General features: G+C 56.6%; 52 protein-coding genes (1 of these 52 running past the window's edge). 20 read left to right on the forward strand and 32 right to left on the reverse strand.

Annotated elements, in window-relative coordinates; all coding sequences use genetic code 11:
• Positions 1-170: 170 nt before the first annotated feature.
• Entirely contained in the window at positions 171-1,076 is a 906-nt protein-coding gene (locus tag VF639_RS06725; RefSeq protein ID WP_331145124.1) for a polysaccharide deacetylase family protein, read from the reverse strand.
• Between the two features lie 122 nt (positions 1,077-1,198).
• Here VF639_RS06725 and dapA point away from each other — a divergent pair, with 122 nt between their 5' ends.
• Positions 1,199-2,065, forward strand: coding sequence for a 4-hydroxy-tetrahydrodipicolinate synthase (dapA, locus tag VF639_RS06730; protein WP_331145125.1), 867 nt, complete (start codon positions 1,199-1,201; stop codon positions 2,063-2,065).
• Positions 2,066-2,072: 7 nt separating this feature from the next.
• On the opposite strand, the gene VF639_RS06735 is transcribed toward dapA, so the two are convergent.
• From VF639_RS06735 to VF639_RS06760, 6 genes are all read right to left on the reverse strand, one after another.
• Positions 2,073-2,348, reverse strand: coding sequence for a hypothetical protein (locus VF639_RS06735; RefSeq protein WP_331145126.1), 276 nt, complete (start codon positions 2,346-2,348; stop codon positions 2,073-2,075).
• 12 nt (positions 2,349-2,360) lie between these two features.
• Entirely contained in the window at positions 2,361-2,996 is a 636-nt protein-coding gene (locus VF639_RS06740) for a hypothetical protein (RefSeq protein ID WP_331145127.1), read from the reverse strand.
• Complete coding sequence (locus VF639_RS06745) at positions 2,990-3,724, reverse strand: (Fe-S)-binding protein (RefSeq protein WP_331145128.1); 735 nt, start codon at positions 3,722-3,724, stop codon at positions 2,990-2,992. Before VF639_RS06745 ends, VF639_RS06740 begins: the two co-directional genes overlap by 7 nt.
• Before the next feature lie 72 nt (positions 3,725-3,796).
• On the reverse strand, positions 3,797-4,648 hold the full coding sequence (locus VF639_RS06750) for a hydroxymethylglutaryl-CoA lyase (protein ID WP_331145129.1): 852 nt from the start codon (positions 4,646-4,648) through the stop codon (positions 3,797-3,799).
• Between the two features lie 78 nt (positions 4,649-4,726).
• Positions 4,727-5,704 (reverse strand): hypothetical protein, encoded by a 978-nt coding sequence (locus VF639_RS06755; RefSeq protein WP_331145130.1) that lies wholly within the window; start codon positions 5,702-5,704, stop codon positions 4,727-4,729.
• A gap of 120 nt (positions 5,705-5,824) precedes the next feature.
• Positions 5,825-6,445, reverse strand: a complete 621-nt coding sequence (locus VF639_RS06760) for a helix-turn-helix domain-containing protein (RefSeq protein ID WP_331145131.1) — start codon at positions 6,443-6,445, stop codon at positions 5,825-5,827.
• 201 nt (positions 6,446-6,646) lie between these two features.
• Here VF639_RS06760 and VF639_RS06765 point away from each other — a divergent pair, with 201 nt between their 5' ends.
• Positions 6,647-7,987 (forward strand): M23 family metallopeptidase, encoded by a 1,341-nt coding sequence (locus VF639_RS06765; RefSeq protein WP_331145132.1) that lies wholly within the window; start codon positions 6,647-6,649, stop codon positions 7,985-7,987.
• Between the two features lie 196 nt (positions 7,988-8,183).
• On the opposite strand, the gene VF639_RS06770 is transcribed toward VF639_RS06765, so the two are convergent.
• From VF639_RS06770 to VF639_RS06780, 3 genes are all read right to left on the reverse strand, one after another.
• Positions 8,184-8,786 carry a hypothetical protein gene (locus tag VF639_RS06770; RefSeq protein WP_331145133.1) on the reverse strand — a complete coding sequence of 201 codons (603 nt, stop codon included), beginning with the start codon at positions 8,784-8,786 and terminating at the stop codon, positions 8,184-8,186.
• A 271-nt stretch (positions 8,787-9,057) separates the two neighbouring features.
• Positions 9,058-9,780 carry a hypothetical protein gene (locus tag VF639_RS06775; protein ID WP_331145134.1) on the reverse strand — a complete coding sequence of 241 codons (723 nt, stop codon included), beginning with the start codon at positions 9,778-9,780 and terminating at the stop codon, positions 9,058-9,060.
• The gene (locus VF639_RS06780) at positions 9,777-11,543 is read right to left on the reverse strand and encodes a S8 family serine peptidase (protein ID WP_331145135.1); all 1,767 of its coding nucleotides are present in this window, start codon (positions 11,541-11,543) and stop codon (positions 9,777-9,779) included. The genes VF639_RS06775 and VF639_RS06780 overlap by 4 nt, the downstream gene beginning before the upstream one ends.
• A 238-nt stretch (positions 11,544-11,781) precedes the next feature.
• On the opposite strand from VF639_RS06780, the gene VF639_RS06785 reads away from it, so the two are divergent.
• Together VF639_RS06785 and VF639_RS06790 are read left to right on the forward strand one after the other, a co-directional pair.
• Complete coding sequence (locus VF639_RS06785; RefSeq protein ID WP_331145136.1) at positions 11,782-12,609, forward strand: OmpA/MotB family protein; 828 nt, start codon at positions 11,782-11,784, stop codon at positions 12,607-12,609.
• An 885-nt stretch (positions 12,610-13,494) separates the two neighbouring features.
• The gene (locus tag VF639_RS06790; protein WP_331145137.1) at positions 13,495-13,731 is read left to right on the forward strand and encodes a hypothetical protein; all 237 of its coding nucleotides are present in this window, start codon (positions 13,495-13,497) and stop codon (positions 13,729-13,731) included.
• Positions 13,732-13,879: 148 nt separating this feature from the next.
• Here the strand turns inward: VF639_RS06790 and VF639_RS06795 are convergent, their stop codons facing one another.
• The 3 genes from VF639_RS06795 to VF639_RS06805 form a co-directional block, all read right to left on the reverse strand.
• Positions 13,880-15,271 (reverse strand): M20/M25/M40 family metallo-hydrolase, encoded by a 1,392-nt coding sequence (locus tag VF639_RS06795; protein ID WP_331145138.1) that lies wholly within the window; start codon positions 15,269-15,271, stop codon positions 13,880-13,882.
• Between the two features lie 99 nt (positions 15,272-15,370).
• Positions 15,371-15,925, reverse strand: coding sequence for a histidine phosphatase family protein (locus tag VF639_RS06800; protein ID WP_331145139.1), 555 nt, complete (start codon positions 15,923-15,925; stop codon positions 15,371-15,373).
• Between the two features lie 67 nt (positions 15,926-15,992).
• Positions 15,993-17,000: a DUF1028 domain-containing protein gene (locus VF639_RS06805; protein WP_414654675.1), complete on the reverse strand. Its 1,008-nt coding sequence runs from the start codon at positions 16,998-17,000 to the stop codon at positions 15,993-15,995.
• A 280-nt stretch (positions 17,001-17,280) separates the two neighbouring features.
• Between VF639_RS06805 and VF639_RS06810 the strand changes: the two genes are divergently transcribed.
• The 5 genes from VF639_RS06810 to VF639_RS06830 all read left to right on the forward strand — a co-directional run bounded on the left by VF639_RS06810 (position 17,281) and on the right by VF639_RS06830 (position 22,702).
• The gene (locus VF639_RS06810) at positions 17,281-18,447 is read left to right on the forward strand and encodes an ABC transporter ATP-binding protein (RefSeq protein ID WP_331145140.1); all 1,167 of its coding nucleotides are present in this window, start codon (positions 17,281-17,283) and stop codon (positions 18,445-18,447) included.
• Entirely contained in the window at positions 18,444-20,015 is a 1,572-nt protein-coding gene (locus VF639_RS06815) for an ABC transporter permease/substrate-binding protein (protein WP_331145141.1), read from the forward strand. The genes VF639_RS06810 and VF639_RS06815 overlap by 4 nt, the downstream gene beginning before the upstream one ends.
• Before the next feature lie 153 nt (positions 20,016-20,168).
• A complete protein-coding gene (locus tag VF639_RS06820; RefSeq protein WP_331145142.1) occupies positions 20,169-20,855 on the forward strand; it encodes a response regulator transcription factor in 687 nt (228 codons plus the stop codon).
• 156 nt (positions 20,856-21,011) lie between these two features.
• Positions 21,012-22,403 (forward strand): sensor histidine kinase, encoded by a 1,392-nt coding sequence (locus VF639_RS06825; protein WP_331145143.1) that lies wholly within the window; start codon positions 21,012-21,014, stop codon positions 22,401-22,403.
• 89 nt (positions 22,404-22,492) lie between these two features.
• Positions 22,493-22,702 carry a hypothetical protein gene (locus tag VF639_RS06830; RefSeq protein WP_331145144.1) on the forward strand — a complete coding sequence of 70 codons (210 nt, stop codon included), beginning with the start codon at positions 22,493-22,495 and terminating at the stop codon, positions 22,700-22,702.
• A 140-nt stretch (positions 22,703-22,842) separates the two neighbouring features.
• On the opposite strand, the gene surE is transcribed toward VF639_RS06830, so the two are convergent.
• On the reverse strand, positions 22,843-23,715 hold the full coding sequence (gene surE / locus VF639_RS06835; protein ID WP_414654676.1) for a 5'/3'-nucleotidase SurE: 873 nt from the start codon (positions 23,713-23,715) through the stop codon (positions 22,843-22,845).
• Positions 23,716-24,087: 372 nt separating this feature from the next.
• Here surE and VF639_RS06840 point away from each other — a divergent pair, with 372 nt between their 5' ends.
• The 8 genes from VF639_RS06840 to VF639_RS06875 all read left to right on the forward strand — a co-directional run bounded on the left by VF639_RS06840 (position 24,088) and on the right by VF639_RS06875 (position 33,553).
• The gene (locus tag VF639_RS06840; protein ID WP_331145145.1) at positions 24,088-24,750 is read left to right on the forward strand and encodes a hypothetical protein; all 663 of its coding nucleotides are present in this window, start codon (positions 24,088-24,090) and stop codon (positions 24,748-24,750) included.
• A 117-nt stretch (positions 24,751-24,867) separates the two neighbouring features.
• Positions 24,868-25,302: a DoxX family protein gene (locus tag VF639_RS06845; protein ID WP_331145146.1), complete on the forward strand. Its 435-nt coding sequence runs from the start codon at positions 24,868-24,870 to the stop codon at positions 25,300-25,302.
• Between the two features lie 121 nt (positions 25,303-25,423).
• Positions 25,424-26,593: a mannonate dehydratase gene (gene uxuA / locus VF639_RS06850; protein ID WP_331145147.1), complete on the forward strand. Its 1,170-nt coding sequence runs from the start codon at positions 25,424-25,426 to the stop codon at positions 26,591-26,593.
• A 170-nt stretch (positions 26,594-26,763) separates the two neighbouring features.
• A complete protein-coding gene (locus VF639_RS06855) occupies positions 26,764-28,512 on the forward strand; it encodes a M14 family metallopeptidase (protein WP_331145148.1) in 1,749 nt (582 codons plus the stop codon).
• A gap of 443 nt (positions 28,513-28,955) precedes the next feature.
• Positions 28,956-29,849: an ABC transporter ATP-binding protein gene (locus VF639_RS06860; RefSeq protein ID WP_331145149.1), complete on the forward strand. Its 894-nt coding sequence runs from the start codon at positions 28,956-28,958 to the stop codon at positions 29,847-29,849.
• Positions 29,850-29,948: 99 nt separating this feature from the next.
• Entirely contained in the window at positions 29,949-30,710 is a 762-nt protein-coding gene (locus VF639_RS06865; protein WP_331145150.1) for an ABC transporter permease, read from the forward strand.
• Between the two features lie 504 nt (positions 30,711-31,214).
• Positions 31,215-33,017, forward strand: coding sequence for a GDSL-type esterase/lipase family protein (locus tag VF639_RS06870; protein WP_331145151.1), 1,803 nt, complete (start codon positions 31,215-31,217; stop codon positions 33,015-33,017).
• Between the two features lie 104 nt (positions 33,018-33,121).
• Positions 33,122-33,553, forward strand: coding sequence for a DUF1810 domain-containing protein (locus VF639_RS06875; protein WP_331145152.1), 432 nt, complete (start codon positions 33,122-33,124; stop codon positions 33,551-33,553).
• A gap of 160 nt (positions 33,554-33,713) precedes the next feature.
• On the opposite strand, the gene VF639_RS06880 is transcribed toward VF639_RS06875, so the two are convergent.
• From VF639_RS06880 to VF639_RS06930, 11 genes are all read right to left on the reverse strand, one after another.
• Positions 33,714-34,508, reverse strand: a complete 795-nt coding sequence (locus VF639_RS06880; RefSeq protein WP_331145153.1) for a hypothetical protein — start codon at positions 34,506-34,508, stop codon at positions 33,714-33,716.
• A gap of 156 nt (positions 34,509-34,664) precedes the next feature.
• The gene (locus VF639_RS06885) at positions 34,665-35,234 is read right to left on the reverse strand and encodes a cupin domain-containing protein (protein WP_331145154.1); all 570 of its coding nucleotides are present in this window, start codon (positions 35,232-35,234) and stop codon (positions 34,665-34,667) included.
• 174 nt (positions 35,235-35,408) lie between these two features.
• Entirely contained in the window at positions 35,409-36,653 is a 1,245-nt protein-coding gene (locus VF639_RS06890; protein ID WP_331145155.1) for a bifunctional 3,4-dihydroxy-2-butanone-4-phosphate synthase/GTP cyclohydrolase II, read from the reverse strand.
• A 347-nt stretch (positions 36,654-37,000) separates the two neighbouring features.
• Positions 37,001-37,816: a pyrroline-5-carboxylate reductase gene (proC, locus tag VF639_RS06895; protein ID WP_331145156.1), complete on the reverse strand. Its 816-nt coding sequence runs from the start codon at positions 37,814-37,816 to the stop codon at positions 37,001-37,003.
• A gap of 226 nt (positions 37,817-38,042) precedes the next feature.
• Positions 38,043-39,089, reverse strand: coding sequence for a UbiA family prenyltransferase (locus VF639_RS06900; RefSeq protein WP_331145157.1), 1,047 nt, complete (start codon positions 39,087-39,089; stop codon positions 38,043-38,045).
• Positions 39,082-39,789, reverse strand: coding sequence for an HAD family hydrolase (locus VF639_RS06905; protein ID WP_331145158.1), 708 nt, complete (start codon positions 39,787-39,789; stop codon positions 39,082-39,084). The genes VF639_RS06900 and VF639_RS06905 overlap by 8 nt, the downstream gene beginning before the upstream one ends.
• Positions 39,790-40,546: 757 nt before the next feature.
• A complete protein-coding gene (locus VF639_RS06910) occupies positions 40,547-41,728 on the reverse strand; it encodes a glycosyltransferase (protein WP_331145159.1) in 1,182 nt (393 codons plus the stop codon).
• A gap of 11 nt (positions 41,729-41,739) precedes the next feature.
• Positions 41,740-42,963: a glycosyltransferase family 4 protein gene (locus tag VF639_RS06915; RefSeq protein ID WP_331145160.1), complete on the reverse strand. Its 1,224-nt coding sequence runs from the start codon at positions 42,961-42,963 to the stop codon at positions 41,740-41,742.
• Positions 42,964-43,092: 129 nt separating this feature from the next.
• A complete protein-coding gene (locus tag VF639_RS06920; protein ID WP_331145161.1) occupies positions 43,093-44,112 on the reverse strand; it encodes a potassium channel family protein in 1,020 nt (339 codons plus the stop codon).
• Between the two features lie 281 nt (positions 44,113-44,393).
• A complete protein-coding gene (dnaG, locus tag VF639_RS06925) occupies positions 44,394-46,463 on the reverse strand; it encodes a DNA primase (protein WP_331145162.1) in 2,070 nt (689 codons plus the stop codon).
• 145 nt (positions 46,464-46,608) lie between these two features.
• Positions 46,609-47,868, reverse strand: a complete 1,260-nt coding sequence (locus tag VF639_RS06930) for a hypothetical protein (protein WP_331145163.1) — start codon at positions 47,866-47,868, stop codon at positions 46,609-46,611.
• Between the two features lie 159 nt (positions 47,869-48,027).
• Between VF639_RS06930 and VF639_RS06935 the strand changes: the two genes are divergently transcribed.
• Together VF639_RS06935 and VF639_RS06940 are read left to right on the forward strand one after the other, a co-directional pair.
• Entirely contained in the window at positions 48,028-49,128 is a 1,101-nt protein-coding gene (locus VF639_RS06935; RefSeq protein WP_331145164.1) for an Mrp/NBP35 family ATP-binding protein, read from the forward strand.
• 357 nt (positions 49,129-49,485) lie between these two features.
• The gene (locus VF639_RS06940) at positions 49,486-49,782 is read left to right on the forward strand and encodes a NifU family protein (RefSeq protein ID WP_331145165.1); all 297 of its coding nucleotides are present in this window, start codon (positions 49,486-49,488) and stop codon (positions 49,780-49,782) included.
• Between the two features lie 217 nt (positions 49,783-49,999).
• On the opposite strand, the gene VF639_RS06945 is transcribed toward VF639_RS06940, so the two are convergent.
• From VF639_RS06945 to VF639_RS06960, 4 genes are all read right to left on the reverse strand, one after another.
• On the reverse strand, positions 50,000-50,170 hold the full coding sequence (locus VF639_RS06945; RefSeq protein ID WP_331145166.1) for a hypothetical protein: 171 nt from the start codon (positions 50,168-50,170) through the stop codon (positions 50,000-50,002).
• An 11-nt stretch (positions 50,171-50,181) separates the two neighbouring features.
• Complete coding sequence (locus tag VF639_RS06950) at positions 50,182-50,628, reverse strand: DUF6934 family protein (RefSeq protein ID WP_331145167.1); 447 nt, start codon at positions 50,626-50,628, stop codon at positions 50,182-50,184.
• 348 nt (positions 50,629-50,976) lie between these two features.
• Complete coding sequence (locus tag VF639_RS06955; RefSeq protein WP_331145168.1) at positions 50,977-51,303, reverse strand: hypothetical protein; 327 nt, start codon at positions 51,301-51,303, stop codon at positions 50,977-50,979.
• A gap of 230 nt (positions 51,304-51,533) precedes the next feature.
• A complete protein-coding gene (locus tag VF639_RS06960) occupies positions 51,534-52,226 on the reverse strand; it encodes a hypothetical protein (protein ID WP_331145169.1) in 693 nt (230 codons plus the stop codon).
• A 279-nt stretch (positions 52,227-52,505) separates the two neighbouring features.
• On the opposite strand from VF639_RS06960, the gene fahA reads away from it, so the two are divergent.
• A complete protein-coding gene (fahA, locus tag VF639_RS06965; RefSeq protein WP_331145170.1) occupies positions 52,506-53,792 on the forward strand; it encodes a fumarylacetoacetase in 1,287 nt (428 codons plus the stop codon).
• A gap of 314 nt (positions 53,793-54,106) precedes the next feature.
• Here fahA and VF639_RS06970 read toward each other — a convergent pair whose 3' ends face one another.
• The 3 genes from VF639_RS06970 to VF639_RS06980 form a co-directional block, all read right to left on the reverse strand.
• Complete coding sequence (locus tag VF639_RS06970) at positions 54,107-55,279, reverse strand: phytase (protein ID WP_331145171.1); 1,173 nt, start codon at positions 55,277-55,279, stop codon at positions 54,107-54,109.
• A 210-nt stretch (positions 55,280-55,489) separates the two neighbouring features.
• Complete coding sequence (locus VF639_RS06975) at positions 55,490-56,890, reverse strand: hypothetical protein (protein ID WP_331145172.1); 1,401 nt, start codon at positions 56,888-56,890, stop codon at positions 55,490-55,492.
• 121 nt (positions 56,891-57,011) lie between these two features.
• Positions 57,012-57,347 carry the 3' end of a TonB-dependent receptor gene (locus tag VF639_RS06980; protein WP_331145173.1) on the reverse strand. Its footprint extends 2,382 nt past the window's final position, so only the last 336 of its 2,718 coding nucleotides appear in the window; the start codon falls outside the window, past its right edge — the gene reads right to left on this strand; its stop codon occupies positions 57,012-57,014.

Raw genomic sequence — 57,347 nt, forward strand, 5'->3', positions numbered from 1 at the left:
GGCCGCCGACTAGCTAGTCGGCGGCCCTTGTCTTTGAGGTCTTGAAGCTACTTAATCCAGAAAACACCAAAGTCAGTCGAACATCAGCACGGCGCTCTAAATGGCTTCTCTATTTTGCTAGCAAATCACAAGCAATTGATACTTCCTATCGGCTAGGGTGCTTTTAACGGTTAAAAGCTATTTACCAAGCTGTTGTGCAAAGTGCGGGGGCTCCAGTAGCCGCTGGCAATAAGCCGGCGGATTGTGTAGAGCGGGTCTTGAAGGTCGCGCTTTTCGGACAGGACGAAAGCGGCCACCATGCCACGTTGCTTGAGTTGCGGAATAGCCTCCGGGTTCCACAAGCCAAAGGGATAAGCGAAATACTTGATGTCCTTACCCGTGATTTCCTCGAGGGTTTTGGTAGGCTTTTCTATTTGGGTTACCCAGTCTTCCCCCTGATACTTCTTCACGTTGTGATGGTCCCAGGTGTGGGACCCGATAACGTTGCCCTCATCAGATAACTGCTTTACCTGCGCCTTGCTCATGTAGCGCGGCCGGCCCAAACTCACCGTCATCACGAAGTACACGCCCTTGAAACCGTATTTTTCCAGCTCAGGCCGAGCCACCATAAACTGGTCTAGGTCGGTATCGTCGAAGGTAAGCATGATGGGCTTGGGGGGCAGTGGTGCTCCCGTAGCCAGGTAAGCATAAAGCTGGTCGGGCAAAATGGTGTGGTAGCCACTGTCGGCCAGCATCTGGATTTGCTTTTTAAACTGCTCGACGGGTACGATGTAATCTTTGGCTCCTTTCGAGTCGCGGGGCCGCCAGTCGCGGATTTGATGGTAACACAGGATAGGTACCTGCGGACGGGCCGTGATAGTAGCCGCATCGGCAATGCGGCTGGCCGGAATGCTAGCCGGATCGGGTGCCGATGGACCAGAAGCGGCTACCTCGGTCGTTGCTGCTGAGCTAGTAGCCGCTTGCACAGCGGCGGTTCCTTCGGCCGTTAAAGCTGGTTTCGAATCGTTGCAGGAAGAAAGGGAGAACACCGTAGCACAAAGGGCAGCGGCAATTAATGAGGAGTAAGAAAACTTCATGAAATATAAAAAGATGGCCAGACCGCAGGCAAATGCTTTATTTTGGCGTAACGAAGTTCAGAAAAGGCTTTTAACTATTTCTATTCTTCTTGCATCCTACAAAGCAACAGTTAATTCCTCGCATGGACAAATTCCGAGGCACGGGTGTCGCCCTTGTCACTCCCTTTACCCCTTCCGACCGCGCCGTCGATTATTCCGCTCTGCGTCGCTTGCTCGATTTCGTGATGGACGGTGGAGTTGAATACCTGGTTGTGAACGGCACCACTGCCGAGTCGCCAACCGTTACGCCCGAAGAGAAAGTTGAAATTCTGCGCGTGGTCAAAGAACACGTAGCAGGCCGCGTACCGCTCGTTTACGGCCTTGGCGGCAACGACACCGCTGGTATCGAAGCCACTATCCGCAACACTGATTTATCGGGTATTGCAGCTTTGCTTTCTGCCAGTCCCTACTACAATAAACCCTCGCAGAATGGCATCATTGCTCATTATGAGCACCTGGCTGGTGCCTCACCGGTACCGCTTATTTTGTACAATGTGCCCGGCCGAACGGCATCCAACCTAACGGCTGCCACCACGCTGCGCCTGGCCCAGCACCCCAACATCATCGGCATCAAAGAAGCGAGCGGCAACCTAGAACAGTGCCAGCAGATAGCCGCCCACAAACCCGACGACTTCTTGCTTATCTCCGGCGACGACATGATGACAACCTCGCTTGTCAGCTTTGGAGCCGTGGGAGTGATATCGGTTCTAGCCAACGCTTTTCCGCGCCCTTTCACCGATATGGTGCGCCACGCGCTGGCGGGCGAGTATGCCCAAGCCAGCAAACTACTTTTCAGGTTCGTAGACCTGAACCCGCTGATGTATGAAGAGAGCAACCCGGTAGGAGTAAAAGCGGCACTAGAAGCGCTGGGCGTGTGCGACGGAGCGGTGCGGCTGCCGCTGCTGGCGGCCAGTGAAAGCTTGCGCGAGCGTATCGGACAGGTGCTGTAGCAGCTTACTATTGCTGGCCTGTTCGCAGCTTCCCATCAGAAAACAACTTAGCGCAATTCATTGGGGCGCAGGCTGTAGCGCGAAGCCTGCGCTTCGCGTATTGTAGAACAACTGGCACAATTAACGTAACAACGACTATCGTTGCTGCTTGCTTGAAGAAGGCTTCACCATCAAACTTGTTTTGCACTGCGGTACTAATAAGTTGCAGCTTCATGCGCTTGCCGTCGATATTGACGTAGTCGAGCTCGACAAAGCCATAGACAGGATGAAACAAAGTACGCAACGTGCTACTACCTTACGAGCAGCGCGGAACCACCCTCACTTCCTCGCACACCAGTTTTCCCAGGGCCGTGGCAACCGTGCGCTTCCCAATGGCTTTGTAGTGCGTTCCAACCAACATATTGCCCTTCCAGACCGCCCAGGCAGGGTTAGACCAATGGGAGCCCAATTCCAGTTGCCAATCCCATTCCTGACTGGGCACGAACGGCTTCTTCACTTCTGGAAAAGGGCTTAATTCCAGGATATCATATCTATTAAATCGGGGCGGGTGTATCCAGACGCACGCGTCGTTTTCGATCACGCCGGATCCCGCACCACTAGTTCTATTTTTCCACCCAATTGTTTTTTGGGGGGAGTCTCTGTCCCATCTGGTGCCGCTGGAGGTCAGCGTAATGGTATCTGTGACGGCAGAACGAAGCTGGTGGTCGTAGCCGCTTGCCAGGTAAACGAATTCCTTGTTCTTGATGAAAAATTCCGCGTCCTTGGCTGAGCCTGGGGTATTTCCTGCGATAGATAATTCCGAAACCTCAGCCCCCTTCCGCAGGATGTCACCCCCCACAGACCACTCAAAATAAATACCAGCAAACTCGCCTTCATATCGCCCACAAAAATCGATTAATCCGGCTAATCCGCTGAACCCGTTATTTACCACCCACTTGCTAGCACATCGGCGACGTGCAGTGTTTTGATAGGCTTTTGCTCGCGGCGGATGTACGCATCAAGGTGCATTAGGCAACTGGTGTCGGTGCTGATGATGTACTCGGCACCCGTGGCCAGAGCATGCTCTACCTTCTGCTCAGCCATGGCCACGGAAATAGCTTCAAACTTCACGGCAAAGGTGCCGCCGAAGCCGCAGCAGGTTTCATTTTCCGCCATTTCGAGGCGCTCAAGGCCCGGAATAGCGTCCAGCAACTGCCGAGGGGCTATTTTAATGCCGCACTCGCGCAGGGCGGAGCAAGAGTCGTGGTAGGTGTAGCGGCCTTGCAGGCGGGCTTGCGGAATAGAGGTAATGCCAAGCACATCGACCAAAAACTCGGTAAGCTCGAAAATACGGCGCTGGGTGGCATGGTAGCGGCCCTGCTCGGGGCTACCATCAAATAGCTCGGCGTAGGAGTTGCGCACCATACCCACGCAGGAAGCCGAGGGGCTCACGATGTAGCGGTCGGGCTCGTTGGGGAAATCGCCGAGGAACTTGCAGGCCACTTCGCGGCTCTCTTTTTTGTAACCGGCGTTGTAGGCTGGCTGGCCGCAGCAAGTTTGGTTGCTGTTGTAATGCACCTCGCAGCCAACGGCTTCCAGCACTTTCACCATGTTCATGGCCGTTTCCGGAAAAAGCTGATCTACGAAGCAGGGAATAAATATATCGACGGCAGTAGGCATGGGAGCGGGTCGTTAGCAAAGGGCATTAATCCCTCGATAGGCTTTGAAAAAGAAAAGAAACTAGTAGTAATTCTATTGGGTTGCAAATATTGCCTGATTTAGCTCGATTGCCTCACATAGCGCTCCTTCGTTTACGGATAACTTCTCTCCTACTTCGGCGGCAAAATTGATCAGACGCTCAGTGGGCATGTTGCCGGTGAGCTGATCAGCGGCCATGGGACAACCGCCGTAGCCCCCGAGGGCGCCGTCGAAGCGGCGGCAGCCGGCACCGTAAGCGGCCTGCACTTTTTCGCGCCAGGTGTCGGGGGTGGTGTGCAGATGAGCCCCAAACTCAATGTGCGGGAAGGCCGCCGTTAGCTCCTGAAACGGCGGCGCAATGGTGGCGGGCACCGAAGCCCCAATAGTGTCCGACAACGCCACGATGCGCACCCCTAGCGTGTCGAGTTTCCTGGTAAACTCGCCTAGAATTTCCGGGCTCCACGGGTCACCATACGGGTTGCCGAAACCCATGCTCAAATACACCACCTGTTGCTGGCCGGTGCGGGCGCACAGCTCCTGCATCCGAGCCACGTCGTCGAGAGCTTGGGGTATGCTTTTGTTGGTGTTGCGCTGCTGGAAGGTTTCTGATACCGACAACGGAAACCCAATGTATTGGATCTGCGGGTACTGAGCTGCCGTTTCGGCCCCGCGCAAATTGGCTACAATAGCCAACAGCTTGGTGGTAATGCCATCCAAGTTCAAGCCGGCTAGCACCTCGGCGGTATCGGCTAGCTGTGGAATGGCTTTGGGTGAAACGAAGCTACCGAAGTCGAGCGTATCGAAGCCGACGCGCAGCAGGGTGTTGAGGTAGGTTGCTTTTTGGGCGGTGGGAATAAAGGTGGGCCAGCCCTGCATCGCATCGCGCGGGCAGTCGATTAGTTTCATATATAGAAGGGCGGGAAAGCAGCGTGGAGCAGCAAAGGTAGAAGCCCCAACGTCAAACCGACACCTAACATACCAGGCCTACTCCTGCACCACCCCAAACCGCCCGCCCGGAGCATCCAGAATAACCGTCTGGTTCACGAAGGGCTCGTTGCCGAGCATACCGCCCATCCCCGAAAAACGCATCAGCAATTCTTGCCACATGCTGGTGCCCTCGATATACGTAACGGTGCCCAACGGCACCACTAAGGCTCCTAGCTGCAAAGCCGCGGCCGTAGCCACAGTATGCGCCGTCAAGGTTTTGCCCCATGAGTTAACGGCAGCCGTACGGGCTGGCGCCGCCGAGCGGGCCAACTCGTGCCAGGCATCCTGGCTGGTAAGCAGGGCAAAGGCGCTGCTGCCCGAATCGAAAAGCAGCTGCTTGGGTTTGCCCTGCAAGCGCACGTTGAGTAGCACCCGGCGGCTGTCGAAACTCATCGGCACGTAGGTAGCTCGGCGCAACAGGCTATCGGGCACTGCAGAACACAAGCTAAACTGCCGGCGGGCGTAGTCGATAACCAGCACTTGCTTGGCTAGCACATCTGCTCCTAGCGTGCCGATGACGAACGGGGCCGTACTATCGGCTGGCAGCTGAGTCGCGCCGCGCTGCATCACGCGAATAGCCCGCGCCTGTACCTGCCCCTGCCCGAGCGCGAAACGAAAATGGCGCACCGTATCGGCTTGAGGCAGGAGCGTATTGGCCGTAGCCGGATACTGGCCGCGAAGGGCAGCCAGAGAGTTGGCATACAGTACGGAATAGGGCGCCCCTGTGTCGAATTGCAGATAGCAGGTGCGCGAGCAGCCTGGCAGCAGCACGGGCACCAGCAACGCCGCGTGGGGCATGGCCCGCTGATTGGTAGTATCCGCTTCCCATACGAAAGAGCTGGTGGCGGGTAGCTGCGTAACGACGAGTTGATTGCGTGGCGCCCGAAACTGCTTCCGAACGTAGAAGTAGCCACCGATAGCACTTACCACTAGTAGGACCAGCACGGCCAGCAGAATTTTGAAAAGGGGTTTCACGAGTAACGGAATTAGGTTGGATTATGAAATCAAACCTAGCGTCTCGTTGAACACAGCCGTGCGTCATATTACCGCCATTTAGCCGCCACTTGTTTCTACTGTCTGACTATCAGCTTCTTATTACAGCCTAACACGGTACAAGTCGAGGCGGCCTTGGCGCAGTTGCAGCGCATAGTACACAACCGTCAGCACGTTGAGCAGGTAGGTAACCAGGAACACGCCCATGAAAGCGCCAGGCAGCACAAGGTGATAATAGTGCGCTACCAGCATCTGGCCCACTAGCAACACCATATACACAAAGAAGCAGCCAACCTGCCACAGAATCTGGAAGCCTAGCACCCGACGACCTAGTTCGGCCACGTGTTCGGTGTCGTGGCGGCGCGCGCGCCAGAGCAGCAAAGGCAGCACAATGTTGAGCAAGGGCAGCACCAAGAAGCTCAGTGCGCTCAGGTTGAGCAATTGGAGAAATTGTGGGTCGGACCGCAGCACCGGTGGGGCGACCGGCAGCACCGGTGCTGGCGCGGCATCGAATTCGGGCTCCGAGGCAAGCTTGTTCTGCAGGACTTCGAGCGGAACGTTCAGGGCCTCGGCCAGGGCCTGCACCGTGTGGCCGCGGGGAACGGTGTCGCCCTGTTCCACTCGCTGTATGGTGCGCAAACTTACGCCCGACCGCTCGGCCAGCAGCTCCTGTGAAAATCCCTTGCTTTTGCGAGCGGCAACGATGCGAGTAGCAGAAAACATACGAACGTGTGGAGGACCAGTAAAATCAGCCAATAATACCTTTCTTGTTCCATATATACTTCCCGAGCACCTTTACTATATGGTAAGCGGAAGTCAATTCTTCAGTTCAAGTTCAAGACTTCAGGTTCTCTGGCTTGAAGCAGTAAGCAAGGCGGCGAACTACCCTGCTTGATTAGGCGTTTGGAAAGAAATCATTCACACATGCCCTTTCGCCTGCGCGCTCTGCTATACTTTGTTTTCTTTCTGCTGCTTACGGCTTGTAGCCAGCAACAAACCCTACAGGGCATCTTTCAGAAATCAACGCCCCACGAAACCTACGCCCGGCGCCTACGCCAAGCCGGCCTCGACCAAACGGCCTTAGGCCGCGACTGGCTGGCGGCCGCCGATAAGGCCCTGCGCGACTCGTTGGTAGTAACCCTGCCGTTCCAGGAAACCGGCTATTTCGCGGCCGAGCGGGCTACTGCGTCCTCGTACCGGTACCAAGTGCGCGAAGGTGAAACCGTCCGGATCAGTTTGACTTTAGGAGGTGGCACCGAGGCCCGCGTGTTTCTGGATGCTTTCGAGCTAGACCCCGATCGGGCTGCCCCCCGCCCCTTGGCCTCGGCCGATACTACGGCGCTATCCTTTAGCTACGTTGCCGAAGACGACCGCCAGCACCTGCTGCGCGTGCAGCCGGAACTGCTACGTACCGGGCAGTTTACCTTGCGCATTCAGCGGGCCCCTAGCCTGGGCTTTCCGGTGCGTGGCAAAAACGACGTGGCTGTTGGCAGCTTTTGGGGAATGGACCGCGACGGCGGCGCCCGCCGGCACGAGGGCATCGACATCTTTGCCAAGCGCGGTACGCCCGCCGTAGCCGCCGCCGCTGGCTTTATTACCCGCGTAAACGAAACCCCGCGCGGCGGCAAGGTGGTGTGGCTCGCCGATACCGAGCACAGCCAGCACATTTATTACGCCCACCTCGACCAGCAACTGGTGCAGCCGGGCCAGCAAGTGCGCATAGGTGATACGCTCGGCTTGATTGGCAACACCGGCAATGCCCGCACCACGCCGCCGCACCTGCACTTCGGCATCTACCGGGGTGGCCGGGGCGCCGTCGACCCCTTCCCGTTTGTGCGCCACGCCGATGCGCTACCTCCTGCCCCGCGCACGGCGCCCGAGCGGCTAGGCCAGTGGGTGCGAGTGCGCGACAAGCAAGCCGCCCTGCACCGCGGCCCCTTAACCAAGGCTACCACCATAGCGGGCGTTGTGCGCAATACTCCGCTCTTGGTGGTCGGCAGCCAAACCGACTGGTACCGGGTGCAGCGCCCCGACGGGCAGTTAGGCTACATTCCGGCTAAGGCTGTGGTAGCAGCCACTGCCCCCTTGCGCCAGACGGCCCTACCCGTAGCCACCGACCTATACGCCCAACCTCAAACCGGCGCAGCCACCCTCGATTCCTTGCCCGCTCGCAGTTTGGTGGCAGTGCTAGGCGAGTTTCAAGGGTATCGATTGGTGCGTAGCGCTGCGGGCACTATCGGCTGGCTCGCCGGTATCGACTCGTAGCTGTTACAGGTTGCGTTGGCTTCACTAACTGTTCATGTAGGCCGCAATACCTTTCACCCGGTGATTGGAACAGCGCGGCGCAGTTTTCCTGGTGGAGCTGCGCCGCGTTTTTTTGTTGGCTCGGTTTGGCACATAAGAAAGCGGCCCCTAACATTTGTCAGAGGCCGCTTTCTTTCTTTCTTGATACAACGTCAACTTATTCCGCCACAATAACCGCTTTGCGCAGTTTCTTGGCGTAAGCCAGGCGCCGCTCTTTGCCGCCTGCTGCAACGTAATCGAAGCCAACGGCTTTGGTGTCTTCTCGCACGGCCTGCCAGGCTTGGGGGTCTACGTCGCTAGGGAGGCGAAGCGTACGGGGCACAGCGGGCTGCATAAACTTGTCTTCCTTGAAGAAAGTGTTCATACTCTGCAGAATGGCTATTTCCTTGTCGCGAGCCGTGGCCGCCGTTGGGTCAGATGCCAAGCGCTTGTCTAGCAGCGCGGTGGCAGGTATAATTTCTTTCCGCAGCGTATCGCCGGTACTAGTCAGGATGATGAAGCGCGCTTGTGAGTTTAGGATCTTGGTACCTCGCAATTGCAGCACAAAGTTGTCTTTGGTCTTGGTATTAGAGAAGTAGTGAGTTGAGTTCACCGTGCGCAACACGGTTCGATTGGTGACGCGGCCGCGCGATGGATCCGGAACGGGGGTATAAGGCTTATCTGTATTGCGAGATGTGCCAGCCTCTTTATCAGTGGTGATACAAGAGGACACTTCAAACATAAGCCCTAAACAGGCGGCTGCTAGTACTATATTTTTCATTATTACGCGAAAAACTTTAATTAGAGCAGGTCGGCAAAGTACAAAGTCACCCGTCGAGCGGGAAGCACTTGAAAGCTGTAGTCTCTATTTTTAAATCAAAGCTACAGCTAACCCTTTATCTACCAAAAAAACTACGCAGGATTAAATATTCAGGCTTGTTTGACGTTTTCAGTTTAACCTTCCCGCTGTGTAATGTTAAGCTTATATTATGGGCAATATACGGCTACCAGTCAACCTAAGGTTTGAAAAATGCCAATTTTAAATATAATTTTTAAAGCCAGCCCAACTCCAGCCCTATCGTCCAACGAGGCAACTCGGGGTACTGCGTTTGATAAGCAGAGGTAAAGGTATCGGAGAGTCGGTAGCGGGCTACGGCGGCGCAGCGGCCCAAACCTAGGCGAGCTCCCACGCCATACGGCCAACGTTCTATATAAGGTAGGCCATGTTCCGCTACTTGCACCTTCTTGGCGCCTACCCCGGGCCGGTCTTCATACCGATGGGCCGTGCTCATCACCCACCCACCCCACCCCGTCAGGTCGAGGTAACGGCCTAATATGTTGCCGCGCTGCCCCACGTTCAGTCGGATAAATCCTTCCAACTGCCACTGCGACACCACCAGTGACTCGCGGTAATGCAAGGCAGGCGTAGGCAGGCGCTTCTGACTATTTTGGTCGAGCACGTATACCATCCGTACAAACCGTAAGTCCGCTCCCACACTTAGGGGTTCGTTTAGCTTGAACTTGTTGCGCAGGCCGAACATCAATTCGGCTGAGTTGCCGTAGTGCAGCTTAGCACCATCGGCGGCCCGGCCTACCACCGGCAGATAGCCTAGATAAAGGTGGTTGAAGAAGGCTCGATTCGGCCCGAACGAGTTATAAACCGTGTCTTCGGCTACCTCGGCGTGCAGCAGCACCCGTTGGGCCCGCGCGGATATGCTGATCAGCACCACCAGCATCAGCGTTAAGGCAGCCTTCAGATTCTTGGGAAAGCTCATCGGACGGGGTAGCTATGCGTGGTGCCTTGGTAGAAAACCCGGACTACATCGCCAGGGCGCAAGGTGCGGCGCGGAATGCGCAGGATGGCCCGCTGACTTACTTCCATCACCTCGTAGCGGCGAAGCACCCCTCGGGCGTCGGCAATGTGCCAGTACAAGTAACTGGCGGCGGGCAACGGCGGCGCAGGAGTTGTGGGCACCGCTGCTGCTACTGCGGGACTTTGGCCTTCTGGTTGCGTTGGGCGGGCATCTTCGCGGCCGAGCGGGGCCACCCGCGGCGGCGCTTTGTCGGTAGCCAGCTTGGCAGTAATGGAATCGACGTAAAGCGGGAGTTGCTGCACCACAACCGGCCGCTCTACCTCGGGGCGAATAACCACGGCCAGCGCGCTGTCTTGCATCACGAAGTCAACGGTTGGGGCTTGCCGGGGGGGCGCTTGCCCAACTACGTTGCGCATCACCACCGTTGCCTGTGGGATGCCGTAGCCGTGGGCGTAGTCATAATAAGGATACAAGCTGGCTGACTGCTCGATTTCAGCGAAAAGGCCCATGACCGGCAGCGTACGTTGCTGTTGCCAGGCGCAGGCGGCAAAGCCCGCCACCAAGGGCGAAGCAAAGGAAGTACCATCGATGCGGGCATAGCCGCCGGGAGAAGCGGCCAATACTGTCCCAAATGCGGCGACGTTGGGTTTTAGCCGCCGGCTAGCGGAAGGACCGTAAGCGCTGAAATCGAGGTGTAGACCGGTTTCCGGGTTTATGCCCCCTACCGCCAGCACTGAATCGCCATCGGCGGGGGTGCCGATGGTGCGCCAGTCGTCGTTGTCGCCGTCGTTGCCGGCCGCGTTTACTACCAGCATACCTTTACGGACGGCCAGTTCGGCGGCGCGGGCCACCAGGCTGGTGCGGCCGTTCATGTCCTCGGGGAAATAACGGCGCGCAGTATACCCCAACGATGAGTTGATGATGTCGGCGCCGTTGCGGTCGGCCCATTCCACGGCGGCCAGCCAATCCAGCTCCTCGGAGTAGACTTCCCGGTTCATGCGCTCGGTTCGGGCCAGCAGATACTCGGCTCCGGGCGCCAAGCCGAGCAGGGTACCATCGGGTAGGCGGCCCGCCAAACACGAGAGCACCTCTAGCCCGTGCGTGCCACCATGAAACACGTTGGGGGTTTGGTGCACGAAATCAAAAGTGGCCACCACCTTCTTTTCTGCAAAGAGTTGCCGGAAAGCCGGATGCTGGTCGGCCCCGTTGAAGCCCACGTCGAAAATAGCAATGCGCAAGCCCCGTCCATCTAGCCCGGCCTGCCGAAGCGCATCGGCTCCTAGGGTACGGGTTTGCTGACGCGCCAGCTGGCGGTCGGCAGTACTGATGGTGGTTTTGTCGCCCCGACTAGCAACGGCTCTTAAGCCTTGGTGACTGGCGGGCAGCAGTGCCCTTTCCGGCAACTCTATCACGTGCCGCACCCCGGGGAGCTTAACAAGCGCGACAACCTGGGCCGCCGTGGCTCGACACGCCACAGCATTAAACCAGCGGCTCACGAAAAGCACTGTATCGGTGTGCGCCTGCACGGCCCGCAGATACGCCGGACTAACTGGAAAATCGGTAGGATCGGCGGCGGGCAAGTGCTGCCGCTGGCGGCGGGCCTGGGCCGCCGCATGGAAATACAGGCTTGGCTCGAACTCAACACCAGCTTTGTCGCACAGCTCCACCCAGTAGCGGCGCGTGGGTGGGGCGCCTGCAACCCGACTGGTGGTTGTCCACAACAAGAGCAGCACTAAAACCTGGACGCGGGGTAGCAAATACAGCAAGGATATAGCAGATCTAAAAATACCATCAGGAAACAATCGGCCGCAAAAATAGCGCCTAACAGCCCAAAAGAGAGGTTGAGCTTCAACACTTCAAAGCTAACGCAAAACAACTGCCCGTGGTCGTGTTGGCCGACAACTCAACCTTACCTGGCGCCGTTTCAAGCTCAACCATTTTTCTCACTTTTTCTTCTTTCTTATGAACCTGCTGTCTGCCCGTTTGGTACTCCTGTCTGTGCTTGGCTCTGGTGCATTCCTGCTCGGTGGTTGCAACGCCAAGGAAATTGCGGCGCTGCAACAACAGAATGCCACGCTAACCTCCTCGCGCGACCAGTTGCAGGCGCAAAAAACCGCTCTCGAACAAGAGAAAGCGCGCAACGAAGAAGCGCTACGGGCTAGCCTACTCAACAAGAACCAACAAGTAAATCAGCTAAACGACAACCTCAGCGGCGCCGAACAGGCCAATAGTGCTCTTTCGGCCGATCTACGCTCGAAAGAGCAGCGCATAGCGGAAATGCAGCGCATTCTCGACCAGAAGGACGCCGCGGTGAAAGCCCTGCGCCAGAAAGTTGGCGACGCCCTCTTAGGCTTCAACGCCCAGGATTTGCAGATCAATGTGAAGAACGGCAAAGTGTACGTTTCGCTCTCCGAGCAGTTGCTCTTTAAATCGGGCTCCACCAAAGTCGACCCCAAGGGCCAGGAAGCGTTGAAAAAGCTAGCTGCGGCCCTGCAAGGCAACCAAGACGTGAACGTGCTGGTAGAGGGCCACACCGACAACGTGCCCATAGCCAGAGGCACCGTTGGCATGCGCGACAATTGGGATTTGAGCGTGTTGCGCGCCACTGAAATTACCCGCCTGCTTACCGCCAACGGGTTGCCCGCCGGTCAGGTAACGCCTTCGGGCCGCGCCGAGTATGTGCCTGTTGCCCAAAACAATACGTCCGCGAATAAAGCGTTGAACCGGCGCACCGAAATTATTTTAACTCCTAAACTCGACGAATTATTCCAGATTCTGGAAACCAACTAATTATAGCTCACTTATTTCTGTTGTCATACACACAGTGACTTTCCCGCAATGGAAAGTCATTGTTGCATAATAGCCCTATTCTATTTCAACAGAAGGCACTACACAATGCTATTTATTGTGCCCACACTTCCGGATACCAAGCAGTTGATTGGCTGAAGAAGAAATGAATAAGAGTAGTTGACAAAATTTTATTACTGATAGCAGCAACCCTTACCAATAAGAAATTCTTATAGAGACTACAGTTTCTTAACGTCGGTAACAACATGGTAATGGAATGGTCTTGCTGCATAAATTGCACAAGCAGCCAGATGTTGATGGTACAGTTCAATAAAATAATTTCATCTACGCCTACCTGCACCTTAATATCCTTCTTACTTGCCAGTTCGTATGCAGAGTAACAGAAAGATTGTCTTCAAAAAAAGCTGCTAAGCAACGGCTGTAGTTGAAGTGAAGCTACTGCGTGACAGAATAGTATTGAATATAATTCAATCTACTCGTATGTCTCCATACGAATCCACCGATTTAAGCTTCAATTAAAGCTTGCCTTACCTGGTCCGGCAGGCCTACTAGTGGTCTTAATCGGCAAGGGTGGTCGCTTTCTATAGCTGAGCTTCTATGAAAACGTGTTTTTTGCAGGGCTTGGGCTTTAAATAAATCACGTTGTAGTTGTTAAGTACCTAGGCTACCAACTGAGTCTAGCTTGCGGTAGACTCCTTGCCAAATAATAAAACTGAAATTAGCTTCAGTTATAAGCGGAATTTAGTTGCAGTAAATAGATAACCTGAATGCTTTTTTCTCGTTGTAGTTGAAAACTATTTGATATAAATAGTTTTTAGTTCAACTTTGAGCATTAGTTCATATCCTCTCAACCAAAATTTCCAGCCCATGGCTACTCCCGACCTCAGCAAACTACAGCAAATTCTGGCCAGCGCCGAAGATAATGAAGCGGTGCTCAACCAGATTCGCAAAAATATGACCAAAGTAACCGAATTGATTACGGAAATCAGCACAATGCTGGAGCCCGGCTATACGGTTGAGAAAAAAGAGCGTAAGCCCCGCGCTGTAAGCAGCACTGGTAAGCGTCCAGGCCGCCCAAAGAAAGAAGCCGCTTCTGCTGATTAGTTGTTATTAATAAAGTAAAAAGCCGCCCGCAATTATTTGCGGGCGGCTTTTTACTTTATTATCTAATAGGAAGCCAACTAAACAAGCCAATAAATCAAAGCAAGTTTGTTTTAACTCTCTGCCAGCCTCTATTCCCTAGTGGGCAATATTACAAGCCATATTTACTGATTAGATAAATAAGTGACGCCATACTTGCCCCGCCTAGCTCTAGCTCGCGGCGGTTCACTTTATCGAAAGTATCGGCGGCGGTGTGGTGAATGTCGAAATAGCGCTGGTCGTCGCAATTATAGCCGATGAGGGCTTTCACCTGGTCTTTTAAGGGGCTGATGTCGGTTCCGCCGTGGCCGGGGGCAAATTCATTGCTTTTGTAGGGTACGAATAGTGGTTCCCACTGCTGCATCTTCTTTATAGTAGCGGGGTCCGCCTCAATGCTGAAGCCACGGGGGGTGAAGCCGCCCCCATCCGATTCCATTGCAATTACGTGCTGCTCTTTGGCTGCTTTAGCCAGCTCGGCATATTTGCTGCCCCCGCGCGCGCCGTTCTCCTCGTTCATGAACAGCACTGCCCGAAGCGTGCGCTCAGGGCGCAAACCGGTGGCCTTAAGTAGCCGGAGTACTTCCATGCTTTGTACGCAGCCGGTGCCATCGTCGTGGGCGCCCTGGGCCAGGTCCCACGAATCGAGGTGGCCACCAACAGTAATGATTTCGGCGGGGTATTTCGAGCCTTTGATTTCGCCTACTACATTGTAGCTTTTCACGTCGGGCAACGTCTGGCAGGCCATTTCCAACTCCACCATCAGGTTAGAATCCACTTTGAGGAGTTGGCTGAGCTGGTCGGCGCCGTTGGTGCTGAGGGCGGCGGCTGGCACCTTGGCCACGTTGTCTTCGTAGCGCATGGTGCCGGTGTGGGGCTGGTCGTCGTGGGCCAGGCTGAGGCTGCGGACCAAGGCGCCCACGGCCCCACGCTTGGCGGCTTCGGAGGCCCCGATGCGGCGCTGGTCTCCGGCTTCGCCGTAGGCGCGGCCGGTTTCCACGTAGGTGGGGTTCATGGGGCGGTTGAAGAACACGAACTTCCCTTTCACCTTCTCGGCGGGCAGGGCGGCCAATTCGGCCATGCTGTGTACTTCCACTACTTGCGCCTTGAGCTTACCGCCCGTTCCCACGGACCCACCGAGCGCGCAGACATCAAGGCTGACACCTTTGCCTTTCGCGGGTTTTATTTCTGCTTTTTCCTTGGCGCCACGCACCCAATGCGGCACCATTACCTCTTGCAGGTACACCCGGTCGAGGCCGAGCTTTTCCATGGCCACTTTGCCCCATTGTACCGCCTGTTCGGCCTGCGGCGAGCCGCTTAGGCGCCCTCCTACTTTGGTACACAGTTCACGCAGGTTGTCGTAGCTCTGGCCCCGCAGCAGGGCTTCATCGTAGATTTTACGGATAGCCAGCGAATCGATTTTGGTAGTGGTTTGCGCCGCAGCTGGCGCGGTGGCAGCCAGGGCAAACGCACCAGCCAACAAGAAGCGAGGAAAGGAAATCAACATGAAAAGAGTGAAGTTGAAAACAGAGCAACAATTGAATAGCAACTGCCAGCAGCGCTAAAGTAGCAGGAAGAACAGGCAAGTTGCAGCAACACCTACGGATTAGCGGATGGCGGTTGCCACCCCGTAGCGCCGCGCCACGGCCGTAGCGGCCTGCGTAGAATCGCGCGGAATCTTCACTTCCAGCAGGTAATCGTACTCGTTGTCGCCGATGGTGGGCACTGGCCGAGCGGCGTTAAAGGCTTCGGCGGTTTCGAGGATGGTGTTGGAATGCCCCACAACCAGCACCGTTTGGCCGGCATAGTTACGGCGGATGCGGCTGGCCAGCGCGGGCAACTGTTTGGGGTCGTAGTCTTGAATGGGGAGCTTGAGGGCCTGCGCCAGCAACTCAGCGGTGGCGCGGGTGCGGCTGGTAGCCGTGCTGAAAATGGCCGCCAAGGGCTTCCGCCGGAGCAGCGAATCGCGCAGGGCCACGGCGCGCTGCTGGCCCGCGGGCGTTAAGAGTGGGTCGGGCAGGTTGGGCGTGAGGTCTTTCTCGGCATGACGCACCACATAAACGGTGGTTGGCTGTTTGGTTGAGACAGTTGAGCTAGTACACTGCGTAGTGAGGACCAGCAAAGGCCAAAGCAATACGTGTAGAAAGGTAAGATGGGTCATGGCTTCTGGCAGGAAAAGAGAAGTGAAAGAATAGAGAGGACGAGGCGTAAGCGAAACTTGAGTATCGCTATTGCAGCGCCAGAATCTGTTTCAGCTCGGCATCACTCACGGTCAGCAAGCCAACTTTGGGTAGCCGCTGGGTGAGCGTGCGCCAGTTGGGGTCTTGCTTGAAGATAGGCTGGAGCATTTTGAGGGCGGCCGGCACTTGCTGCTTGTTGGCGAGGCTGATGGCGTGCCAGTACTTCATTTCCAGGTTGTCGGGGAAGAGCTTTTCGGCGGCCTGGTACTCGCGAATGGCGCCGGGCACGTCGTTCTTTTCCACGGCCAGGTCGCCGGCATTCATGTGCTCGTAGGCGCGGTGCAGGCGCAGTAGGCGGGCCAGCTCTTTGAGCGGTTCGGCACAGTCGTCGACGCGCAGGTTGATAAGCTGGTCGTCCCAAGGGGCGTCGGTGGCTTTGCCCCGCACCACGAGCAGCGCGCCAGATTGCCGGCCCCGAATGTCGCCGCCGGCAGCCTGGGCGGCTTCCAGGGTGGCTACTACCCGTTCGGCGAAAGGCAGTTTGGCATTCTGCTCGTAGGCTTTGGCCATGGCGGCGGGCACAGTGTTGTTGAGCATCATGTTGGCCTGCACCGAAAACTGGTCGCCTTGCTGTTGCCCGGCCATGTCGATGCATTTTTTGCCGGTGTGCGTCGCCACATGGCCTTGCGCATCGAGGATGGCTACTTGGCGTACGTCGCGGCCTTCGTCGGTGCGCAGCAGCTCATCGAGGGCTTGCTGGGCAGTTTTGCCACTCTTCAGCAAAGCCAGCCCGCGCATCCCAAACGACTTGTTGGTAAACGACTGCGTAGCTACCACGCCCACGCCGGCTTCGCCCCAACTCACCGAGGTTCCCACGGAAAACCAGTGGCTTTGGACCGCCACGGCCATATCGCCGGTTTGCGGGTCGCGGGCCACGATGGAGAAGGTGTGCGCCAGTGGATCGGTAGTGCGGTACACCTGAGCCACGCCTTGGCGCGAAACGCCGGGCAGCAGGATCATCAAAAGAAAAAGCAGTAGTAGCGGTTTGCGGTTCATAGAGAGCTTGGTAAGAAAAGTGCTTCAAGATACACGCTGGCAGCCTTTGCGCGTAGGCGTTGGTTGCAACGCGAAGCCGGCGCGGCGCGCTGCAACTGCCTGGTGTCGTTGAATAGCACAGTGCCAGTCGTCCCACAATGTCGTTGTAACAGCACGGGCTAGTCGTCCCACCATAGGCGAAGCCCCGGCTTCGCGCCACAACCTTTGAGCGCCTAACACAAGCCCCAAAGCCAACAAAGCTTGTGCTACATTCTTTACCTTACCGCTTCTACCCTATTCTATGCCTGATTCTCAACCTATCATCCGGGTCCGGGGCCTGAGCAAGCACTACGGGGCGCATGCTGTAGTGCAGGAGGTGTCGTTTGACTTGCAACCCGGCGAGACGTTGGTGTTGCTGGGGCCAAGCGGCTGCGGCAAAACCACGCTGCTCAAAACCCTGAATCGACTTGTGGAACCCGACGCCGGCACGGTGGAAGTTCAGGGCCAGGATGTGCGGGCGCAACGCCCCGAAGAGTTGCGGCGCGGCATCGGCTACGTTATTCAGCAAGTGGGGCTGCTGCCGCACCTCACGGTAGCCGAGAACGTGGCCGTGGTGCCGAAGCTGCTGGGCCACCCCGCCCCGCAAGTAGCGGCCCGCACCGAGGCGTTGCTGACGCGCCTGCACCTGCCCCCGGCCCGCTACGCCAATCAGTACCCGCGGCAGCTTTCGGGCGGGCAGCAGCAGCGCGTGGGTTTGGCCCGCGCCCTGGCCGCCGATCCGCCCATCGTGCTGCTCGACGAGCCCTTCGGCGCCCTCGACCCCATCACCCGCGCCGGCATCCGGCGGGAGTTTCGGGAGCTGGATGAGCTGCGCCTGAAAACCGTGGTGCTCGTCACCCACGATGTCACCGAAGCCTTCGAGCTAGCCGACCGAATTATGCTGCTCGACGCCGGCCGCGTACAGCAGTTAGGCACGCCGCGGGAGCTGCTGTTTCAACCCGCCAACGACTTTGTCCGGCGCTTTTTCGAAGCCGAGCGCCTGACGCTGCAACTGCGCACCTTGCGGCTCGATGACTTGCTCAAGGACTTAGTTGATCTACCGGATAGCAATACTATAAATCATTCACAATCAGGCCAAAGAAACATATCATCTGATGCTACAGTTCAAGAAGCATTAGAGCTACTTAGCAGCCCGGCAGCCACCCGCCAACCAATGGTTACGCAGGCAGTGGCCGCTACTGCCAGCCCTACTTCAACGGGCGCTACGGCTCCTCTAAATCATCCTTCTAACACGACTACTTCTGCGCCAGTGCTATGGGTTCAGCCTGCGGCAAACGGCGTTGTCGGGCCCATCAGCCCGGCGGCAGGCAGCGTCAAGTCTGCGTCCGAAAACAACCTGATTCCGGTTACGCTGCCGGCACTGATGGCAGCATTCGGACAAGCAGTTCAACGCCTCCAACGCCCATGAATACGCTGCAAGAACTTCTCGCCTTCTGGCAATTGCAAGCCGGTAAACTGGGCCAGCAAACCGTGCAGCACATCGGCCTAACCGCTGCTTCTTTGTTGCTCGGGGTGGCAGTGGGCGTACCGCTGGGCTTGCTGCTCACGCGTCGGCCCCGACTGGCGCCCGTGGTGCTCGGCGTGGCCGGGGTGCTGCAAACTATTCCGAGCATCGCGCTGCTGGGCTTCCTGATTCCGGCCATGGGCATCGGGCCGGTGCCCGCCATTTTCGCCTTGTTTCTGTACGCGCTGCTGCCCATTGTGCGCAACACCGTAACGGGCATTCGGGGGGTGGATGCGGGCGTGGTGGAAGCGGCCCGCGGCTTAGGCTTTACTGATGGGCAGCTGCTACGGCGCGTGGAGCTGCCGCTGGCGCTGCCGGTGCTGCTGGCGGGTATCCGTACGGCGGCCGTTATCAATGTGGGCGTGGCTACGCTGGCGGCCTACGTGGCGGCGGGCGGCCTTGGCGAGTTCATCTTTGGGGGGATTGCCCTCAACAACCCGGTTATGATTCTGGCCGGGGCTATTCCGGCGGCGGCCTTGGCTTTGGTATTTGATGCGGCTTTGGGTGGGGTGCAACGGCTAGCGGGCCGCAAGCGGCGTAGCGTAGGTATTGGGGTGCTGCTGGCCTTGCCCCTGTTGGCCACGCTCTACCTGCTGCCACGGGCCACCGGCCGCCTCCAGGCGGGCTTTAGCCCCGAGTTTGTGGGGCGGGCCGACGGGCTGCCGGGTCTCACGCGCACCTACGGTTTGCGCCGCCTGCCTAGCGTAGTGCTGGCGCCTGCCCTGGTGTATGAGGCGGCCCGCAACGCTAACGTGGACGTCATCGACGGCTATTCCACCGACGGCCGGATTAAAGCCTACAACCTGCAAGTTTTGCACGACGACCGGCGCGTATTTCCGCCCTACTACGCGGCGCCCGTGGTGCGGGCCGGCCTGCTCAGCGCGCACCCCGAGCTGCGGACGGTGTTTGGGAAGCTGGCAGGGCAGCTTTCCGATTCGGTGATGACCGAGCTCAACTACCACGTCGATTATCTGCACGAAGACCCTCGGGCCGTGGCGCTAGCTTATTTGCGCCGCCGGGGCTTATGGCGCGCACCTCGGCCCCTGGCGGCCGGGGCGGCCACTGTGAAGCTAGGTTCGAAGATTTTCGCGGAGCAGTATATTCTGGCCGAGATGTACGCCAGCCTTGTCCGTGGCTACACTAACCTTGATGTGCAAACCAAAACCGGCCTGGGCGGCACTACTATTTGTTTTGAAGCCCTGCGGAGCGGCGCCATCGATATGTATCCGGAATACACTGGCACCGGGTTGCTGGTGCTGCTGCAGCCCCCACCCGCCGTGGTCGATTCGTTGGGGGGTAATGCGGGGGCCGTGCTGCGCTACGTGCGCACCGGGTTTCAGCGCCGTTATGGGCTGGAGTGGCTGGCACCGTTGGGCTTCAACAACACGTATGCCCTGCTGATGCGGCGCCAACAAGCTTCGCAGCTAGGCATTGCCTCTATTTCCGACTTAGGAGTGTATTTGCGGCAGTAACTGGGTTATTGGTTTATTGTTTTTGGTTGTTGGTTTGCTTAAACCGCTCGAACTAGCAGCCAAAAACAACAAACCAAAAACTAACAGCCAGAAGCATCTTCATCTTCTTTTCACATCGGCTATAAGAACATTGTTTCCTAAACCTGATTCCCTATGCACGTTCTGATTGTAGAAGACGAGAAAGGCCTGCACGACGAAGTGCGGCAATTTTTGCTTGAGTCGCAGTACCTCGTCGATTCGGCCCACACCTACGCGGAGGCCTCCGAGAAAATCTTTGTCAACAGCTACGATTTCGTGCTCCTCGACCTGGGGTTGCCCGGGGGCGACGGCCTCGATCTGCTGCGCGAAGCTCGCCAGAACGACCGGCAGGAAGCCTCGTTCATTATTCTAACTGCCCGCGGCGCCCTCGACGACCGAATCAAAGGCCTCGACCTCGGGGCCGATGATTACCTGCCCAAGCCGTTTTCGCTGCTGGAGCTGCAAAGCCGGATGCAGGCCATCACGCGCCGCAAGTTTGGTTTGAAACGCCAGGAAATCACCTTCGGGTCGGGGTTTCAGATGGACGTGCCGGGACGGGTGCTACGCCAGGGTGAGTTGGAAGTACCCCTTACCAAAAAGGAATTCGATTTGCTGCACTACCTCGTCCTCCATAAAAACCGCGTCCTCACCCGCCTACAGCTAGGTGAGCACCTGTGGGGCAACGTACTCGAAGACGATTCCGACTCCAATTACATCGACGTACACATTAAAAATATCCGCAAGAAACTCAGCGTCTTCGCCCCCACCGACTTCCTGGAAACCGTGCGCGGCATCGGCTATCGGGTCACGGAAGCCAATTAAATTCATGAATCAAGAATTAAAAACAGATGGCTAATAGGCTAATAGTTTCTGCTTACGTTTTCCAGCCTGAGGCAACTCCTTTAAAGAAATAAGCCCTCTGCATAAGCTTAACTCACTGATTTTTAATTCTTAATCCATAATTTTTTAATTGACTTCATGCGCTTAGAAGCTAAGCTTGCCCTTTTCAATGCACTGTCGAAGGTGTTGCTGGTGCTGCTGGGCGTGGCGCTGATTCCGGCTATTGTAAGCCGGGTGGCCGTGTCGCACACCGACCAGCGCCTGCACGAAAAGAAGCGGGAGGTACTCAACCTGATTCGGCGGGACGGGCTGACGGCTTTTGTGCGGCAAGAGCAGAACGAAGCCTATGCCGACTACAACATTCTCAAACAGGAGTATATCAGTTTAACCCCGGAACGCGGAACGCGTCTGCCGGCCCCGCAAGAGCATATTTTCAACGAGCAGCGGCAGGTAGACGACGAAGTAGAGGATTTTCGCATTCTGAGCTACAGGTTCACCGCTAATAAGCGGCCATACCGGCTGGAAATCGGCTCGTCGTTGGCTACCGTGGAGTTGCTGGAAGACACCTTGCGGCGCCTGGCGCTGTGGGTGCTCGTGATTGGAGCGGCCATTACGGTAGTGACTGACGCTGCCTTTGCGCGGTTTCTGTTGCAGCCGCTGGGTAAGCTTGTTTCAAGCAAACTGCGCAATGTGCACCACCCTTCGGCCTTTTCTTTCGAGCCTATCTCCACTTCCACCACCGATTTTCGCCAGCTCGATGACAGCCTCAACGAGATGATGCACCAGATGCAATCGGCTTTCGAGAAAGAGCGGGAGTTTATGAGCAATGTCTCGCACGAGCTGCTTACGCCAGTGAGCATCCTGCAAACCCGCTTCGAGAACATGCTCCAGGACCCGGAACTAGGGCACGCCCATTCCCTGAAGCTGGTTGAGTCGCAGAAAACACTGTATCGGCTGCGCAACACGGTGAAAACTCTGCTGCTGATTGCCAACATCGAAAACGACCAATACCTGCGGGAAGAATCGGTGAGCCTGGCCGCTGTGGTAGCCGACGCCACCAACGAGCTAGAGGACCGGCTGGCGCAGCGGGAACTACACTTACGGGTACAGTTAAAGCCCGATTATGTGCTGCCGCGCGCCAACCAGACGTTGCTTTTCACTTTGATCTTCAACCTGCTCAGCAACGCCATCAAGTACAACCGCTGGGGCGGCAGCATCACCGTAACCGGTAAGATGCAGGCAAACGGCGCCTACTGCCTAACCGTAGCCGATACCGGCCCCGGTATCGCGCCCGAAAATCTGCCCCACCTCTTCGACCGGTTTCGGCGCTTTCATGCCAGCGGGCCCGCCTCGCCCGAAGGCTTCGGCCTGGGCTTACCCATTGCTCAAACTATTGCCACGTTTCACGCGGCTACCCTTGCTGCCACCTCTGAGGTAGGCAAAGGCAGCACGTTCACGCTGGAATTTCAACCCCAAACAACGCTAGCACCTTCCAGCAAAACGGTTGCGCAAGGGCGCGAAAGTTCATAAAAAGCTTCAATCAAGCACCAGGAGTTAGGTCCTCATGCAGTCTTCACGGTACGGAAGCTAGCTTGGGATACGTACTACCGGTCCCACTCATGAAAACCTTTTCTTCTAACCTCCGCGCGCCGCTTCTGGCAATCGTGATGCTGTTGTCACTGCTGCTAATGCTACTGTTCTTGCCTGATCCGCTTCGCTTAACAAAACCGCACGCCCTCGTGCACACTGCCCGCCCAATAGTGCGCCATGCTCCCACTCCCGTGCTACGGCACGTGCGCGACGTAGCCCACCGGCCGCCGCATCCGTAACAGCTGCTTCTCAATAAAAAGCCCACCTGAACAACCGCTTCAGGTGGGCTTTTTTGTGCTTGCATCAACTTAAGCCAAGTATTTCCGGTGCAAAAACCCCAGGCTTTTAGAAGCCCGTGGCTGTTCCCGGCGCTTGCCTTTTACCCTAACCCTTCGGCCGATTCGCCGCAGCCGGGCGTCGCACTTCCTACCAGAGGGGCCGGGGCGGCTTCGGCTGTTACTGGCTGCGTGTTGAGTTGCCAGTTGGTGTTCATGAGCTTTAGGGCGTGGAGGGATGTAAGGTCGTACTGGCAGGGCACGATGGAAATGTAGTTGTTGGCCAAAGCCCACTCATCGGTGTCGGTGCCTTGGTCGAGGTTGACGAACTCGCCGATCAGCCAGAAGTACGGGCGTTTGTAAGGGTCGTGGCGGAGGTCAAATTCTTCCTGCCACTTTGCGTTGGCTTGGCGGCAGAGGCGCACACCGGCAATGGGCGTGGCCGAGTTTTTGGGGATGTTGACGTTCAAAGCGGTGCCAGGCGGAACGCCATTTTGTAGCGCTTGGCGCGCTATCAGTTCTATCCATTCGCCGGTGTGGGAGAAGTCGGCATCGTGCCCGTACTCGCAGAGCGAGAAGCCGATAGCTGGCAACCCTTCAATAGCTGCTTCAATAGCCGCCGACATGGTACCCGAGTACAACACGTTCACCGAAGAGTTGGAACCGTGGTTGATGCCCGACACCACCAAGTCGGGCTTGCGGTCCTTTAGCACGTGCTGCTTAGCTAGCTTCACGCAGTCGGCGGGGGTGCCGCTGCACTCGTAGGCTTCGAGGCCCTCGAAGATGGTACTGGCATCAAGGCGCAGGGGGTGGCCAATGGTGATGGCGTGCCCCATGCCCGACTGCGGCGAGTTGGGGGCTACCACTACCACTTCGCCAATGCGCCGCATCACGCGCACCAGCATGGCAATGCCTGGTGCCGTAATACCATCGTCGTTGGAAATCAGAATCAGGGGTTTGAGGGATTCAGCAGACACGAGCAGCGGGGGTTAAAAACAACAAAAAAGCGAAAATCAGTGAAATGGAACGCCGCCAGTACAACAGCCCGGCGCCGTAAAAGTACGAGAGGCGGACAGAGGTGGTGAAGTTGGGGAGAAGTGGTGCCTCAACTTTTTTTAAGCGCAGTACCCCTATCATTACCCGACTTGCCTTGCTCAACGCCAAGCAGACATTCGCAACGACAGGGGTACTACGAAGCCCTCCGGGCAATTTGGGGCACCGCGCCGCCACTACCGCGCCACTTGCGCCAGCCGAACAGCAAACCCACTCAGCTACTAAATCACTCCTTCACCAAACGCCAGAGGCATTAGGCGCGTAAGCATCGGCATTGCAACCTAAAGCTCCGCCTCATGTTTTGTCTTCGACTTTTGTGGTGGCCCGCTGGCGCGGTGCTGCTGGCCCTGCAACTCGGCGCTTGCGGCTCTCCAGATACTAGTGGCGCCTCCAGCGGCGACGTGCCTTTCGCGGCTGATTCCCGAGCCAGTGACCCCAATACCGCCGCCGACCGCCTGGCCGCCAACCCCAACGTGCCCGACTCGCTGCACCTGCTCAGTCCGGGCCGGGCCGGGCGTTTACGCCTGAACATGACCGAGAAAGAGCTGCTCCGGCGGGTGCCCGCGGCGCAACTCAAACGCACCACCTACCAGGATCAAGGCCAGACTTACCCTGCCTACGAAATGCTGGATGCGCAGAAGCCCGATGCTCCCGCCACCGTCCTGCACCTGCGCCCCGACTCCACGGGCACCAGCCGCCTGCGTCGCATCCGCATCTACGACCCGCAGTACCGCACCGGCGAAGGTATCGGGGTTGGCTCGCCCTTCGGCGCGGCCAGCCAGAACCTAGGCTTGACGCGGGTGCGCAACACGCCAGCGGGCTTTGCGGGCGTATCGGGGCTGGTGAATATGGCCTGGGTTATCGACCCTAACTCGCTGCCCAACAAGCACCCCGATGAAATGAAACCGTCCGATATTCCGCAAGCGGCGCGCATAACCGGGGTGTTGCTTTATCAGTAAGTGGAAACATAGTGGAATAGCATTAGAAGAGAAATAGTGTACTTTGGCCGTGCCAGACTCCCTTCTGTGGAGTCTGCATGGTGCCACTCCGTACCGGCTCTGCCGCTTTTCTCTTCTATGGCTTTATTCAATAATCACTACCGCACCCACGACTTTGGCTTGCTGCTGCTGCGCGTGGGAATAGGCATCATGTTCACCATTCACGGCTACCCAAAGCTGATTGGCGGGCCGGAAAAGTGGACTGAACTAGGCGGGGTGATGAAGCTAATGGGGTTGAACTTTGCGCCCGCCGTGTGGGGCTTTCTGGCCGCCGCAGCCGAAGCCGTAGGTGGCCAGCTGATAGCATTGGGCTTGTTTTTTCGGATAGCCTGCGGCTTGCTGGTGACTACCATGCTCGTTGCTACTTTCGTGCACCTGAGCAGCGGCGAGGGCTTTAACGCCTACTCGCACGCCCTCGAATCGGCGTTTCTGTTCCTGGGCTTAGCCTTCACCGGCCCCGGCCGCTACAGCGTCGACCAACTCCTGTTCCCGGCCCGCCGCCGCCGATACTAATTTTTGGTTTCTGGTTTTTAGTTGTGTGGCGCTGGCCGTTCGGTGTCGTTGAGCACAAGCAAGCAGCATCACACAACTGAAGGCTAAAAACGAAAACAAGCAACCTAAAACCAAAATAGACATGCCTCTCTTGCAAAGTTGGCGCTGGTACGGCCCCAACGACCCAGTTAGCCTCTCCGACATTCGGCAAGCTGGCGCCACCGACGTAGTGACGGCCCTGCACCACATTCCGAACGGCCAGGTGTGGCCAGTAGTTGAAATCCAGCGGCGCCAGGCCGAAGTAGCAGCGGCGGGCCTGACGTGGAGCGTGGTAGAGAGCGTGCCGGTGCACGAGCAAATCAAAACCCGCACCGGCGACTACGCCCGCCATATCAAGAACTACCAGAAGTCGTTGCGAAATCTGGCGGCCTGTGGCATTTACACCGTCACCTACAACTTCATGCCGGTGCTGGACTGGACCCGTACCGATCTGGCCTATGAAGTGGAAGATGGCTCCAAGGCCTTACGGTTCGAGAAAGCTGCTTTCGTGGCCTTCGATACGCTGCAACTCCAGCGCCGCAATGCCGCGCAGGACTACACGCCGCAGGAGCTGGCGCAAGCCGAAGCCCGCTTTGCTGGTATGAGCGACGCCGATAAGCACTTGCTGCAACGCAACATCATTGCGGGCTTACCGGGCAGTGAGGAAAGCTTCACGCTGGCGCAATTTCAGCTGGCGCTGGATGCTTACGATGGCATTGATGCCGCCAAGCTGCGCGAACACCTGATCTTGTTTCTGCAGGAAATTGTGCCGGTAGCCGAAGAAGTAGGCATCAACCTGGCCATTCACCCCGACGACCCGCCTTACCCTATTTTGGGGTTGCCGCGCGTGGTGAGTACCGCCGCCGACGTACAGGCCTTGGCCGACGCCGTGCCGTCGCGCCACAACGGCTTGTGCTTCTGCACCGGCTCCTTCGGCGTGCGCCCCGACAACGACCTAGCCGCCATGGTGCGCCAGTTTGCCGACCGGATTCACTTCATCCACCTGCGCAGCACCCAGCGTGACGCCGACGGCAATTTCTACGAAGCCAACCACCTGGAAGGCGACGTCGACATGTACGCCGTAATGCGTGAGCTGGTGCAGGTGATGCAGCAGCGCCAGGTGCGCCTGCCCATGCGCCCCGACCACGGCCACCAGATGCTCGACGACCTACACAAAAAAACCAACCCCGGCTATTCCGCCATCGGCCGCCTGCGCGGCCTGGCCGAACTGCGCGGCCTGGAAATGGGTATTACCCGCGGGTTGAACCAGTAAAGCGGCAGTGGCTAGTTGGGAGAGGTAGCGCGGAAGCCACAGGATTTCCGCGCTACCTCTCTCAACTGTTGATGCACTCTGGTAAGGAGGCGGTGGTGCCACGACGTGAAAAAGTCGTGGCACCACCCGCGGGAAATGCTAGTTTCGGGGCTTGAACCTTGCTCCAACTTATGCTTTCCTTCCTGCTGACCACGCTGCTACTTGCTTCTGCGCCCCAAGACGACTGGCGCACGCCCTTCGAGAAGGGCAATGGCAACACCACCGCTACCTACGCCGAGTGTATTGCTTACTACAAAAAGCTGGATGCCGCGTATCCCGAAATTCAACTGCGCGAGGTAGGCCCAACCGACAGCGGGCAGCCCCTGCACGAAGTGGTACTAGCCCTGGACGGTAAGTTTGAACCCACTAGCCCGCAAGGCCGCACGCGGCCGGTGGTGCTGATTCAGAACGGTATCCATCCTGGCGAGCCGGAAGGCATAGACGCCAGCATGGCTCTAGTGCGCGACTACGTGCAGAAAAAAGAGCTGCGGCGCCAGTTAGAGAACATGACGCTGGTCCTCATCCCGATATATAATGTGGATGGGGCTTTGAACCGCAACTCCACCACCCGCACCAACCAAAATGGCCCCGAAAGCTACGGCTTCCGCGGCAACGCCCGCAACCTCGACCTCAACCGGGACTACGTGAAGCAGGACTCACGCAACGCCCGCTCGTTTGCCGAGCTTTTCCGGCGCTGGCAACCCGAGGTGTTCGTAGACACCCACACCTCCAACGGGGCCGACTATCAGTACACCATGACGCTGATTGCCACGCAGAAAGATAAACTGGCTCCTGCCCTTAGTGAGTACCTGACGCAACGCCTGCTGCCCGCCCTCAATACCGGCATGGACAAGCGCAAGTCGCCGCTCACGCCCTACGTCGACTTCGAGGGCCAGACGCCCGATGCCCGCGGCTTGGTTGGCTTTCTGGAAACCCCGCGCTACTCCACTGGCTACACCACGCTTTTTAACACCATCGGCTTCGTGACGGAAACGCACATGCTAAAGGCCTATGCGCCCCGCGTGCAAGCCACCTACGACTTTCTGGATGTGCTGCTGCGCTTCGTGCACACCGATGCGGCGGCCCTGACCCAAGCTCGTGCACAGGCCGGGCAGGCGCTTGGCACGCAAACCAGCTTCCCATTGGCCTGGAAACTGGATACCACAGTGGCGGACAAGCTCAGCTTCCGGGGCTACACCGGCAAAACGAAGCCAAGCGAAGTAAGCGGCCAGCCCCGGCTCTACTACGACCGCAAAGCGTCGTTCACCCGCCAACTCAGCTACTACAACACCTTCTGGCCCACCCTCACGGTTGCGCGCCCGCAGGCCTATCTGATTCCGCAGGCCTGGGCCGAAGTGCTCGACCGGCTGCGGGCAGCGGGCGTCCCGTTGCAGCGCCTCACCCACGATACCACCCTCACGGCCGAGGTGTACTATATCGAAGACTACAAAACCACCCCCCGCCCCTATGAGGGACACTACCTGCACAGCGCCGTGACGGTACGCACCACCCAGCAGCCTCTGCCCTACCACAAAGGGGATTATGTAGCCCGCCTCGACAACAGCACCGCCCGCTTCCTTGTTGAAACGCTAGAGCCGCAAGCCACCGACTCTTTCTTCGCGTGGGGCTTTTTCGACAGCATTCTGCAGCAGAAAGAGCACTTTTCCGACTACGTGTTCGAGGATGTGGCTGCCGACCTACTGCGCCGCGACCCGACGTTGCGGGCGCAGTTAGACAAGCAAAAGCAGCAAGACCCCACGCTGGCCAAAAGCGGCGCGGCGCAGCTGGAATGGGTGTACCGGCACTCCAAGTACTACGAACCCACTCATCTTCGCTACCCTATTGCCCGCTGGCAAGGCGGAGCGCTGACGGCAGAGTAAGGCCTTCAAAACACTGATTATAGCAACCGTACAGCTTGTTGCGGCTGAGTACGCCACTGCATGTGGGCAGGCAGCTGATGGCCGCTTGCAACCTAAGCTAACGCCACTAATTCATAAAATGGGAAGTATTCTATCAACCAATGCTTTATAGGCAGGATAAGTTATGGCATGTATCTATTTCACATGCTTTTATTAATAGACGAAAAACAGTTATATAAATACATAAATCATGTACTACCCCCTTCTGTGATGCACTATCAGATCTATATTACGTTTGTAGAGAATTTTATTATTCAGATAGTCATATCCTGGCTGTCGTGGCAATCACTGGAGCAACCCACTTTAAAACTTAAAAATTACTTTGACTATCAGACCAGCAAAGCACCTGTAACAGTAGCCGTTGAATAAGTTGATGCTGCAACTAATTTCTATAGCTTCGCGCCATGCCTGTTCTCGAACTCGATAATCTTTCTAAAGTTTACGGCAATACTACGGCCCTGCGCAACCTTACCCTGAACGTGGAGCCCGGTAGTGTGTACGGACTCCTGGGGCCCAACGGCAGCGGCAAAACCACCACGCTCGGCATTGCCCTCGGCGTACTGCGGGCTTCGGGCGGTACGGTGCGCTGGTTTGGGCAGCAGCCATCAGCCAGCAACCGCCGCCGCGTGGGGGCTCTGCTCGAAACGCCCAATTTCTTTCCCTACCTCTCGGCCCGCCAAAACCTGGAGCTAGCCGCCGACGTGAAACGCGCCGACCCGAGCACTGTCAGCCGCGCCCTCGACCTGACGGGCTTGGGCACTCGCCAGCACGATGCCTTTAAGAGCTTTTCGTTGGGTATGAAGCAACGCCTGGCGCTGGCCTCTACCCTGCTCGGCAACCCGGAAGTGCTGGTGCTCGATGAGCCCACCAACGGCCTCGACCCGCAGGGCATAGCTGAAGTGCGCGACTTAGTGACGCGCTTAGCCGCCGAGGGCAAAACCATCATCATTGCCAGCCACCTGCTCGATGAAATTGAGAAGGTGTGCACCCACGTCGCCGTGCTTCAGCGTGGCGACTTACGCGCCGCCGGCCCCGTGCACAGCATCCTCGCCACCGCCGACCGGGTGGTGCTACGCCCCGCCCCCGACACTGCTGCCATCTTGCAGCAAGCGCTGGCCACGCTGCCCTGGGTGTCGGATGTGCGGCCAGAAGCAGCCGGTGTCTTTAGTGCCGCGTTGGCCCCCGGCCACGACTCCGCCGACCTCAACCGGGCCTTGTTTGCGCAAGGCATTGCTCTGGCCGGACTGGAAGTACGTCACCGCAGCCTAGAAGCCCAATTCCTGGAACTAACCAAGTAAATTATTGAAGGGTTGCGTTGTTAGATGGCTAGTCGTTCAGACAACCGACTTCCAGAACAACCAGCCATTCAACAAGGCAACCCTTCAACAAGTACCCTTATGCTCCGCGCTGAACTTCGCAAAATCCTGCCTTATCGTACCGTCTGGATTATTTTGCTGCTGTTTCTGGTGCTGCTGGCGCTGTTTGTGTCGGCGGGCGGCAGCGTGGTGCTGAATGGGCAGGCGGTGGGCGCTACCCTGTACACGTTTCCGGGGCTATGGCAGAAACTGACGTATGTGGCCAGCTATTTCAATTTGCTACTAGGCATTTTGCTGATTATCCTGATTACCGATGAGTTTCAGTTTCGCACGTTCCGCCAGCAAGTTATTGATGGTGCCTCGGTAGCCGAGCTACTGCAAAGCAAGTTGGTGGTGTCGGGGTTGTTGGCGGTTTTCGGCGTGCTGACGGTACTGGCGCTCGGCTTCTACTTCGGCCTGACGCGAGCCGCTGACACAGCCAACCAAGCTACGACTGGCATCACGAACGTGGCGCTATACGGCGTACAGGTGCTCGGAATGTTGTCGTTGGCGGCGTTGCTGGCCGTGCTGGTGCGCCGTAGCGGCCCTAGCATCCTGCTGTTTCTGCTTTACGCTTGGGTGGCCGAGCCACTGCTGCGCTTTTCCCTACCCGACACGCTCGACCGTTACCTGCCTGCCAAAGTGTTTAACAGCCTCACCCCTATGCCCGGCCAGGAAGTTCTTGACACCATGACGGGGCCGTCGGCGGCGCTGCTTCCCATTGAAGCTTTACCGTTAGCGCTTGTGTATACCGCGCTATTCTGGGGACTAAGCTACCTGGTGCTGCGCAGCCGGGATTTATAATTTCGTGCTGTCACCACCCCGCATAACAATCATATCCTTAAGTTATTACATAGTGCATGAAGTTATTACATAGTGCATGGCTAAGCTTCTTATGGCTCGTACGAATAGAGTGAAGAGTAGCTAAAATCTAGCTAAACCCTAATGATTACATGCCGGTAGTTTACGGACCTAAAATATTAATAAATATCTATTATAACTATTCAGCTGTTACCTCATCTTTAATACAATTACAACTTCCTTTGTGAAGCCTCGCGAACTGTGGGCGTAGCCTTAATCTTCAAGATTGAGGCTTAAACGCATAACTATGCCGTTCCACCGTCTGCATCCGTACGCGATGCAAGCCGCTTCTTCACTTTTCTACCACCAAACCCCGTTGCGATGAAACAAGACTTTTCCACGAATTTCTGTTCATGCTCTCTTATTTTTCACTATCACAAGGTTCTACTTTCTCTAACGTTGCTGCTGCTAAGTTTCTCAGGAGCACTTCAGGCGCAAGTTAAGATCATGCCTTTCGGCGACTCGGTTACGCAGGGAGCCGCACAACACAACAGTTATCGCCGCCCCCTCTGGATTAAGTTACAAAACGGCGGTTATTATGTTGATTTCGTGGGCAGTCAATCCAGTAATTATGGAGGCCCGCCACAAAATACAGATTTCGACCTCACGCACGAAGGCCATTGGGGCTGGCGCGCCGACGAATTGCTTCAGTCAGTAAACGGCTGGGCTTCCACCTATCATCCCGACATCGTGCTATTGCATGTGGGCACGAACGATATACTGCAAGGGCAGAGCGTAGGCAGCACAGTGGGCGAAATTAGCCAGATAATAGACCAGCTGCGGGCAATTAATCCTAATGTGAAGCTGTTACTGGCCAAACTCATTTCCACGACCAGAAGCGAGAACAATACCATTAGCGCGTTGAGTGATGCCTTGGTCGGATTGGCCGGGCAGAAGAACACCACGCAATCGAGTGTGACTATTGTAGATCAGAACGCCAATTTCAACGCGCAAGCCGACACTTACGATGGCGTGCATCCCAACGAAAACGGGGAAGAGAAGATGGCAAGCGCATGGTACCAGGCTCTTCAGCCCTTGCTAAACACCACCGCGCCAGTAACCTTGTTGCCAGCCGTAAACCCGTCGAATATCACGGCCGGTTTGAACTACCAGTACTACGAAGGCATGTGGAGAGAATTACCTGATTTCAACGCCTTGGCGCCAGAAAAGGAGGGCTCTGCCTCTTCACCCACGCTAGCTCCCCGCAACCGCGACGAGCACTTTGCAATCCGCCATACGGGCTACATTGAGGTGCCCGCTGATGGTCAATACACCTTCTACACTTCCTCCGACGATGGTTCGCAGCTCTTCATCGGCTCGAATCTAGTGGTTGATAACAATGGCTTGCACGGCCTGCAAGAACGCGCGGGCACTATAGGCTTGCAGCGCGGCAAGCACGCCCTGACTGTCACCTTTTTCGAGAGCACAGGCAACCAAGAATTTGAGGTCAGCTATGAGGGCCCAGGCATCAGCAAAACAACTATTCCTGCTGCGGCCCTGTACCGGGAGAATACCGCCAGCAACCCCACGGCAGGCTTCTACCGCGCCATCAACCTGAACGGACCGGCGCTGACGCTGGATGGCAATGCTTGGGAAAACGGCACGGCGGCTAACTTCTCGTACTCGGGCTACACGCACGAAAACCAAACGGTAGGGCTGAACCCAGGTACCGACGCTGACCGGGCGAATATGCTACGCTCTATAATCTGGGGAGGCAATGTCTCGCTTACGTTAAGTGCGGTGCCCTCCGGCAGCTATGATGTGTACCTGTACGTGTGGGAAGACAATCACCCCGAAACCTTCAGCGTTGAGCTAGAGAACACAAGGGTTCTAACTAATCATTACAGCGGCGACGCAGGTACATGGCATAAACTAGGCCCGTGGCGGACCACCATTACGGACGGGGCGCTTAACCTGGAGGCGCACGGTGGGGCGGCCAACCTCTCGGGACTGGAAGTATGGCGAGTTGACGCCGACAACAGTTCCCGAGCAGCACAAACCCCCAACGGCACCGACAAGCTTGCCGTTCACCCTAACCCTGGCGCTACGCAGGTGTTCTTGACCACCGAGGCCAATGACTGGAGCCAAGCCGTAGTACGCGACAATTACGGTGAAGTGCGCCTGAGCCAGAAACGCAAATCCGTTGATACGGGCTTGGATATTTCAGCCTTGCCCAACGGCGTGTACGTGGTGGAAGTAACTTCTCCCAGCGGCCAACTGTTGCGGAGCAGACTGCTGGTAGAGCATTAAGCCAGCAAAAGCAATGCAGGCTTTCGGCGAGAATTCACTTAATCAATAATCAGAAAGCTGCGTAGGCTCTCCTACAGCCATACCAACCAGCTATTTCTTGTCTGATGAGCAACGAGAGCAGCTTGCAACGCTTTGTTGAAGCCCAGGAAACGTCGTACTCTACTGCCTTGTCAGAGGTTAAGCAGGGAAGAAAACGGAGTCATTGGATGTGGTATATCTTTCCGCAGCTGCAAGGGCTGGGGATGAGTTCCACTTCCCACTACTATGGGCTCAGAGGTGCCGCAGAAGCCGAGCAGTATGCTAAGCACCCGGTGCTAGGACCGCGGCTACTCACCCTCTGTGAGGCCTTGCTACAACTCAAGGGCTCGGATGCCACTACCATCATGGGCAGCCCCGACGATATGAAGTTGAAGTCGTCCATGACGTTGTTTGCCTCCTTGCCTGCTGCCGATCCGGTATTCCAGCGGGTGCTAGACAAATTTTATCAGGGCACTCAAGACCCGAATACGCTACGCTTGCTTGGCCGGCAGCTCTAAGCTCTTGCCTTAGCAACAACAAGTGTATACTTGCTTTAATCTCTAGTTTAAGAAGCACAAGGATGATGGGCTTCTATAACAAAAAAGCCCAGCTGTTTAGCTGGGCTTTTTTGCTGGGGTGTAGCAAGGCAGCTACTGCCCTCCTACTCCCTTGCATACCTTATTTAGCCTCTTCCTTAACCAAAGAGTTGGCGTAGTTCACAATGAATGCCAGTTCGCGCGCAACCGTGAAGCTCAGTTGGTTTTGTTTGGCGTACTGCTCTAGCTGTTTGGCCTGGCCTCGAAACACATTTAGCAAGTCCTTTTTAGGACTGCGCAGCGCAATGACGTCGCCGGTGGGAGAGGCCAGAAAGAAGTCGTCCTTCATTTCGGTGTAGGTGCCCGCATAGCGGCCCGCGCCGTAGGGGTTGCCATAGCCGTAGCCGCCATACCCGTAAGGGCCGGAAGTGGGTACAGTGCGCTGCATCAAGGATTCGCGGCGCAGCAGCATCCGGGGCCCGTTGCTGAGTTGCTCGAAAAAAGCCGGCGACTTGAAGTCGCTGTAATCATTGCCGCGGTTCCAGCGGTAGGTCCGGAACACCCGCACCCGATTCAGGTCCGACTCTTCGGTGCGCCGGGAGCTATACATCGGGTTGCCGTAGTAGTAGCCGTTGCGGGCGTCATAAAAATTGTCGTAGTAGCTGGTGCCTCGGCGGCTGTCCCGGTTTTCGCCTTTCACGGCAAAGCTGTTGATTGCTACTGCCGAAAGCGTTGTAATGGTGCCATCGGGCTGGGCCATCATGAGCACGTCCTGGTCGCGGCGGAGCGTGACGGGGCCACGGAGCGTATCGCCGTTGGCGAGCAGAATGGTGCTGCCCGCGAATTGCTGAGTGAGTGCGGTTTGCTGGGCTCGGGCAGTACTGGCCACTGCCAGCAGCCCAACCAGAAAAGTAAAGGCAAAACGATAGGTGGTCATAGCAGCAGAAAGATAACCGAAAAAACGAGTGGCCGCCGTACTAGGAGCATCGTTTTTCAGGACCAGCCCGAAGCCAGTCCTCTTATCTGTCCTAACCGCTTACAGTGCCTGTGGGTTCACTGAAGGGCACTGCCAGCCGCCCGCCCAGCGCCAGCTTTAATCGGGCTTCAGCGGGCCACCCACGAAGATGGTATCGTTTTTCGCAGCCAGCTCTTTCCGGGCTTCCGGCCTTTGGTCGGGCATCTGACTTGCTATGCGGAAGTACTCTTCCATGTTACCGGCTGGCTGGTGCATCACCAGAAGGCGAGCCGGACCCTTGCTCGTTTTCACGAAGGCATGCTGCACGTTTCGCGGTACAAACAGCGTATCCCCGGTTTTCAGGCGCATGATTTCTTCGCCCATCTGAAACTTAAACTCCCCATCGAGCACGTAAAACCATTCGTCCATCTTACGATGCACGTGCAGGACGGGGCCTAGGTCGCCGCGCCGCAACGTATCGAAAATCACGCAGCGGCCTTCCGTATCCTTGCCCGACACTTTCACGGTGAAGGTGGCATCCAAAAACTCGAAAGGCTGGTTGGTCCGGTCAGTTCCATCCTTAACCACAAATCCTTTTTTGGGGGACTCGTCTGCCACCTCGTCGGCTAGCCGTGTGGCAATGGCGGAGGGGGCATAGGCCAGTGCTGGCGTTGCCAGGGATAGTTGAAGAAAGGAGCGTCTTTGCATGGTATCGTGGAAAAAGTAAGAAAGCCGAATATATATTTGCAAGGCCTTGATAACCAACTATATCACCCATATATGTGATACCATCAGCAGCCAACCAGCAGCCTGCCAACAAGCAAAAACACCCCGCACGAATACCGTGCGGGGTGCTTAATGACAATTTTCCGACAAGGATTTCTAAACTTCTAAAGCCGTATCCGGGCTCACGTGCGGCGCGTGGTTGTTGCTGAGAATAGTATGCCCAAGCTTGTCGCGCTTGGTGGCGAGGTAGCTTTGATTGTGCTCGTTGGGCTCGATTTCAATAGCCACCGACTCCACAATTTCGAGGCCGTAGCCAATCAGGCCCGTACGCTTGCGCGGGTTGTTGGACAGCAGGCGCATCTTGCTGATACCCAGGTCGCGCAGAATCTGGGCGCCCACCCCATAATCCCGCTCATCGACGCCGAAACCGAGTTCCACGTTGGCCTCCACCGTGTCGCGGCCTTGCTCCTGGAGCTTGTAAGCACGCAGCTTGTTGAGCAGCCCGATACCGCGGCCTTCCTGGTTCATGTACACCACCACGCCCCGGCCTTCGCGCTCGATCTGCTCCATGGCCTTGTGCAGTTGCGGGCCACAGTCGCAGCGGCAGCTCCCGAAAATGTCACCCGTGACGCAGGAGCTGTGCACGCGCACCAGCACGGGCTCCGACGTGGAAATATCGCCTTTCACCAAAGCCAGATGCTGCGCGCCGTTGGAGCTTTGGGTGAAGGAGTACAGGTCGAAGTCGCCCCACTGCGTGGGCATGCGCACTGAAATATCGCGCGAGATAAGGCTTTCCTTGGCCAGCCGATATTTGATCAGGTCCTGCACCGAAATCAGCTTCAGGTTCCACTTGGTAGCTACGGCGCGCAATTCGGGTAGGCGCGCCATTTCGCCATCCTCCCGCAGAATCTCCACCAGCACCCCGGCGGGCTCAAACCCAGCCAGGCGAGCTAAGTCTACGGCGGCCTCGGTGTGACCGGCCCGGCGCAGCACGCCTTCTTTGCGGGCTTTAAGCGGGAAAATATGCCCCGGCTTGCCGAGCTCCTCCGGTTTGGTTTCGGGGTCGATGAGGGCCAGAATAGTCTTGGAGCGGTCGGAGGCCGAAATACCGGTGGTGACACCGTTCTTCAGTAAATCAACGCTCACGGTAAAGGGAGTGGCGTGCAGGGCCGTGTTGCGGCCCACCATCAGTTCCAACCCCAACTCTTCGCACCGGTCTTCAATAAGCGGGGCGCACACAAGGCCCCGGCCGTGGGTGGCCATGAAATTGATAATCTCGGGCGTGGCGCAGCGAGCCGCACAAATAAAGTCGCCTTCATTTTCGCGGTCTTCGTCGTCTACCACCACTACCACCTTGCCCGCACGGATATCGGCAATGGCGTCTTCTATGGAATCAAGCATGAATCACGGATTTAAACGGATTATTCGGATTTCGCGGATTGTGGAAGTTGCCTTCCACGCGCGAGCCTAGCAGAACAACCACTAAGGAAGGCGCGAAGTTACAGGAGGTGAAGTTGTGAAATGGTGAGTTGATGAATTCAACTCACCGGGCGGCGCGGCCGTCGGGGCGACCCAGCTTTTTCAGTTGTGGTACCACTCTCGTTGCTAATGTCCGCTCGATGATGTGCAAGAGGACTTGTTCGATAGCAGGACCACAAACCTTCCGAGCAAGTCGTGGCACCACCTTGCGCCACCCGCACCGCCCGGCCAGTTAACTTCACCAACTCACCGTTTCACAACTTCACCTCTTACTCCTTCGCCAGCTCGGTGGCGCGTTGTTGGGCGGCTTTTATGCCATCGACCAAGGTATCGGCGAGGTGGCCGGCGCGGAAGGTGCGCAGGGCGGCTTCGGTGGTACCGCCTTTCGAGGCCACGGTGGCTATCAGTTGATCGAGGCTCTGGTCGGAATTGTTGAGTAGATGGAAAGCGCCGAGCATGGTCTGCTTCACCAGCAAACCAGCTACCGACTCGGAAAAGCCTAGCTCCTGCCCTGCCCGCATCATGGCTTGCACGATGTAGTAGAAATACGCCGGCCCGCTGCCGCTCACGGCCGTCACGGCGTCGAGGAGGCTTTCATCTTCCAGAAAGATAGAGCGGCCGGTGGCATTGAGCAGGTTCTCGACCTGATGCAGACGGCTGCGCTCCACTTCCGGCGCCGCCGAAAAACCCGTAATGCCCATGCCGAGCAAGGCGGGCGTGTTGGGCATGGCCCGCAATACCTGCTGATGACTCAGTTCCCGCTGCAAGCGCGCAATAGGAATACCAGCCATGATAGACACCACAATTTGCTGCGGCTGCAGCACTTGCCGCAAACCATCAGCAGCCCGCCCAAAGTCTTGGGGCTTCACGGCCAACAGCACAACGTCGTAGTCGGCTACGGCCGCGGAAACCAAGCCGGTTGGCAAGCCCGGCTGGCTGGTGTGCAGACGCTGGCAATGGGCGTCGTCGCGGCCTAATAGCAGCATATCGGTACGAGCGACGAGGTTATACTGCAGAAATGCTTTTGCAAAAGCCTGCCCCATATTCCCGCAGCCCAAAATGGCAATGCGTAGGTTGTTATTCATTTCGAGTGCAAATTTTTCTAGCTCATCAATTCCTTTGCTGAGCCACGGCAAGTCCGAGCGGGCCGACAGAAGCCTACCAGTTCTTGGCGCAGAGGCAGTAGCGACATCAATGATAAGACGAAACCGGCACTCTAGTATGCAACAGTGCCCATAACTCACTGCGGAGCTATGGGCACGGAAGGTAGCAGTAGCAATAGCGCAGGATATCCTGCAAGCTTACCCTAGCTTACTTATTCAAGCTGAACTGCGCTTCAAGCAAGTTGGAAAGCACCGGAATCCGAACGAACATCAGCGTCACCAGCAGCAGGCAGAACAACACTACGTAGGTCATGAACCACTTACGGGTGTAGAGCTTTTCGGAGCCTTGCACGGGCGAGTTCTCCAGCAAGCCGATCTTCAGGTACCAGGCGAAAAGCAAAGCGAAGAAAGGAAAGCTTAGCAACAGCTCGATACGGTTTTTGATCAGGAAGATGCCCAGGAAAAACGCCGAGGTGAGGGCGTAAAAAAACATGGAAATCAGCAGGCTGTTCTCGGTGTAGAACTGGAACGAGCGACGATATAAACCGGCCAGCTCGGGGTTTTTGATCAGGCGATACTCAGCGAAGCGCTTGGTAGCCATCAGGTACGCCCCACCCATCCAGTAGGCGATAATGATGCTAGAAGGAGGCAAGCTGTGGAAGAACGAAGCGCCGTTGAGTGTAGCCGCAGTAAGAGCGGGCGCCACAATAAACCAGCCCAGCATGAAGCGGATAGGGTTGTTAACCGACTCCGACAACACATCAAGATAGACCCGCTCTTTGGTACGGAACGGACGCACGTTGTAAATCACGCCCATCACCAGCAGGAAGATGGAAATCAGCAGGAACTGGAGGCTGATCTGGTAGGCCAGGATAAAACCAACAGCGCCCAACAGGAACCACTCCGTGTAAACCAGCACCGGGTTAACCACCCGTACCACGGAGGTACGCTGCTTTTTCAGGGGGTGAAACTTATCGAACTCAGCATCAAGGTACTCGTTGATAACATAGTTAGCGGAAGCTACCAAGCAAGTGCTGATCAGGCCAATCACCAGCTTAACAAATAGCGCCGTATCGAGCGGCACCCGGTAAATGATGAGCGCGAAAAGTACGCCGGGCATCATAAACACGTTTTTAACCCAGTTGTCGGGCCGGGCAATGGCAATGTAGTCAGCTATACCAGCTGGCACCCGAGTCACAAGTGAATCATCGGCTTGCAAAGCCTCATGCGAGGCAGAAATAGACGCTTTATCCATGGGCTGGAGTCGTTAAAGTGGCGACGAGTTGATTTTCTAGTTGTTTGTAGAAGGTGAATTGATCATAGGGCTGCTTGTCGACAATCAGACAAGGCATACCGGCGCGCTCAGCGCAAACGCCGTCGAGTTCAGGTCGGTCGCCAATAAATAGACACTCGCTGGGCGAGAGCCCTAATTGGGCAGTGAGGTAGAGTAAGCCCTGGGGGGCAGGCTTAAGATGGTTGATATGGGGGTCGGTAGAGCTGACGACGATATCGGCAGCCAGATCCATGGCAGCAAGCTTCTCCTGGGCGGGGTAGTCGGAGTAGATGCCGATGGTAATACCACGTTGGCGCAGAGTGGTAAAAAAAGAATGCGCCCCGGGGTATACGCAACTTATCAAATATTTGTTGGGATGGTTGAACATCCAGTAGTCAACTACGCGCTTAACTTTTTCGAGCGGGTAGCCGCCACCGTCGGCGCACCAAGTGTACTGAGCATTTTCTAAATCGGGTATGGCCTGGCCGGGACGCTTCTCCCGCTCAGCCCGAAACCGTTGCAAAATCCGCATTTCCTGCAGCCGCCAGGGCCGAAGAGCGTAGTAGCCCAGCAGGTCAAAGAGCATTTTCGAGCGCAGCCGTGACTGGGTGTACAGCGTACCGTCTACATCAAAAATTACTGCCCTTACTTTTTCCCAATCAACTTTTGCGGTTGACGACATTATTCCGTTTTAAAGCTCGTTGTGACTAACTGCAAGAGTAGCATAGGAATTGCATTTTTTCCACTTAGATCATAATTTTCACTTCGAGATTTAAGTACAATTCTATATAAATTTACTTACCATAAAGTATTAATCCTAATTAATGGCGAAATATTATAATCAAGCCCATCCTTATAGGATGTTCTTTATACATTTTAGTTTACGCTCTTTTTTCGGATACCAATACCAACAATCCACCATGTGCAATGCATTGCCCAGCCGAGCTACACCAACATAAATATGTCATTACATCCTGCATTCAGGCTTTTCTATTTTTTGACCTGGTACTGGCTAGCCCCGCATGCACTTCACTCATTGCCTATGGCTAGCTGGATTTCAATCGATTGCGGTTTAAAGGTTAACTGCACCGTATCAGCCAAGATATTTTCGCTGCTTTAAGTGGTAAAACTGTTCACTTGAGTGGTACTGACCGGCGCAATATGCTTTTTCCTTTCCCTCTCCAGCCCTATTTTCGTGATTTGTACTTATAAGTGATTGTTGCTTACCTGAAATAAAGCGCATCTTGAATTTGTATGGGCGCAGCCAACACGAGGCAACTGGTTTCATGCCACTTACTTGAATTCAAACAGCCTTACACATATGCGCCTTTTCTGCTGATACTGAAGCAGCTACTACAGTTCTTGAAGCCAGAAAAAAGTTTGCCCGAACATCTTTGAGTGAACCAGCCATTCCTTCATGCGAGACGAAGCGTCACTTTTCAGCTAGCTTTCACTTCTTCGAACAACGCCTCAAGTTGAGTGGCAGAGGCTTCCCAATCATAATACTCCTGCACGAATAGGCGGCCGTGCGTTGCTAAGTGAGTGGCTTTCGTGGCATCGGTCAACAAGGAGGTGATGCAGTCGGCCAGCTCCGCGGTCGATTCCCCAACCAGTATATCCTGCCCTAGACGGCCATGCAGGGCATTATTGGCTAAGGGAGTAGTTACGCAAGGCAATTCCATGGCCATGGCTTCTAGTAGCTTGTTCTGCAAGCCCGTCCCGACCCGCATCGGCGCCACAAACACGCGGGCGGCCGCATAGGCATCCCGAATATCATCGATCCACCCACTAACCGTAACCGCCTCCGACGCCAAGGCCAAAACCCGCGGGGCCGGTGTGGTGCCGGCAATCAGCAACCGCGCCGACGGGTGCGTACGCCGGACCAAAGGCAGAATCTCGAGGGCCAGAAACTCAACGGCATCCACATTCGGATGATAGCTCATGTTGCCGCAAAACAGCATGTCGTGCGTTTTGGCAGCAGCATGAGGCTGAAAGAAATCAGTGTCGATTCCGTTGCGCACAATGCCAATTTCGTCGCGCCGAGGGTGTTCGATGAGTTGGCGGTCTTGCTCGGAAATGATGGTGTGGCACTGAAACCAATCGAAAGCAGCGGCCTCGTACGTTAGTAGGCGCCGGCCTTCGTGGCTGTACACTTTGCTTTCAAGCCAGGAACTCTGCTCGGCGCGGCGCAGCATGCCCGTCGAAAACACATCCATGTAATCCAGCGTCATGGGCAAGCGGCCGGCGTAAGCCCGCACGTAATGCGCCATCCGAACAAGCTGACAATAGACATGATCGGGCTGAAAGTCGCTAATCAGCGCGTCGAGCCGCCGTTGCACGCGGGCATCGTAGAAGTAGCCTACTTGTAGCGGCAGGGCCCGGAGCAGAGCCAGGGCCATGTTAGCCGCAATGCCTGGCCGGTGCAGACGGTGCACGTGCAGGCCGCCCCCGCACAACGGCCGCACCGCCGCGTAGCCAGCCGCCGGCACGTCTTCATCGGAAAGGCAGAACAGGCAGATTTCGTGGTGGCGGGCCAGGTAACGGAGCTGATGGTAGGCCCGCAGTTTGTCGCCCTTGTCGAGAGGAAACGGAAAGCGCGACAAAAGAACAAGAAGCTTCATAGCCGGCAAACTTACGCCGTTTCAACCCGGCGCTGCTGCACCACGCTGTATAAATCCAGAAAACGCTCTACCACCCGGCAATTATCGTAGAGGCGCACAATGGTGCGAGCGGCTTCTTGCCCGATCAGGTTGGCGGGTAGCTGGCCGTGGTAGTAGCGCCCAATGGCTTCCACCCAGGCGGCCGGCGTGTCGCGCAGCACAATGTCGTGCTCGTCGCGGACGTGGATGCCTTCAGCGCCGAGCGTGGTGCTCAGAATGCATTTGCCAAGGGCCATGCCTTCGATGATTTTGACGCGCATCCCGCCTCCGCTCAGCAACGGCACCAACATCACCTCGTACTGCTGCATGAAGCGCTGGGCCGACTCGACAAAGCCATGCACGACCACGTTGGGCAACTGTAGCTCCCGAAACCGGGCCGGCATTTCCTTGCCCGCTAAGTGCAGCTCCAGCTTCGGGTACTGGGCATGTACCTGCGGCCAGATTTCGGCTAGAAACCAATCCAGGCCTTCCTGATTAGGCAGCCAGTTCAAGGTGCCAATCAGGAACAGGGTATGTGGTTTGGGTTGGATGGCTGGATCAAGCTGAAACCGCTCTAGTTGTACTCCGGCCGGCACAAACACCACGGGCTCCCGGCAGCCCAACTTGCGCAGCCGCTGCTGGTCGGGCTCAGTAATGGCGGCTACGGCATCAAAGCGCGGCAGATAGTGCTGCTCGAACTGCTGCATCCGACCGGCCAAATGACGCAGGTAGATTTTTTTCAGTGGGTTTCGCTCCCGCCGGGTTAGCATCTGCCAGATGGTGTACTCCACGTTGTGGGCCCGCACCACCACCGGTATGCCGGGGGCCACGCGCCGCACCACTTCTTCGTACCAGGCCACGAACGTGCCTTCCAGCTGAACCACATCCACCGTTTGCGCGCGCAAAATTTCGGAGAGCTGCTCAGCCGCGTCCTCGCTCACGAAGCGTTCCACGTTGTAGGGAAGCCGGCTTGCCACTAGGTTGCGCAAGGCCTTTATGGGTGAGAGGCGCGTATCCACGTCCACGGTCACGAGGCGCAGGTTCGGGCCAAGGTGCGCCAGTGCATCGGCGGGTTGGCGGTGCTTGGGCGTGTTCAGGGCCAGCATCGTAACGCGGTGCCCGGCCCGAATCAGGCCCGCGGCCACGTCGTACATGGCAATAGCGCCCCCGTCGGTGGGTGGGAAAGGCACGCGCGGACAAACTTGCAGAATATGCACGTTAGGAAAGGGTGGATTGGGTTGGCAAAGCTACAAAGAACGGGCGGGCGACAAAGTCAGCCATAGCACCGGCCACTGCTAGCAGTGGCCGGGCCCCTCAGCCAGGTGCTACTTCAAGCAACTTGCCATCTACGCCCGAAACAGCTTTACCAGCGCGTTTATTTGCTCATCGGTGCCCAAAAACAAAAGCACGTCGCCGGGGACGGGAACGGTGTCGGCGCTGGGGCTGACTTGCAGCTCGCCGTCGTGGTGCTTAAGGCCGATGACGGTGGCGCCGGTGCGGGAGCGGATATCCAGCTCGCGGATGCTGCGGGCGCGCCACTCGTAGCGCAGCTCCTCGGGGCGCATTTCTTCGAGCCGGAGCTTGTGAGGCCCGAGGCCGGAAATCATATCCAGAAACCGAATGACTTCGGGGCGCATGACCAGGTTGGCCATATGAGAGCCGCCGATTTCGTCGGGCATCACCACCGAGTCGGCACCGGCGCGGAGCAGCTTGTGCTCACTGGTTTTGAGGCTGGCGCGGGCAATAATTTTGATAGCCGGGTTTAGTTCGCGGGCGGTGAGGGCTACGAATACGTTGTCGGCGTCTTTGGGCAGGGCCGTGATGAGGGCACGGGCCCGGGCCACCCCGGCGGCGCGCAAGGTGTCGTCGGCGGTGGCATCGCCAAATACAGCCAGGATGGTGCCGTCGTGGGACTCGCTGGCGGCTTTCAGTAGCGTTTCGTCTTGCTCCACAATCACCACCTTGGCACCGCTGGCCCGCAGCTCGTGGTAGGCCTTGCTGCCATTGCGGCCAAAGCCGCACACAATCACATGGTCTTTGAAGCCACGAATTTCTTGGTCGTTCCGAAGCATATTGAACATGTTACGCAGCTCGCCGTCGAAAATGTAGGTGGTCAGTACCGACAAGAGGTAGGCCACGACGAGCAGGTTAAAGAAAATGTAGAACGAAACAAACAGCCGCCCCCCCGGCGACAAAGGGTGCAGTTCGCCGAAACCAACCGTAGAAATGGTAATCATGGTCATGTAGAAAGCATCAGCCAAGCTGAAGTCCTCAATCACCATAAACCCCGCAATGCCGGTACCAAAGCTGCCGATGGTGAGTAGCACCGCCAGCAAAAATCGGCTTAGGTTAAGGCGCTTCCACATAAGTCAAATCATTTAACAAGTAACATTTATCATTTAACAGTTTGAGGAAGACAGAATAAATTGATTTCCTTGAAACGTACCAGCGCCAACTCGTTTGTCAATTCACGTACAGCACAGCAGGATAGCAATTGAGGCTGTTTAGGAAGTCGCCCATAACACGATGGAACGTCATGCTTGATCTGGCGTCCGCTTGTCGAAGCATGACGTTCCATCGTGTTATGGGCGACTTCCTAAACAGCTTCATTGTTAAATGTTAATTGACAACTGTTAACTGTTAAGACTTACGCACCGCGGGAAAGCACGGTACCGAGCAGCCGGGCCAACTCGTTGTCCATTTGCTTGAGAGCCCGGATGGTTTGCAGGTGCTCCATCATGGTGGCATCATCGAGCGGATGGCGCAGCGCTTCGAGGCGGACCGATAATTCCCGCTCCACGTTCACTTTATTGAGGCGCAGAATGGCGTTGTCGCAGGCTACCTGGATGAGGTCCAGCTCGCGGGGCACGTGAATCTGGTGGGTGGTCCAGTTGGGGCTTAGCTCGTAGCGCTCGGTGGCCAGCTCGGCCACCAGCGCCCGAATGTCGGAGCGGCTGTGCTGGATGAGGGTCCGGATTTCCGGCCAGCGGCCCTGCGTCAGCTCCTCGCGGCACAAGTGCAAAAGGTCGGCGTAGATACTGGTTTTGAACGGCGTATCATCGAGCTGCCCGAACAGGTATTGCGCCACGCTGACTTCCGGGGCCAGCGGCTGCGCCGAATACAGCAGCAGCAGCCGCACCACTTCCCGCTCGCACTGCTCCTGCACATCAGGTATGGGCTCGAGGTCCTCGCGGGTGAGATTTTGCAAGTCGCCGCCGCCGCCCATCAGGTCTTCCGGCGAGGCGCCGTACATCAGGGCTTCCGCTTCTTCCTCGGGGCTCATGGGCCGCGCAGCCGGGCGAGCCGGGGCGGTTTGGCCGGTGGCCGAGGCGCCGCCTGGTCGAGGCTTCTGCACATCCAAGCCGGGGAGGCTGGCCGGCGACTTAGCTGTTTGCCGGGCAATCTTGTTGTACTCGGTGATAAGTACTTGCTCGTCGATGCCAAACGTCTGCGAGGTCTGCTGCAAAAACACCTGCCGCTTGATCGGGTCGGGCACTTTGGCAATGCTTTGCAGCACCTCCCGGATGGCCTCGGCTTTCTTCACCGGGTCCTGCGCCGCTTCGCGGGAAACCAGGTCGGTTTTGAACTGGATGAAGTCCTGGCTGGCTTGGTCCAGGTGCTCCTTGAACTTCTGGTCACCAACTTTGCGGATGTAGCTGTCGGGGTCGTCGCCGTCGGGGAACAGCACGACGCGCACGTTCAGGCCGCCTTCGAGCAGCATATCAATCCCGCGCAACGAGGCCCGGATACCGGCCGCGTCGCCGTCGTAGAGCACGGTTACGTTGTCGGAGTAGCGCTTGATGAGGCGGATCTGGCCGTCGGTGAGCGAGGTACCCGACGAGGCCACCACGTTCTTGATGCCGCCCTGGTGCAAGCTCAGCACGTCGAGGTAGCCTTCTACCAGGTAGCACTGCTCTTCGGTCCGGATGGCCTGCCGGGCGTGGTAGAGCCCATACAACACATCCGACTTGTGGTAGATTTCCGACTCCGGGGAGTTCAGATACTTGGCGGTTTTGTCGTTGGGCTTGAGCGTGCGCGCGCCAAAGCCAATTACGCGGCCCGAGATGTTGTGAATGGGGAACATCACGCGGCCCCGGAAACGGTCGTAGCGGCGACCGGTATCTTGGCCGTTATCGTCTTCGCGTCGCACTACGAGGCCGGTTTTTTCCAGGTACTTCAACTCGAAGCCCGCCGCCGTAGCCGATTTCAGTAAATCGTCCCACTGATCAAGCGAGTAGCCTAGCTCGAAGGTGGCAATGGTGGTTTGGTTGAGGCCGCGTTGGCGCAGGTAGCTCCACCCAATGCTCTGGCCTTCCTCGTTGTTTAACAGCAGCTTGTGGTAGTGGTCCTTAGCCCAATTCGAGACGATAAACTGCGAGTCCTTTTCGTTTTGGGCGAGCTGCTGCTCGGGTGTCTTCTCTTCTTCCTGAACCTCGATGCCGTACTTCTTAGCCAGGTACTTCAGGGCCTCCACATAGCTGGTGCCCTCGATATCCATGATGAACTGCACCACCCCGCCCGCCTTGCCGCACCCAAAGCACTTATAGAGTCCCTTGGCCGGCGCCACCGAAAAGCTCGGCGACTTTTCGTGGTGAAACGGGCAGCAGGCCCACATGTTCTGACCCTTGCGCTTCAAGCTCACGAAGTCGCCCACCACCTCCACAATGTCGGCGTGGTGAATTATTTGATCGACTAGTTCTTTGGGAATCCGGGCCATACTAGCCGCAAAGGTAGGCAGGAAACGAGGCCAAGTAACGTCTCGCCGAGACGCGTATTCACGACTACCTCCCGAACGATAATCGTGGGGACGGCGCCAAAATCAAGAAACCGGAACACGCATCTTCACACCAAAGGACCGACTTCTAATAATTCTGGCTGGCGGTAGTTTCGGGGATGATGACCACGTAGTCGTAGCCTAGAATAGTGGCTTGCAGCTTCTGGTCGGCAACGGGCATGCCATTGTAGAGCATGGCCCGGCGCAACGGCCGCAGATCAAACACCTGCCAGGCGGCCCCGGCGGGCGTAGCGGCCACAAACGGCTTAACCATAGCTTCGTCGGCAGCAGCGTAATTAGTAGCGTTTTTACTGAAGTCCACCGGATTCTGGCCGGTTACTTTCTTGCCCTGCTTGCCCATTATAAATATGTGCAGGGTTTTTTGGTCGTGCGCGTCGGCTAGGTTCACGGCCAGGTTGCCCACGTCGTAGATGTCGCCCCAGATGCTGCGGCCCCGGCCCAGGTGGTAGGCCCCGAACTTGAAGAGCATGGGCGGCAAGGGCTGCCCGGCCTGCTGGTAGGGCTGCAACTCGGCCAGCAGGTTGCGCTTCATCAGGTTGATGCGCGCCTGCTGGCCGCCAGGCTTACCAGCGGCGTTGGTTTTAAAGATATTCGCGCTGGCCTCCAGGTCCTGCAACAGTTGGCGCACGGCTAGCGGCTCCGTGGTCGTCATTTTCCGCAAACTATCGAGCAGCGTGGTGCGGATACCGTTGATGGTAATGCCGCCGTAGTTACCGGCCACCAGCGCGGCCCGGTCGTGGGCCTGAATGGCGGCGGCTTGCTGGCGCAGGAAGGCCCGGGTGGTTTTGCTTTTCACTTGGTCGGCCATCAGCGTCAGGGTGCGGCCCGTGGCGGTAAAGCCTACCTGCTCTACGCCCACCAGCGTTGTATTCTGCGCCCGCAATGCCCGCGCCAGCTCAAACTCTTCCACCCAGCTGTAGAACGACAAGTACATTGGGTGCTGCTGCAAAAACGCCGTGGGCAAACCCGGCTGAGCCGTCAGGCGGGTTAGGTCCTGAGCCTGATACTTGTCGATTTCGGCAACGTACACCTTCGGTTTCAACACCTGCGCAACTGCCTGCGTAAAAGCCGGTATCTGAGTTATACCGTGGTCTTCGCCCACCAGCACCAAGGCGCTTTTCTGGATGTCTTGCCGCAGTTTCTCCCAACCAGGCCCACTGCATTGCGTACCTGTTTGCGTGAGCGGCAACTGATTTTGACGAAGCAGCCGCGCAAAAGCGGTATCGGTAGGAGCCTGCGCGTGCGCGGCGGTGCCAAAGGTAACCAGAGCTAGCAGTAGTGACCCGACACCGCGCGAAAAGCGGTACCGCAAGGAAGAAGCCGACATACAGGGCGTATACAGGGAAGTAGCAGAAAGCACGCAAGATAGATAGTGTCCATCAAATCCGCCCAAGGGTATTGTGCCACTAGAATCCCAATCCACCCAACTTCCACCCATGTTTCCGGGTTATCTTTGCACTTCGATTCGCATTTTCCGACTTTCTATATGGCAATTACCCAAGAAGACGTCCTCAAGGCCCTGAGCTACGTGGAAGAGCCCGATTTGGGCCAGGACCTCGTCACGCTCAACATGATTGAGGACGTGCAGATCAACGGCAAAGCGGTGTCGTTTACGGTCGTGCTGACCACCCCCGCCTGCCCTCTCAAAGAACTGATCCACAACGCCTGCGTCCGCGCCATCCATACCATGGTCGACAAGGACGCCGACGTTGAAATCAAGATGACCTCGCGCGTGACCACCATGCGCCAGAACCGCGACATCCTGCCCGGCGTGCGCAATATTATTGCCATTGCCTCGGGCAAAGGCGGCGTAGGCAAGAGCACCGTTACGGCCAACCTGGCCATTGCGCTAGCCAAGACCGGCGCCAAAGTTGGTTTGGTTGATGCCGATATTTCCGGGCCTAGCATGCCGCTGATGTTCGGCGTGGAAGATGCCCGCCCGCACGTGTTCCGCACCCCCGACGGCCGCAACCAGATTCAGCCCATCGAGGCGCACGGCGTCAAGATTATGAGCATCGGCTTCCTGGCGCCGGCCGAAAGCGCCATCGTGTGGCGCGGCCCCATGGCCTCGTCGGCCCTCAAGCAGTTCATTACCGAGGTGGATTGGGGTGAGCTAGACTACCTGCTCCTCGACATGCCCCCCGGCACCTCCGATATTCACCTGACTATGGTGCAAACCGTGCCCGTCACGGGTTCAGTTATCGTGACCACGCCGCAGAAGGTGGCCCTGGCGGATGCCGAGAAAGGTTTGCAGATGTTCCGTTTGCCGCAAATCAACGTGCCAGTGCTTGGCATTGTGGAGAATATGGCCTGGTTCACGCCCGCCGAGCTGCCCGACCACAAGTACTTTATCTTCGGGCAAGGCGGCGGCACCTCCCTGGCCGAAAAGCACCAAGTGCCCCTGCTCGGCCAGATTCCGCTGGTACAAAGCATCCGCGAAAACGGCGACCAAGGCACCCCCGCCATCCTCGAAACTGGTACCCCCGCCGCTGCTGTATTCGGCCAGCTAGCCGAGGAACTAGCCCGGCAAGTGTCCATCCGCAACGCCATAGCGCCGAAAACCAATATCGTCGAAATGAATAGCTGATTCTTGCCGATTAACCCTGATTGCGCTGATTTCGGTGGAGCTTACCGGTTCGATTACGGTGGTTCTGTCTGTGTCTACTTTGTTCAAGAACTAATCAATGATTGAAAACCAACAATAGCTGGTTGTAGCATCGCTACTTATTGGTGGCGGTTGCTGCTGGTTTTTGCCAGCTTTTGTTTGCGTTTTGTCTCTGCTGACGTTGCAATGAACTTCTCTTTCCGGCTGTTGTTGAATGAAGTTAACAGGTAGATGTAGCCGACAGATGCCGTATCTTTGCCTTACTTTCGTGCTACCGCCCCCAAACCCTGACCGCCGAAATCAGCGAAATCACGGTTAATCAGCGAAAATCAGCGATTTATGACACATTCCGCCGCCGTAGAAGACCACCCCCTCCTTTCGCGTATTGAATTGGCGCTGGACAGCATCCGCCCATACCTGGCGGCTGACGGCGGCAACGTGCGCGTCTTGGAAATCACCGACGATATGGTGTTGCGCCTGGAACTGCTCGGAGCCTGCGGTACCTGCCCCATGTCGCCGATGACGCTCAAAGCCGGCGTAGAAGAGTCGGTTAAAAAAGCCGTTCCTGAAATCCGTTCCGTGGAAGCTATCAACATCACCCCCATGACCGAACAGCCCGCTGGCCAAGTCCGCTAGGCTATTTCTTTAGATTCTAAAAGAAGCCCCGCTCCTACCGATTTTCGGTGGTAGCGGGGCTTCTTAGGTTTGGGACGTCACGAACAGGGCTTGGCGCAGGCGGGGATTTAGAAATTCGTCTGCTTGTGCCTGCACGAAGGATGAATTGAAAAACTGCTGTTCAGCCCTTGTTCTTCAGCCCCGTTTGCGCCAAACCCATGTTGTGGGCAGTACTTGTTCATTTGGCTTGATCAAATTTTGGCAGCCCCACCGTTTTTAGAATGTGGTTTGCACGGTCAACTTTGTCCTTGAACAAAGGTTGGTCGTCGTACTTGCCCTTCAAAGTTGGGTCTACCGTGAAGCCTTTAGGCAGTTTAGCTTTTACAGCCTTGTCTTTTTTCAGTGTCATGGTTGTCAGATTTACGATTTTCGCGTTACTAAAAAGGCACCGTACGTTGTGCTTTTACGAAATGGCTCCCACTCGCTTTCTGCCGTCAGACCCAAAACCTCGAAATCCAACTTAATGGTTTCAAGGTTATTGGCAATGCCTATTCTGTAAAGCCGCGTTCGTGCTTCAGTACTACCTGTTGCGATGATGGTTGCACCTGGGTACGCTGCTGTAAAGGCATACAATGTTGCGGCAACCGTGGCAAGTACCTTTTGGCTATCGTTATTATTTGTAACGGTCAGGTCGCTGACAAAACCGGTCAACTTGTCTTTGTCACCAAATCCTAAGTTATAGAAGCTGCGCAGGTTGATTTCCGTATAGCGGACGACCTTGCTCACAGTTCCTTTGGGCCCAATGCTGTCAAATTCAAAGGAAGTTAAATCCGGGGCGGTTTTAACGTCGTAGCGGTCGTCCAACATAACCCAAAGTTAGCCCGTTCGCCTCAAAGGTGTTCGTTGCTTACGCATTGCACACAACGGATTAGGGCTTTGCGATGTACCGACATTCATGTTCCGTTGCTTGGTAAGTTATTCAAAAGCCTCATAAGGAGCAGGTGTTCATTGATTATTCACAAGCCGGTATATTGGCAAATCCATGTTATATGCCGCCTTCCAGTTCTTTCCACTTAAATATTCCTTGAATTATTTCGGATAGCCTTCTGGGTGGGTAAGTATGTAATAATGAAAATGCAGTCAATAGCCAACCACTAATTGAAAAAAATGAGTTGGGAACTTGCTTTAGAGTTGGCTCTCCATCAAGTTCATAAACTACAGTTTCACTAAAAGTCGAAGCAATGCCAGGAATAAAAGAGTTAGTCCGCGAATTGTTCCAATAATCGCAATGTGGAAATTTGTTGTCCAAAAATAATTTAGCTTGTTGTTCATTCGAATTGGAAGCCCTGCTATTAAACAAACAAGGATTGTCGCCCCCGAAATTATGACTGCCATAATCGGCTGAAAAATAATAAGTCCAAAAAGTCCGTCAACACCGAAGTCGTTATCAAGGAGTGCAAAAACCATATAAATGCATAGCGTAACAATGAATGTCAAGGCTATCTGAAATACTAAAGTCAATACAGCAATTGTCTTTCTCATTTTATTTGGGTGTCTCCTAAAGTGGCATACAACGAACAGGGCTTGCTGCTGTGGCGGCATTCATTGAACGTCCAGCCCCGAACCGCTGCTGAATAAAGTTAATAAAGATGATAGTAAGAACTATTGCCTGGCGTTGTTCTTCACGCTGGAACTGCTGCTGATAAATGCAAGTAGCCGAAGTTTTGTTCGTCGCCCCGCCATAGCAGCAAGCCCCTGTTACATGCCGTTTTTTATCGTCGCACAAAAGCAAATTTAAAAATTTGTTTGCCGTCTTTCTTGTACAAACTCAAAGTGTCTGCAAAAGAAGGTTTGTAAATACTGTCTCCGATTGCAGCAACATCGCTGAACGTCTTATTGTTTGACGAACTGCTCGCAACTGAAGTAAATGAATATTCCCAATCTACATTGTCAAGAACAAAAAACTCGGATGGGTCAACCTTCGTAACGTACTTTATTTTGCCTTTCAGATTAGCAGCATTGAAATCTTTGAAGGCTTTTTCTTCATCTGTTTGTACTTTGATGAATGTTCCTTGGTCACCCATTTTGTCAAACTCAATCAATGTGTCGCCTTTTAGCTTGTAGTCAAAGCGAAATTTGTCTGTCGAAATCCAGATGGCTGAACTGTCCCAATAGCCCATTGTAGCTTTGGATTTGTAGTACCAAAATCTGTCGCTGGTTGGTTTGCCTAAATCCATTTGTCTGTCAAGGAAATCGTAATATAAAACGTTTGATGTGTCTTTGATTTCAATAAGCGTAAAACCTGCTTTGTTTTGTCTTACCCACGTCCCATGTAAACCTTCGTATTTAGCTGTGTCAATTTTTTGGTCATGCGAAACCATTTTGTTTTTAGTCGAAGTTGTCGGGTTGCTACAGTAACAAAAAACTATTGTCACAATCAGTAAAATGGAAAGCAGTCTGGTCATGTTTTTTCAATGTAAAATGCAGTCTTGGCGACGGTTCCATAAAATGGCATGTAACACCTGTATTGCCGCTACTGAAGATACACCGAGTAGCGGGTATCATACCAACGGTAGCAGGATAAGCGCTACTGCTACCCCCGACACAGTAGCGGCAATCAGCAGCGGAGGGGACAGGGCTTAAGGTAGGCGTTTCGATTGATTTCCTCCAGCCTTCTATTGAGTTTGCGTGTCATGTGGCGGGCGGCTTTACCTTTACGCCTCACCCTACTGCCAGTCCCCTTTATGGCCAACCCCAACGACCCCACGCTCCGCTCCTGGATTGATATTCCACCCACCAGTGATTTTCCCATCCAGAACCTGCCGTTTGGGGTATTTGAAATAGAGGAACGCGGGCCGCGCCTCGGGGTGGCCATTGGAGACTACGCGCTGGATTTGTACGCCGTGGCGCAGTTCGGCTACTTCTCCGACCTGGACTTGGGGCCGAAGATGCCCAAGGTATTTCGGCGCCGAACGCTCAACCAGTTTATTGCCTTGGGCCGACCAGCGTGGCGGGCCGTGCGCCAGCGCGTAAGTGAGCTGCTTCGCCACGACAACCCCGCTCTTTCCAGCAACCCGGAAGTGATGCGCGAGTGCCTAGTCCGCCAAAGCGAGGTGCGGATGCTGCGGCCGGTGAAGCCCCACAACTACACCGATTTCTACAGCAGTATCGAGCACGCCACCAACGTAGGCATGATGTTCCGCGACCCGGCCAATGCGCTGCTGCCTAACTGGCGCCACATCCCGATTGGCTACCACGGCCGGGCCAGCAGCATCGTGGTATCGGGCACCGATATCCGCCGGCCCAACGGGCAGCGCAAGGCACCGGATGCCGACGCCCCCACCTTCGGCCCCTCCCAGCAACTCGACTTCGAGTTGGAAATGGCTTTTGTAGTGGGCAAAAACTCAACCCTCGGCGACACCATCCCGCTGCAGTACGCCGAAGACCACATTTTTGGGCTGGTGCTGTTCAACGACTGGAGCGCGCGCGACATCCAGAGTTGGGAGTACGTGCCGCTCGGGCCGTTTTTGGGCAAGAGCTTCGGTTGCAGCATCTCGCCGTGGATAGTCACGCTCGATGCGCTGGAGCCGTTCCGCGTGCCCGGTCCGGTGCAGGAACCCGAGCCGCTGCTCTACCTGCGCCAACTCGATGCCCACAACTTCGACATCAACCTAGAAGTAGGCCTGCAACCCGCAGACAGCGCGGAAACGGTTGTTTCGCGCACCAACTTCCAGCACATGTACTGGAGCATGGCCCAACAGCTCACCCACCAGAGCAGCAACGGCTGCAACCTCGAAGTCGGCGACCTCTACGCCTCCGGCACCATCAGCGGCCCCACCCCCGACTCGCTCGGCTCGATGCTGGAACTCGCCTGGCGCGGCACCCGCCCCGTCCCTCTGGTGGATGGCTCGGAGCGCAGCTTCCTGCTCGACGGCGACACCGTAGCCATGCGCGGCTACTGCGAGAAAGACGGCGTACGGATTGGTTTCGGGGAGGTGCGCGGCACGGTGCTGCCCGCAGCGGGAAGTTGAACGACAGTAGCATAAAGTCGCAGCCAACTGATACTGCCGAGTGTTACCGGGCAGCCGTGTAGCGGCTACAGATTGGTAGAAACTACGCATTCGGTGACGTATTGCCGCGTAGCGGTACAAGGTCCCCTACTAGCGCCTCTGGCACCGCTACGCGGCGCAACACCTTTTTCAAACTGTGTACTACCAACCTGTAGCCACTACGCGGCGGCTCGACACTGTGAGCGGCTACTCGTTAAAATAGCTTCTTCATTGAAAGCAAAGCCCTAACTCTTTCTCGGAGCCAAGGCTTTGCTTTTTCAATAAGTACACACGTTCTATTTCCGGCGGCCCGCTAACCCGGTGGCCTTTCCTTTTGGGCTGACGGTAGGCGACACGTATAAGTCCTTGCCGGCGAGGTCTTCCCAACGATAATAGTGGAAGTTTTTCTCTTCTGACATGGCGACGAACAGGCCGTGCTGAAACTGCTGATTCAGAGGGGCACTCGTTACGTCGGAACCGTCGCTGATGTGGGCGGCTACGCGGACTACTTTTAGCAGCGGGTGGTCGTAGGGCTTGTTGAGGGTGCCTTCGCGGCGGAAGATGTGGAACTGGTTGGCGGCCTGGTCGGAGACGAGCAGGTAGCCGGTGGTTGGGCTGGTTTTGTAGATGGAAATGCCTTCGTGGTCTTCGGTGAAGCCGGTGGTGGCGAACAGGGCTAACTCGGCGTTGCCGCGGGCGGGGTCGGCGAAATACTGGCGCACGCCCACACCCTCATCAGAATAATAGACGTAGCCTAGCTCGTTGTCCACGGCTACCGATTCGATTTCTTTTTTGCCGCTCCACTTCCCAAACTTCCGCACCAGCGTGGCTTTCAAGTGCCCGGTGCCGTCGTCGGTGAGTTGGTATTGCCACAGGTAGTTTTGCTTGGGGCCCACTTTGCGGCTGACGATGGCAAACAAGGCGCCGTCGGTGGGGCGGGTGTAGAGGGCAATGCCCATCGGCAGTTGGTCGGCTTCCGGCTCGCCGGCAAACACGGTTAGGTTGCCGTTGTCCAGCGGCTGCATGTTGGGGAGGCGGAAGGCGCGCAGCTTCGAGGTTTCCCGCTCGGTGGTCAGGGCGAAATCGGTGAGGCGGCCGTTTAGCTTCAGGCCGTAGGCTACGTCCACATTGTCGGGGCGGCGGAGGTTCCGTACCACCTTACCCGGCACGATTTTACCCTGCAAGTCGAACACATACAAGCCCCCATCCGACGCCTTGTCGGTGCCGATGACCAGGCTTTGGGCGGGGTCTTGGGAGTTGATCCAGATGGCAGGATCGTCGGTGTCGTAGCGGACGGTATCGGTGACAACAACGGGCTGTATTACGCCAGCGGTAGTGGCCGTTGGGCGCGACAAGGCGGGGCGGCCGCCTTGCGTGGTGTGGCCGCAGTTGGTGGCGAGAGCAGCCGTCAGCAGCAGGGCCGTCAGTTGGCCAAGTACCGGGAAGTTGAGAAAGATGGTTACAGGCACCAGCAAAGAGAATCGAGGGTAAACAAATGTGGTAGTGAACTTGCGGGGGTGTGGTGCCACGACATTTTCCCGTCGTGGCACCACTATCGTTGCTGATAACTGCCTGATATGAACCAAGACGAGCCGTTCAACGCCAGTCGTTCAACTAGCAGCCGTTCAACGATAGTGGTACCACGACGGGAAAATGTCGTGGCACCACTTCGCCCTTGCTTATTGCAGGTTGCCCGTGCCGTTCGACTGGTAAGCACCGGCATCGGCGCCCGGCGCGGAAACCGTGGATTGGAAGATGCCCGATATAGTTACCGGCGCCGTGTTCAGCGGCTGGAAAGACGTGCGGCCCTTGCCAATGGCGGGTGAGCCTGCCTGTAGCCGCAGGTTATCGGCGGGCTTCAGGAAGTTGGTGGCCTGGATGGTGGCGCTTGGGGCGGCGGTGGTACCGGCGGCCGTGGCGAGGTCGAAGGCCTGGAACCGGGGGTTGTTTTCTTGGGCCGCACCGCGGGTATCGGCGGGCTGGTTGGTGGTGAGGGAGCCGGCAGTGGCGGCGTTGAACTGCGCTACCTGGTCGGCGGTGTTGGCGTAGTAGAACTGGTTGTCGTAGCGGGTGTTGGCGGCGTCGGGCGCATCGTCGGAACGCATGCGCAGGCCGAAGCGGCAGTTGGCAATCAGGTTGTTATAAACCAGACCTTTGGCTTGCACTTCGTAGTTGATGGAGCCGCCGCGGCCCGATTTAGTTTGGCGGTAACCGCAGTTGACGAAGGTGTTGTTGTAGGTGGCCACGTTGGTTTGCGGCACGGCACCGGCCTTCGAGGCCACTTTCACGCCGTTGGTGGAGCCACCCACGAATACGTTGTAGGCAATATCGCCTTCGCAGCTTTCCTTCACGTTGACGGCGTCGCCGCCTGCCTTGCCGGTTTTCTCGAACTTGTTGCGCATCACGCTGAACTTCGCGTTTTGCAGGCGTACGCAGTCGTCAACGGAGCCGTGCAGGTAAGAGTCTTCCAGCACAAACCGGGCGTTGGCTTTGCTGGCCAGCATCGAGATGCCGTATTTGGGGGCGCCGGCCTCGTAGCCGGAGGGGGCATTGGCGCCGTACGGGCCGCCCACGTACCCGATGTTGGTCCATTGCAGCGCAATCAGGGTGGCCCCGTCGCCGTTGATGCCGCCCCAATAGCCTTTAAAAGCGGGGTCGGCGGCCACGTCTACCACGGCCGTTGGGTCGCCTTTGAGGTTGTCGGGGATGGTGATGCTGACGGGCTGCTCCTTGGTGCCGGTGCTCAGCAGCACGCCGTTGATGAAGAACGTGGGGTTGTTGGTGGCCTGCCCGAACGTGTTGGTGGAGCGCGGGTTGCCAATCACGATAATTTTGACGCCGGCTTGCAGCCAGAGCGTGTCACCATCGTTCACGGTTACGTCCTTGGTCATGTAGTAAGGCGCCGTACGGCCCGGAATAGTGCCTTTCAAGGGGCTGCGCAGCGTGTCGCCCGAAAATTTCTCGCCCACCAGACGCTCCGGCTTGGCTACCTCCGTGGAATCCTCGCACGACGACAACGCCGCGCCGGAAGCAAGCAGCAGCACCCCGGCCGCGCGGTTAAAGTAGGTTTTCGTGAACATGGTTGTATTGAGGTGAAAGGTGAAGTGGTGAATTTGTGAAGGGTGAAGTAGTGAGATAGTGCAAGGGGAAGCAGTGCCTTCGCACAACTTCCCCTTGCACAAATTCACCTTTCCCGCAGGGTTACAGCCGAAACCGCAGGCCGGCTAGGTAGAAGGCCTTGTAGGTTTGGTTGACGACGGCCAGCCGGTCGGCGCGGTCCTGGTAGGGGAACTGATTGGTGGTGCCGTAGTAAGGATTAGGCGTCCGGATGTCTACCTGATAGGGCGTGTTGAGCAGGTTCTGCACCTTCACGTAGGCAGTCAGGCCGTAGCGGGCCGCAGCTTTGGTGAGGCGTTTTTCAGCCGAGAAATCCAGCTGCGACTGTGCCCGCTGCCAATAGTCGAGGCCCACAAAACGGTCGACTTGCACGATGCGGGCGCCGGTGTAGACGTAGGCCAATTGCAGATCCAGGCCGTT

Origin of the sequence: Hymenobacter sp. (assembly GCF_036387835.1) — a bacterium.
Taxonomy (GTDB): Bacteria; Bacteroidota; Bacteroidia; order Cytophagales; family Hymenobacteraceae; genus Hymenobacter.

What these genes read in the sequence shown, in the direction of transcription:
- VF639_RS06760 (WP_331145131.1), bottom strand. Translation starts at nt 6,445, where the DNA reads ATGTTTTCTGCTACTCGCATCGTTGCCGCTCGCAAAAGCAAGGGATTT.
- dapA (WP_331145125.1), top strand. Translation starts at nt 1,199, where the DNA reads ATGGACAAATTCCGAGGCACGGGTGTCGCCCTTGTCACTCCCTTTACC.
- VF639_RS06900 (WP_331145157.1), bottom strand. Translation starts at nt 39,089, where the DNA reads ATGGATAAAGCGTCTATTTCTGCCTCGCATGAGGCTTTGCAAGCCGAT.
- VF639_RS06800 (WP_331145139.1), bottom strand. Translation starts at nt 15,925, where the DNA reads ATGACCCATCTTACCTTTCTACACGTATTGCTTTGGCCTTTGCTGGTC.
- uxuA (WP_331145147.1), top strand. Translation starts at nt 25,424, where the DNA reads ATGCCTCTCTTGCAAAGTTGGCGCTGGTACGGCCCCAACGACCCAGTT.
- VF639_RS06820 (WP_331145142.1), top strand. Translation starts at nt 20,169, where the DNA reads ATGCACGTTCTGATTGTAGAAGACGAGAAAGGCCTGCACGACGAAGTG.
- VF639_RS06940 (WP_331145165.1), top strand. Translation starts at nt 49,486, where the DNA reads ATGACACATTCCGCCGCCGTAGAAGACCACCCCCTCCTTTCGCGTATT.
- VF639_RS06955 (WP_331145168.1), bottom strand. Translation starts at nt 51,303, where the DNA reads ATGAGAAAGACAATTGCTGTATTGACTTTAGTATTTCAGATAGCCTTG.
- VF639_RS06785 (WP_331145136.1), top strand. Translation starts at nt 11,782, where the DNA reads ATGAACCTGCTGTCTGCCCGTTTGGTACTCCTGTCTGTGCTTGGCTCT.
- VF639_RS06745 (WP_331145128.1), bottom strand. Translation starts at nt 3,724, where the DNA reads ATGCCTACTGCCGTCGATATATTTATTCCCTGCTTCGTAGATCAGCTT.
- VF639_RS06725 (WP_331145124.1), bottom strand. Translation starts at nt 1,076, where the DNA reads ATGAAGTTTTCTTACTCCTCATTAATTGCCGCTGCCCTTTGTGCTACG.
- VF639_RS06865 (WP_331145150.1), top strand. Translation starts at nt 29,949, where the DNA reads ATGCTCCGCGCTGAACTTCGCAAAATCCTGCCTTATCGTACCGTCTGG.
- VF639_RS06810 (WP_331145140.1), top strand. Translation starts at nt 17,281, where the DNA reads ATGCCTGATTCTCAACCTATCATCCGGGTCCGGGGCCTGAGCAAGCAC.
- VF639_RS06770 (WP_331145133.1), bottom strand. Translation starts at nt 8,786, where the DNA reads ATGAAAAATATAGTACTAGCAGCCGCCTGTTTAGGGCTTATGTTTGAA.
- VF639_RS06930 (WP_331145163.1), bottom strand. Translation starts at nt 47,868, where the DNA reads ATGTCGGCTTCTTCCTTGCGGTACCGCTTTTCGCGCGGTGTCGGGTCA.
- proC (WP_331145156.1), bottom strand. Translation starts at nt 37,816, where the DNA reads ATGAATAACAACCTACGCATTGCCATTTTGGGCTGCGGGAATATGGGG.
- VF639_RS06790 (WP_331145137.1), top strand. Translation starts at nt 13,495, where the DNA reads ATGGCTACTCCCGACCTCAGCAAACTACAGCAAATTCTGGCCAGCGCC.
- VF639_RS06830 (WP_331145144.1), top strand. Translation starts at nt 22,493, where the DNA reads ATGAAAACCTTTTCTTCTAACCTCCGCGCGCCGCTTCTGGCAATCGTG.
- VF639_RS06880 (WP_331145153.1), bottom strand. Translation starts at nt 34,508, where the DNA reads ATGACCACCTATCGTTTTGCCTTTACTTTTCTGGTTGGGCTGCTGGCA.
- VF639_RS06795 (WP_331145138.1), bottom strand. Translation starts at nt 15,271, where the DNA reads ATGTTGATTTCCTTTCCTCGCTTCTTGTTGGCTGGTGCGTTTGCCCTG.
- VF639_RS06805 (WP_414654675.1), bottom strand. Translation starts at nt 17,000, where the DNA reads ATGAACCGCAAACCGCTACTACTGCTTTTTCTTTTGATGATCCTGCTG.
- VF639_RS06750 (WP_331145129.1), bottom strand. Translation starts at nt 4,648, where the DNA reads ATGAAACTAATCGACTGCCCGCGCGATGCGATGCAGGGCTGGCCCACC.
- VF639_RS06910 (WP_331145159.1), bottom strand. Translation starts at nt 41,728, where the DNA reads ATGAAGCTTCTTGTTCTTTTGTCGCGCTTTCCGTTTCCTCTCGACAAG.
- VF639_RS06950 (WP_331145167.1), bottom strand. Translation starts at nt 50,628, where the DNA reads ATGTTGGACGACCGCTACGACGTTAAAACCGCCCCGGATTTAACTTCC.
- VF639_RS06860 (WP_331145149.1), top strand. Translation starts at nt 28,956, where the DNA reads ATGCCTGTTCTCGAACTCGATAATCTTTCTAAAGTTTACGGCAATACT.
- VF639_RS06875 (WP_331145152.1), top strand. Translation starts at nt 33,122, where the DNA reads ATGAGCAACGAGAGCAGCTTGCAACGCTTTGTTGAAGCCCAGGAAACG.
- fahA (WP_331145170.1), top strand. Translation starts at nt 52,506, where the DNA reads ATGGCCAACCCCAACGACCCCACGCTCCGCTCCTGGATTGATATTCCA.
- VF639_RS06935 (WP_331145164.1), top strand. Translation starts at nt 48,028, where the DNA reads ATGGCAATTACCCAAGAAGACGTCCTCAAGGCCCTGAGCTACGTGGAA.
- VF639_RS06815 (WP_331145141.1), top strand. Translation starts at nt 18,444, where the DNA reads ATGAATACGCTGCAAGAACTTCTCGCCTTCTGGCAATTGCAAGCCGGT.
- VF639_RS06855 (WP_331145148.1), top strand. Translation starts at nt 26,764, where the DNA reads ATGCTTTCCTTCCTGCTGACCACGCTGCTACTTGCTTCTGCGCCCCAA.
- VF639_RS06945 (WP_331145166.1), bottom strand. Translation starts at nt 50,170, where the DNA reads ATGACACTGAAAAAAGACAAGGCTGTAAAAGCTAAACTGCCTAAAGGC.
- VF639_RS06885 (WP_331145154.1), bottom strand. Translation starts at nt 35,234, where the DNA reads ATGCAAAGACGCTCCTTTCTTCAACTATCCCTGGCAACGCCAGCACTG.
- VF639_RS06905 (WP_331145158.1), bottom strand. Translation starts at nt 39,789, where the DNA reads ATGTCGTCAACCGCAAAAGTTGATTGGGAAAAAGTAAGGGCAGTAATT.
- VF639_RS06765 (WP_331145132.1), top strand. Translation starts at nt 6,647, where the DNA reads ATGCCCTTTCGCCTGCGCGCTCTGCTATACTTTGTTTTCTTTCTGCTG.
- dnaG (WP_331145162.1), bottom strand. Translation starts at nt 46,463, where the DNA reads ATGGCCCGGATTCCCAAAGAACTAGTCGATCAAATAATTCACCACGCC.
- VF639_RS06825 (WP_331145143.1), top strand. Translation starts at nt 21,012, where the DNA reads ATGCGCTTAGAAGCTAAGCTTGCCCTTTTCAATGCACTGTCGAAGGTG.
- VF639_RS06870 (WP_331145151.1), top strand. Translation starts at nt 31,215, where the DNA reads ATGCCTTTCGGCGACTCGGTTACGCAGGGAGCCGCACAACACAACAGT.
- VF639_RS06890 (WP_331145155.1), bottom strand. Translation starts at nt 36,653, where the DNA reads ATGCTTGATTCCATAGAAGACGCCATTGCCGATATCCGTGCGGGCAAG.
- VF639_RS06840 (WP_331145145.1), top strand. Translation starts at nt 24,088, where the DNA reads ATGTTTTGTCTTCGACTTTTGTGGTGGCCCGCTGGCGCGGTGCTGCTG.
- VF639_RS06845 (WP_331145146.1), top strand. Translation starts at nt 24,868, where the DNA reads ATGGCTTTATTCAATAATCACTACCGCACCCACGACTTTGGCTTGCTG.
- VF639_RS06920 (WP_331145161.1), bottom strand. Translation starts at nt 44,112, where the DNA reads ATGTGGAAGCGCCTTAACCTAAGCCGATTTTTGCTGGCGGTGCTACTC.
- VF639_RS06960 (WP_331145169.1), bottom strand. Translation starts at nt 52,226, where the DNA reads ATGACCAGACTGCTTTCCATTTTACTGATTGTGACAATAGTTTTTTGT.
- VF639_RS06975 (WP_331145172.1), bottom strand. Translation starts at nt 56,890, where the DNA reads ATGTTCACGAAAACCTACTTTAACCGCGCGGCCGGGGTGCTGCTGCTT.
- VF639_RS06775 (WP_331145134.1), bottom strand. Translation starts at nt 9,780, where the DNA reads ATGAGCTTTCCCAAGAATCTGAAGGCTGCCTTAACGCTGATGCTGGTG.